General features: G+C 37.9%; 60 protein-coding genes and 1 pseudogene. 51 read left to right on the top strand and 10 right to left on the bottom strand.

Annotated elements, in window-relative coordinates; all coding sequences use genetic code 11:
* Positions 1-430: 430 nt before the first annotated feature.
* From galE to AC3WR0_RS13580, 12 genes are all read left to right on the top strand, one after another.
* Positions 431-1,543 (top strand): UDP-glucose 4-epimerase GalE, encoded by a 1,113-nt coding sequence (galE, locus tag AC3WR0_RS13635; protein WP_492552820.1) that lies wholly within the window; start codon positions 431-433, stop codon positions 1,541-1,543.
* A gap of 165 nt (positions 1,544-1,708) precedes the next feature.
* Positions 1,709-2,305 carry a sugar transferase gene (locus AC3WR0_RS13630; RefSeq protein ID WP_492552819.1) on the top strand — a complete coding sequence of 199 codons (597 nt, stop codon included), beginning with the start codon at positions 1,709-1,711 and terminating at the stop codon, positions 2,303-2,305.
* On the top strand, positions 2,302-2,958 hold the full coding sequence (locus AC3WR0_RS13625; protein ID WP_492552818.1) for an acetyltransferase: 657 nt from the start codon (positions 2,302-2,304) through the stop codon (positions 2,956-2,958). The genes AC3WR0_RS13630 and AC3WR0_RS13625 overlap by 4 nt, the downstream gene beginning before the upstream one ends.
* A 96-nt stretch (positions 2,959-3,054) precedes the next feature.
* Positions 3,055-4,230 (top strand): DegT/DnrJ/EryC1/StrS family aminotransferase, encoded by a 1,176-nt coding sequence (locus AC3WR0_RS13620; protein ID WP_492552817.1) that lies wholly within the window; start codon positions 3,055-3,057, stop codon positions 4,228-4,230.
* 215 nt (positions 4,231-4,445) lie between these two features.
* Entirely contained in the window at positions 4,446-5,117 is a 672-nt protein-coding gene (locus AC3WR0_RS13615) for a nucleotidyltransferase domain-containing protein (protein WP_492552816.1), read from the top strand.
* A gap of 470 nt (positions 5,118-5,587) precedes the next feature.
* A complete protein-coding gene (locus AC3WR0_RS13610; RefSeq protein WP_492552815.1) occupies positions 5,588-6,772 on the top strand; it encodes a nucleotidyltransferase domain-containing protein in 1,185 nt (394 codons plus the stop codon).
* A 295-nt stretch (positions 6,773-7,067) separates the two neighbouring features.
* A complete protein-coding gene (locus AC3WR0_RS13605) occupies positions 7,068-7,997 on the top strand; it encodes an aldolase (RefSeq protein WP_492552831.1) in 930 nt (309 codons plus the stop codon).
* Between the two features lie 37 nt (positions 7,998-8,034).
* Entirely contained in the window at positions 8,035-8,328 is a 294-nt protein-coding gene (locus AC3WR0_RS13600) for a lasso peptide biosynthesis PqqD family chaperone (protein ID WP_492552814.1), read from the top strand.
* Positions 8,329-8,405: 77 nt separating this feature from the next.
* Positions 8,406-10,334, top strand: coding sequence for an asparagine synthase-related protein (locus tag AC3WR0_RS13595; RefSeq protein ID WP_492552813.1), 1,929 nt, complete (start codon positions 8,406-8,408; stop codon positions 10,332-10,334).
* Positions 10,335-10,349: 15 nt separating this feature from the next.
* Positions 10,350-10,493, top strand: coding sequence for a paeninodin family lasso peptide (locus tag AC3WR0_RS13590; protein WP_492552812.1), 144 nt, complete (start codon positions 10,350-10,352; stop codon positions 10,491-10,493).
* A gap of 118 nt (positions 10,494-10,611) precedes the next feature.
* Positions 10,612-11,067 carry a lasso peptide biosynthesis B2 protein gene (locus AC3WR0_RS13585; RefSeq protein ID WP_492552811.1) on the top strand — a complete coding sequence of 152 codons (456 nt, stop codon included), beginning with the start codon at positions 10,612-10,614 and terminating at the stop codon, positions 11,065-11,067.
* A gap of 94 nt (positions 11,068-11,161) precedes the next feature.
* Positions 11,162-12,967 carry an ABC transporter ATP-binding protein gene (locus AC3WR0_RS13580; protein ID WP_492552810.1) on the top strand — a complete coding sequence of 602 codons (1,806 nt, stop codon included), beginning with the start codon at positions 11,162-11,164 and terminating at the stop codon, positions 12,965-12,967.
* 369 nt (positions 12,968-13,336) lie between these two features.
* Here AC3WR0_RS13580 and AC3WR0_RS13575 read toward each other — a convergent pair whose 3' ends face one another.
* Positions 13,337-13,525 (bottom strand): chitobiase/beta-hexosaminidase C-terminal domain-containing protein, encoded by a 189-nt coding sequence (locus tag AC3WR0_RS13575; protein ID WP_492552830.1) that lies wholly within the window; start codon positions 13,523-13,525, stop codon positions 13,337-13,339.
* Between the two features lie 797 nt (positions 13,526-14,322).
* Here AC3WR0_RS13575 and AC3WR0_RS13570 point away from each other — a divergent pair.
* Positions 14,323-15,494 (top strand): annotated as a pseudogene (locus tag AC3WR0_RS13570) (IS3 family transposase).
* On the opposite strand, the gene AC3WR0_RS13565 reads toward AC3WR0_RS13570, so the two are convergent.
* Positions 15,472-16,344 carry a metallophosphoesterase gene (locus AC3WR0_RS13565; RefSeq protein WP_492552809.1) on the bottom strand — a complete coding sequence of 291 codons (873 nt, stop codon included), beginning with the start codon at positions 16,342-16,344 and terminating at the stop codon, positions 15,472-15,474. The pseudogene AC3WR0_RS13570 and the gene AC3WR0_RS13565 sit on opposite strands and share 23 nt — an antisense overlap.
* A gap of 203 nt (positions 16,345-16,547) precedes the next feature.
* On the opposite strand from AC3WR0_RS13565, the gene AC3WR0_RS13560 reads away from it, so the two are divergent.
* From AC3WR0_RS13560 to AC3WR0_RS13515, 10 genes are all read left to right on the top strand, one after another.
* Positions 16,548-16,757 (top strand): hypothetical protein, encoded by a 210-nt coding sequence (locus AC3WR0_RS13560; protein WP_492552808.1) that lies wholly within the window; start codon positions 16,548-16,550, stop codon positions 16,755-16,757.
* Positions 16,758-16,841: 84 nt separating this feature from the next.
* Positions 16,842-17,054 carry a hypothetical protein gene (locus AC3WR0_RS13555; protein WP_492552807.1) on the top strand — a complete coding sequence of 71 codons (213 nt, stop codon included), beginning with the start codon at positions 16,842-16,844 and terminating at the stop codon, positions 17,052-17,054.
* A 91-nt stretch (positions 17,055-17,145) separates the two neighbouring features.
* On the top strand, positions 17,146-17,397 hold the full coding sequence (locus AC3WR0_RS13550) for a DUF2535 family protein (protein WP_027322044.1): 252 nt from the start codon (positions 17,146-17,148) through the stop codon (positions 17,395-17,397).
* Positions 17,398-17,534: 137 nt separating this feature from the next.
* Positions 17,535-18,377, top strand: a complete 843-nt coding sequence (locus AC3WR0_RS13545; RefSeq protein ID WP_027322045.1) for a DegV family protein — start codon at positions 17,535-17,537, stop codon at positions 18,375-18,377.
* Between the two features lie 166 nt (positions 18,378-18,543).
* Positions 18,544-20,061 (top strand): spore germination protein, encoded by a 1,518-nt coding sequence (locus AC3WR0_RS13540; protein WP_492552806.1) that lies wholly within the window; start codon positions 18,544-18,546, stop codon positions 20,059-20,061.
* Positions 20,062-20,069: 8 nt separating this feature from the next.
* A complete protein-coding gene (locus tag AC3WR0_RS13535; protein WP_492552805.1) occupies positions 20,070-21,191 on the top strand; it encodes a GerAB/ArcD/ProY family transporter in 1,122 nt (373 codons plus the stop codon).
* Complete coding sequence (locus AC3WR0_RS13530; RefSeq protein ID WP_492552804.1) at positions 21,175-22,332, top strand: Ger(x)C family spore germination protein; 1,158 nt, start codon at positions 21,175-21,177, stop codon at positions 22,330-22,332. The genes AC3WR0_RS13535 and AC3WR0_RS13530 overlap by 17 nt, the downstream gene beginning before the upstream one ends.
* 67 nt (positions 22,333-22,399) lie before the next feature.
* The gene (locus AC3WR0_RS13525) at positions 22,400-22,978 is read left to right on the top strand and encodes an SCO family protein (RefSeq protein ID WP_492552803.1); all 579 of its coding nucleotides are present in this window, start codon (positions 22,400-22,402) and stop codon (positions 22,976-22,978) included.
* A gap of 114 nt (positions 22,979-23,092) precedes the next feature.
* Positions 23,093-23,917 (top strand): SGNH/GDSL hydrolase family protein, encoded by an 825-nt coding sequence (locus AC3WR0_RS13520; RefSeq protein WP_492552802.1) that lies wholly within the window; start codon positions 23,093-23,095, stop codon positions 23,915-23,917.
* A 5-nt stretch (positions 23,918-23,922) separates the two neighbouring features.
* Complete coding sequence (locus AC3WR0_RS13515) at positions 23,923-24,501, top strand: YpmS family protein (protein WP_492552801.1); 579 nt, start codon at positions 23,923-23,925, stop codon at positions 24,499-24,501.
* Positions 24,502-24,530: 29 nt separating this feature from the next.
* On the opposite strand, the gene AC3WR0_RS13510 is transcribed toward AC3WR0_RS13515, so the two are convergent.
* Entirely contained in the window at positions 24,531-25,277 is a 747-nt protein-coding gene (locus tag AC3WR0_RS13510; protein ID WP_492552800.1) for a DUF4397 domain-containing protein, read from the bottom strand.
* A gap of 356 nt (positions 25,278-25,633) precedes the next feature.
* On the opposite strand from AC3WR0_RS13510, the gene rsgA reads away from it, so the two are divergent.
* The 4 genes from rsgA to AC3WR0_RS13490 all read left to right on the top strand — a co-directional run bounded on the left by rsgA (position 25,634) and on the right by AC3WR0_RS13490 (position 28,328).
* Positions 25,634-26,689, top strand: a complete 1,056-nt coding sequence (rsgA, locus tag AC3WR0_RS13505) for a ribosome small subunit-dependent GTPase A (protein WP_492552799.1) — start codon at positions 25,634-25,636, stop codon at positions 26,687-26,689.
* A gap of 166 nt (positions 26,690-26,855) precedes the next feature.
* Complete coding sequence (gene msrA, locus AC3WR0_RS13500; protein ID WP_492552798.1) at positions 26,856-27,398, top strand: peptide-methionine (S)-S-oxide reductase MsrA; 543 nt, start codon at positions 26,856-26,858, stop codon at positions 27,396-27,398.
* Positions 27,388-27,816 carry a peptide-methionine (R)-S-oxide reductase MsrB gene (gene msrB / locus AC3WR0_RS13495; RefSeq protein ID WP_492552797.1) on the top strand — a complete coding sequence of 143 codons (429 nt, stop codon included), beginning with the start codon at positions 27,388-27,390 and terminating at the stop codon, positions 27,814-27,816. The genes msrA and msrB overlap by 11 nt, the downstream gene beginning before the upstream one ends.
* Positions 27,817-27,830: 14 nt before the next feature.
* Positions 27,831-28,328, top strand: coding sequence for a PTS sugar transporter subunit IIA (locus AC3WR0_RS13490; RefSeq protein WP_492552796.1), 498 nt, complete (start codon positions 27,831-27,833; stop codon positions 28,326-28,328).
* Positions 28,329-28,373: 45 nt separating this feature from the next.
* On the opposite strand, the gene pssA is transcribed toward AC3WR0_RS13490, so the two are convergent.
* From pssA to AC3WR0_RS13475, 3 genes are all read right to left on the bottom strand, one after another.
* Positions 28,374-29,093 carry a CDP-diacylglycerol--serine O-phosphatidyltransferase gene (gene pssA / locus AC3WR0_RS13485; protein WP_492552795.1) on the bottom strand — a complete coding sequence of 240 codons (720 nt, stop codon included), beginning with the start codon at positions 29,091-29,093 and terminating at the stop codon, positions 28,374-28,376.
* Between the two features lie 139 nt (positions 29,094-29,232).
* A complete protein-coding gene (locus AC3WR0_RS13480) occupies positions 29,233-29,841 on the bottom strand; it encodes a DUF502 domain-containing protein (protein WP_492552794.1) in 609 nt (202 codons plus the stop codon).
* A gap of 11 nt (positions 29,842-29,852) precedes the next feature.
* Positions 29,853-30,956 (bottom strand): SGNH/GDSL hydrolase family protein, encoded by a 1,104-nt coding sequence (locus AC3WR0_RS13475; RefSeq protein ID WP_492552793.1) that lies wholly within the window; start codon positions 30,954-30,956, stop codon positions 29,853-29,855.
* Between the two features lie 569 nt (positions 30,957-31,525).
* Between AC3WR0_RS13475 and AC3WR0_RS13470 the strand changes: the two genes are divergently transcribed.
* From AC3WR0_RS13470 to yodN, 14 genes are all read left to right on the top strand, one after another.
* The gene (locus AC3WR0_RS13470) at positions 31,526-32,992 is read left to right on the top strand and encodes an NAD(P)/FAD-dependent oxidoreductase (protein WP_492552829.1); all 1,467 of its coding nucleotides are present in this window, start codon (positions 31,526-31,528) and stop codon (positions 32,990-32,992) included.
* 101 nt (positions 32,993-33,093) lie between these two features.
* Complete coding sequence (locus tag AC3WR0_RS13465; protein ID WP_492552792.1) at positions 33,094-34,071, top strand: S66 family peptidase; 978 nt, start codon at positions 33,094-33,096, stop codon at positions 34,069-34,071.
* Positions 34,072-34,296: 225 nt separating this feature from the next.
* Positions 34,297-35,652, top strand: coding sequence for an aspartate aminotransferase family protein (locus AC3WR0_RS13460; protein ID WP_492552791.1), 1,356 nt, complete (start codon positions 34,297-34,299; stop codon positions 35,650-35,652).
* A gap of 27 nt (positions 35,653-35,679) precedes the next feature.
* Positions 35,680-36,378 carry a CoA transferase subunit A gene (locus tag AC3WR0_RS13455; RefSeq protein WP_492552790.1) on the top strand — a complete coding sequence of 233 codons (699 nt, stop codon included), beginning with the start codon at positions 35,680-35,682 and terminating at the stop codon, positions 36,376-36,378.
* On the top strand, positions 36,357-37,022 hold the full coding sequence (locus tag AC3WR0_RS13450) for a 3-oxoacid CoA-transferase subunit B (protein WP_492552828.1): 666 nt from the start codon (positions 36,357-36,359) through the stop codon (positions 37,020-37,022). The genes AC3WR0_RS13455 and AC3WR0_RS13450 overlap by 22 nt, the downstream gene beginning before the upstream one ends.
* 42 nt (positions 37,023-37,064) lie before the next feature.
* On the top strand, positions 37,065-38,354 hold the full coding sequence (locus AC3WR0_RS13445; RefSeq protein WP_492552789.1) for a peptidase: 1,290 nt from the start codon (positions 37,065-37,067) through the stop codon (positions 38,352-38,354).
* Positions 38,351-39,688 carry a 4-aminobutyrate--2-oxoglutarate transaminase gene (gene gabT, locus AC3WR0_RS13440; protein WP_492552788.1) on the top strand — a complete coding sequence of 446 codons (1,338 nt, stop codon included), beginning with the start codon at positions 38,351-38,353 and terminating at the stop codon, positions 39,686-39,688. The genes AC3WR0_RS13445 and gabT overlap by 4 nt, the downstream gene beginning before the upstream one ends.
* Before the next feature lie 107 nt (positions 39,689-39,795).
* The gene (locus AC3WR0_RS13435) at positions 39,796-41,217 is read left to right on the top strand and encodes an aldehyde dehydrogenase family protein (RefSeq protein WP_492552787.1); all 1,422 of its coding nucleotides are present in this window, start codon (positions 39,796-39,798) and stop codon (positions 41,215-41,217) included.
* Positions 41,218-41,396: 179 nt separating this feature from the next.
* On the top strand, positions 41,397-42,248 hold the full coding sequence (gene ablB, locus AC3WR0_RS13430) for a putative beta-lysine N-acetyltransferase (RefSeq protein WP_492552786.1): 852 nt from the start codon (positions 41,397-41,399) through the stop codon (positions 42,246-42,248).
* Positions 42,249-42,317: 69 nt separating this feature from the next.
* Positions 42,318-43,724 (top strand): sigma-54 interaction domain-containing protein, encoded by a 1,407-nt coding sequence (locus AC3WR0_RS13425; RefSeq protein WP_492552785.1) that lies wholly within the window; start codon positions 42,318-42,320, stop codon positions 43,722-43,724.
* Between the two features lie 185 nt (positions 43,725-43,909).
* Positions 43,910-45,346, top strand: coding sequence for a lysine 2,3-aminomutase (kamA, locus tag AC3WR0_RS13420; RefSeq protein ID WP_492552784.1), 1,437 nt, complete (start codon positions 43,910-43,912; stop codon positions 45,344-45,346).
* Between the two features lie 14 nt (positions 45,347-45,360).
* Positions 45,361-45,651, top strand: coding sequence for a YokU family protein (locus AC3WR0_RS13415; RefSeq protein ID WP_492552783.1), 291 nt, complete (start codon positions 45,361-45,363; stop codon positions 45,649-45,651).
* A gap of 113 nt (positions 45,652-45,764) precedes the next feature.
* The gene (locus AC3WR0_RS13410; protein WP_492552782.1) at positions 45,765-45,986 is read left to right on the top strand and encodes a YozE family protein; all 222 of its coding nucleotides are present in this window, start codon (positions 45,765-45,767) and stop codon (positions 45,984-45,986) included.
* Positions 45,987-46,129: 143 nt separating this feature from the next.
* Positions 46,130-46,828 carry a germination protein YodN gene (yodN, locus tag AC3WR0_RS13405; protein WP_492552781.1) on the top strand — a complete coding sequence of 233 codons (699 nt, stop codon included), beginning with the start codon at positions 46,130-46,132 and terminating at the stop codon, positions 46,826-46,828.
* Here yodN and AC3WR0_RS13400 read toward each other — a convergent pair.
* On the bottom strand, positions 46,825-46,995 hold the full coding sequence (locus tag AC3WR0_RS13400) for a hypothetical protein (protein WP_492552780.1): 171 nt from the start codon (positions 46,993-46,995) through the stop codon (positions 46,825-46,827). The genes yodN and AC3WR0_RS13400 overlap by 4 nt on opposite strands.
* 171 nt (positions 46,996-47,166) lie before the next feature.
* Here AC3WR0_RS13400 and AC3WR0_RS13395 point away from each other — a divergent pair, with 171 nt between their 5' ends.
* The 3 genes from AC3WR0_RS13395 (at position 47,167) to AC3WR0_RS13385 (ending at position 48,738) form a co-directional block, all read left to right on the top strand.
* A complete protein-coding gene (locus AC3WR0_RS13395; RefSeq protein ID WP_492552779.1) occupies positions 47,167-47,343 on the top strand; it encodes a YozD family protein in 177 nt (58 codons plus the stop codon).
* A gap of 197 nt (positions 47,344-47,540) precedes the next feature.
* The gene (locus AC3WR0_RS13390) at positions 47,541-48,311 is read left to right on the top strand and encodes a sporulation protein (RefSeq protein WP_492552778.1); all 771 of its coding nucleotides are present in this window, start codon (positions 47,541-47,543) and stop codon (positions 48,309-48,311) included.
* 118 nt (positions 48,312-48,429) lie between these two features.
* Complete coding sequence (locus AC3WR0_RS13385) at positions 48,430-48,738, top strand: YodL domain-containing protein (RefSeq protein WP_492552777.1); 309 nt, start codon at positions 48,430-48,432, stop codon at positions 48,736-48,738.
* 65 nt (positions 48,739-48,803) lie between these two features.
* On the opposite strand, the gene AC3WR0_RS13380 is transcribed toward AC3WR0_RS13385, so the two are convergent.
* Positions 48,804-48,938 carry a hypothetical protein gene (locus AC3WR0_RS13380; protein WP_492552776.1) on the bottom strand — a complete coding sequence of 45 codons (135 nt, stop codon included), beginning with the start codon at positions 48,936-48,938 and terminating at the stop codon, positions 48,804-48,806.
* 227 nt (positions 48,939-49,165) lie between these two features.
* Here AC3WR0_RS13380 and deoD point away from each other — a divergent pair, with 227 nt between their 5' ends.
* The 3 genes from deoD to AC3WR0_RS13365 all read left to right on the top strand — a co-directional run bounded on the left by deoD (position 49,166) and on the right by AC3WR0_RS13365 (position 52,629).
* Entirely contained in the window at positions 49,166-49,870 is a 705-nt protein-coding gene (gene deoD / locus AC3WR0_RS13375; protein ID WP_492552775.1) for a purine-nucleoside phosphorylase, read from the top strand.
* Positions 49,871-50,194: 324 nt separating this feature from the next.
* Positions 50,195-51,010 (top strand): M15 family metallopeptidase, encoded by an 816-nt coding sequence (locus tag AC3WR0_RS13370; RefSeq protein ID WP_492552774.1) that lies wholly within the window; start codon positions 50,195-50,197, stop codon positions 51,008-51,010.
* 122 nt (positions 51,011-51,132) lie between these two features.
* Positions 51,133-52,629 carry a lmo1851 family serine protease gene (locus AC3WR0_RS13365; protein WP_492552773.1) on the top strand — a complete coding sequence of 499 codons (1,497 nt, stop codon included), beginning with the start codon at positions 51,133-51,135 and terminating at the stop codon, positions 52,627-52,629.
* A gap of 64 nt (positions 52,630-52,693) precedes the next feature.
* Here the strand turns inward: AC3WR0_RS13365 and AC3WR0_RS13360 are convergent, their stop codons facing one another.
* The gene (locus AC3WR0_RS13360) at positions 52,694-53,407 is read right to left on the bottom strand and encodes an AlbA family DNA-binding domain-containing protein (protein ID WP_492552772.1); all 714 of its coding nucleotides are present in this window, start codon (positions 53,405-53,407) and stop codon (positions 52,694-52,696) included.
* A 291-nt stretch (positions 53,408-53,698) separates the two neighbouring features.
* Here AC3WR0_RS13360 and AC3WR0_RS13355 point away from each other — a divergent pair, with 291 nt between their 5' ends.
* From AC3WR0_RS13355 to AC3WR0_RS13345, 3 genes are all read left to right on the top strand, one after another.
* Positions 53,699-54,088, top strand: a complete 390-nt coding sequence (locus AC3WR0_RS13355) for a hypothetical protein (protein ID WP_492552771.1) — start codon at positions 53,699-53,701, stop codon at positions 54,086-54,088.
* Between the two features lie 17 nt (positions 54,089-54,105).
* A complete protein-coding gene (locus tag AC3WR0_RS13350) occupies positions 54,106-55,035 on the top strand; it encodes a CobW family GTP-binding protein (protein WP_492552770.1) in 930 nt (309 codons plus the stop codon).
* Positions 55,036-55,152: 117 nt separating this feature from the next.
* Entirely contained in the window at positions 55,153-55,977 is an 825-nt protein-coding gene (locus tag AC3WR0_RS13345; RefSeq protein ID WP_492552769.1) for a hypothetical protein, read from the top strand.
* Positions 55,978-56,015: 38 nt separating this feature from the next.
* Here the strand turns inward: AC3WR0_RS13345 and AC3WR0_RS13340 are convergent, their stop codons facing one another.
* Positions 56,016-56,261, bottom strand: coding sequence for a DNA alkylation repair protein (locus tag AC3WR0_RS13340; RefSeq protein ID WP_492552768.1), 246 nt, complete (start codon positions 56,259-56,261; stop codon positions 56,016-56,018).
* Positions 56,262-56,368: 107 nt separating this feature from the next.
* Between AC3WR0_RS13340 and yoyC the strand changes: the two genes are divergently transcribed.
* On the top strand, positions 56,369-56,626 hold the full coding sequence (gene yoyC / locus AC3WR0_RS13335; protein ID WP_492552767.1) for a protein YoyC: 258 nt from the start codon (positions 56,369-56,371) through the stop codon (positions 56,624-56,626).
* Positions 56,627-57,127: the final 501 nt, after the last annotated feature.

Genomic DNA, 57,127 nt, shown 5'->3' with positions numbered 1-57,127 from the left:
AGTTAACACGTATACCAATGCTTTGTATTCAATGATGCTAATGAAAAAAAACAACTTAATTCTGTAATTGTAGTAACAAGTGAATATCATATGTTGCGAAGTAAATTCATCTTTCACAAGGTATATAAAGGTTCCGATATAAAATTATCTTACTCTTCATCAAAGTTCTTAGCCTTTAATCCGAAAAAATGGTGGGAAAATAAGGCGAGTAGAAATGTGCTTTTTACTGAATATCTTAAATTAGCTAGATATATAATTATTTATTAAAAGGTACAATTGTTGATTGTATAGATAATTAAAACTTATATTAAAAAGGGCATCTCAATAGTTAATTGAGATGTTTTTTTTAATAAAATGATTAATTCAGTTATGTCTAATAAAAATGTGAAAAAGCTTATAAAGAATAGTTGGGAACTAGGAGGGATAAATAATGAGAATTTTAATTACTGGTGGGGCTGGTTATATTGGCAGTCATACTTGTGTGGAATTATTGAATGAAGGTTATGAAATCATAGTGGTGGATAACTTCTCAAATAGTAAGCCAGAGGCCATAAACCGTATTCGTGAGATTTCAAAAAAGGATTTTAAGTTTTATCAAGCAGATTTACTTAATAAGAGTGCATTAGATGAGATATTTTCTGAAAATGAGATTGATGCCGTAATTCACTTTGCGGGCTTAAAGGCAGTTGGAGAGTCTGTGACTCTACCGCTTAGGTATTACCATAATAACATTACTGGTACTCTTCAATTGTGTGAAGTAATGAAAAGCTATGGAGTCAAAAAGTTAGTTTTTAGTTCTTCAGCTACTGTATATGGAATGTCGGAAAGTGTACCTCTATCTGAATACTCACAAATTTGGGCAACAAATCCGTATGGTCGTTCCAAACAGATGATTGAAGACATCTTACGAGATTTGTTTGTATCTGACCATGAATGGAGTGTTGCCCTTTTGCGTTATTTCAATCCTATTGGTGCACATAAAAGTGGTCGAATTGGTGAAGATCCAAATGGTATTCCAAACAATCTAGTTCCATACATTTCACAGGTCGCAGTTGGTAAGCTTAATGAACTTAAGGTTTTTGGTAATGATTACGCAACTGAGGATGGAACTGGTGTTAGAGATTATATCCATGTAGTTGATTTAGCAATTGGGCATTTACGAGCTCTCGAAAAGGTTTTGGCTTTGAAAGGTGTTGAGGCATACAACCTTGGCACTGGGAGAGGTTATAGTGTATTAGAAATGGTCGAGGCTTTCGAGAAAGTATCTGGAAGGAAAATCTCATATCGTATTGTCGATCGCCGTCCAGGTGACATAGGGTTATGTTATTCAAATCCATCAAAGGCAAAAAATGAATTAGGATGGACGGCAAATAAAGGTATTGAAGAGATGTGTGAAGATACATGGAGATGGCAAGTCAATAACCCTAATGGCTACGAATTAGATAGTGAGGTAAGTAGGGAAAATTATATAAATGGAAAACCCCGTGTACTTGTTAGAAGTACAGGGGGTTTTTATTGTAAAAAGCGGGGAATAGAAATATGAATTTTTCTAAAAAATTGACTGAAAAGCACTTACAAGAAATCCTTATGAATACTTATAAATTAGGTGAATAAACAGCTAACCTTCATGTAAGTGATTTAATAAAGGAAATAGAAAAACAAATTTTTGTTGCTTTAAATCAATAAATTAATAGGAGAATGGTTGCCAATGAAGCGGCTTTTTGATCTAATTGTTTCCGTTTTATTATTTTTATGTTTTATACCAATTATAATCATTATCGCCGTTATGGTTAGATTCAAGCTAGGATCACCAATCCTATTCAAACAAGAACGTCCCGGTTTACATGGTAAACCTTTTTATCTTTATAAAATTCGAACAATGACAAATCAAAGAGATAATAAAGGTAATTTACTTCCCGACCAATTAAGACTTACCCCTTTCGGGAAGTTCCTCAGAAAGTTTAGTTTGGATGAATTTCCGCAGCTAATCAATGTTATAAAAGGGGATTTAAGTTTAGTTGGACCAAGGCCGCTATTAATGGATTATCTACCTTTATATTCAGAAGAACAATCGAAAAGGCATTACGTAAGACCTGGTATTACTGGATGGGCACAGGTCAATGGAAGAAATAGCATTTCATGGGAAGATAAATTCATATTAGATGTCTGGTATGTTGAAAATCAAAGCTTTCTATTAGATATGAAAATATTATATTTAACATTATACAAAGTACTTAAATCAGAAGGGATACAAAACGGGAATCACGTTACAATGCCAGTTTTCAAGGGAGGCATCGAAAAGTGAACAGTATTGTAGTTTTTGGCTCTGGTGGCCATGCAAAAGTTGTTGTTGATATTGTCGAGAAGATGAATCAATACCAAATCATTGGTTTGATTGATAACTTTAAGCCAATAGGGACAGTTGTCTACGGTTATGAGGTTCTGGGTGACGAAACGTTTATTAAAAATAATAAAAATTCGATTAAGGGGGGGATTGTAGCGATTGGAGATAACTGGACAAGGTCGGAAGTAGTCAACCGAGTACTTGCATTGGACCCTGATTTTAAATTTATTTCAGCAGCCCATCCTACTTCTTCCATAGCAAAAGGCGTTCAGCTTGGCGAGGGTACAGTAATCATGGCTGGTGCTATTGTAAATAGTGACACAATTATCGGTAAACATTGCATTTTAAACTCCAAGTCTTCTATTGATCATGATAGCCGATTAGGTGATTTTGTGACCATTGCCCCTAATGCTACTACGGGAGGAAATATTTTAATCGGTGAATATTCAACTTTGTCACTTGGTGCAAATGTCATTCATTCAAAAAAAATTGGTGAACACACGGTTATTGGTGCAGGATCCACAGTTTTAACAGATATTGAATCTTATGTAGTGGCTTATGGAATACCTGCTAAGGTAATTAGAAGGAGAGAAAAAAAGGAAAGTTACCTATAGGTATTGTTTAGTTTGAATAAGAATAAGTTAAATTAACGAAAATTTTCTGAAGGAATGCAAATGCATTCTTTTTTTATTTTATAAGGCGGTGTTTATATGAAAATGGTTACGACGAATAAGAAAATCTATCTATCTCCTCCACATATGAGTGGTAATGAGCAAAAGTATATTAAAAATGCATTTGATTCTAATTGGATTGCCCCATTAGGTCCTAATGTAGATGCTTTTGAAAAGGAGATGGCCACTTATGTAGGAGTCAATGATGCTGTAGCCGTAAGCTCAGGTACAGCCGCTATACATTTGGCCCTCTGTTTGTTAAATGTTGGAGTAGGGGACAAAGTATTTTGTTCAAGCCTCACCTTTATCGCAAGTGCAAATCCGATTGTTTATCAAGGTGCTGAACCTATTTTTATTGATTCAGAACCAGAAACATGGAACATGTCACCTGTAGCATTAGAAAAAGCCTTAAGTGATGCAAAAAAGGAAGGACATTTGCCAAAAGCAGTTATTGTTGTAAATTTATACGGTCAAAGTGCCAAAATGGATGAAATTATCTCATTATGTAACCAGTATCACGTACCGGTTATAGAAGACGCTGCAGAGTCACTTGGTTCATCCTATAAAGGAAAAGCAAGTGGGACATTTGGTAAATATGGTGTTTATTCTTTTAATGGCAATAAGATCATTACTACATCAGGTGGAGGAATGCTTGTTTCTGATGATGTTGAAGGATTGCGTAAAGCCCGTTTCCTAGCCACACAAGCAAGGGATCAAGCCCCTCACTATCAACATAGTGAAATGGGATATAATTATCGATTGAGTAATCTATTGGCTGGGGTTGGAAGAGCTCAATTAGAAGTAATAGAAGATAGAGTAGATGCTCGAAGAGAAATTTTTAATCGTTATTCCCAGGAATTATCCGACTTACCTGGCATTAAGTTTATGCCTGAATTAAGAGAAACAAGGTCAAATAGATGGTTAACAACTCTAACAATAGAGGAAGCAGGGCCAAATGACATCTATTCTATGTTAGAATCCTTGGCTGAAAAAAATATTGAAGCACGACCAATATGGAAACCTCTTCATCTGCAACCTCTTTTTAACGGAGCAAAATATTATCCTCATAAAGAAAATGACAATGTTTCTGAACGTTTATTTGAAACAGGGTTCTGTCTTCCATCTGGATCCAATATGACTGAGGAGGACCAATTGAGGGTAATTAGTTGTATTAGAAATACAATAATTAATAAATATAGGCTTTTAAATGTTTAATGGTAAGATGCAACAAATTAATTCTCTCAATTTAAACTATAAAAACAGTATTGTTTTCTATATAGAATCATGATATGTTCTATTTATAGAACAAAAAGAGACAAAACAAAACGGGGGAGGGAGAAATTTGAGCCTATCGCTAGTTCAAGCATTATATGAACCACAGACTAAATTACCAATCGAATCAAGTTTTTATCAATCTGCTCAAGAAGATATTGAATTTTTTGGAATCTCCCCCCCAAGTTTATTATCTATTAAAACAACAAGGGAAACTTGAGCAAACACCACTGTTTTTTCAGGATCGTTTGAAACAAAATTATACGGCAGCATTGTTCCAGAACATCTTTATTAAAAATCAAACAGAACTAATTTTAAACATATTTGAAAAGAATGGGATTGATGTTATTCCGCTTAAAGGTATAGTTTTTGCCGAAAAATACTTTGGGCAAATAGGAGCTAGACCCACTTCTGATATTTATTTTCTAATAAAAAAAGATGACATTAAAAAGGCGGTTGAATGCATTAATTTAGTAGGATTGACAATAGAAGAAGATCCTATTCCCAATCATTTTCATTATAACTTTAGTAAAGAAATTCAGAATTCTCCTTTTCCTTTAACAGTTGAAATCCATTGGGACATATTGAATGAGGATACAGCTGAATTAAAAATTGAGGAGTTTTGGAGTCAAGCGCAATCAATAAAAACCTACAAACATGTCAAGGAATTTTCAGATTATCATACTTTTTATATGATTTGTCTTCATGGTTGGAGACATAATTTAATTTCACTTAAGTATTTTATTGATATTATTCAACTTATTTGTGAACTTAATGATAAATTGGATTATACCGTTTTGCTAAAGGATGCATCCAACCATAAGCGTTGAAAAGGATGATCAGGACATTATCAATTGTTTATCGGTATTTTCCATTTCTGGATAATATAAAGGAATTCGGTGAAAAGAGAAATATTCCTTTTTGGGATTATAATGCTTATAGAAATTTAAATAAAAAAATATTAAAATATATTTAGATTATATTAATTACCAATTTTTTGGATACGATTCCATGAAACATAGTTATGTAGAAATAAGGAACTGGCTCCTTCCCTCTAAGTTAGAAGTATCAAATGAATTAGGGGTTAAAGTGAAAAGGTTTCCATATTTAAAACTGTATAAAAAGAGATTAGGAAGTTTTTTAAAAGCTACTCTTTAAGATTACATGTTAATCTATTAACAAGTTGCTCTTTTTAAAGGACACGAAAAGTAATATCCGGATTCCTTTGCTATTTTTAAAGCCATTTTTGAAAAATCATTCAATTTTAAACAGGACTATAGGATGTCTAAGGGAGAAGAAAATGAGTAACTATTTCAGTCTGAATTTAGGAAACATACCAAAAGAATTAAAATTTTTACTTGAAATCATTACATTTGAAAATGACAAGAAGTTTAATTTTAATAGCATAGAATCAGATATCGACTGGAATCTTTTCCTAGAGCTTGCTAAACACCACCGTCTTTATCCAATATTATATTCTAAATTAAAAATGATAGATAAAAAATTGATTCCCCCACATATAGTTCAAATTCTGTATCATGAATATAAAAAAAATACATTTGAAATGCTGCATTTAAGTGCTGAAATGGAACAAATAAGCAATTTATTCTCAGAGAATAATATAAGGATTATTATTTTAAAAGGGCCAATTCTAGCTTTGGATTTCTATGGGGATATTTCTCTTCGTACAAGTGGTGATTTAGATGTCCTAATTCCAATTGTTGATCTTAATAAAGTGGATAAACTACTTCTTGAGAATGGTTTTGTTAAAGAAGACTCAATTGAGACCAAATTAAATGATTGGAGATGGAGGTATCATCATTTAACTTATATTCATCTTGGGAGAAGAGTGAAATTGGAAATTCATTGGAGATTAAATCCAGGACCTGGAAAGGAACCATCATTTAATGGATTATGGGAGAGAAAAAGAATCAGTACTCTTACAGCTAGCCCAATTAACCATTTAGGAGTAGAGGATTTATTTTTCTTCCTTGTTACACATGGCGCCCGACATGGATGGTTTAGACTTCGTTGGTTGGTTGATATTCATGAAATTGTACGAAAAAGAATTGACTGGACCACCATAATTAAGTTACTTAGGGAATATCAGTATCCCCTTCATATAGGAGGCCATGCACTGCTTCTATCTTCACAGTTATTAAAAACCCCATTAAATAAAGATATGAGACAATTGATGAAAGGAAAGAATACATATTTATTAGCTCAAAAAACAATTTTTTATTTGGAACAAATGGTAAATCTTCATTCAGACCCACTTCCAGAATATATTTCAAATTACTATAATCGTTATTTATTTTCAATGAAGTCTAATTATCAAAAAATTTTGTTAGTATTAAGTATCTTTTATCCTGCAATTACAGATTTAAAAACTATAAAATTACCGAAGTCTCTGTTCTTCTTATATTTTCCTTTAAGACCGTTTTTATGGATTATAAGGAAAACTAGGAAACATTTAATATCCTAGGATCACAACCAAATTTATGTGAAATTGTATTAGCTTGTGTTATTGCTGTATAGCAACTAGAAATTTTATTATGCAATAACAAAATAACTAAAAATAGTTTAGAATTATTTTGTTGACAAATTATTTTTTAAATGATAAATTAATTGTAGAAAGTTGTTCTTTATTAAGAACACAAAAGAAAAGGGTCATTGTTCAATATAAAAAGGTTGAAATAACTTTTTTACGAAAAAATATTTTGTCTGAGAGTTTTCTTTATATTACATAATCATAATACGGAGTGATCATTTTGCTAACTATGTTAAACAAGAAAATATATAAAGCTTTTGGTTTTAACATTTTAAGTGAAATCCCCTTTATGGAATTAGAAACAATTTCTTTAGATATAGAGGAAATAGAACCGGATATAACAATTGAGTTAACTGATATAGGTGGACATTGGAAAGAAAAATATAACTCTTCTAAAGAACTCTTAATAGTTAAGGACGATTGTGTGATGTTTAATCTTCCTGGTAAAGCCACTTTCCTAGTTGAAGGTGGTAATAAGATCAGTATTTCACCTCTAGAAGATTATGATGAAGATTTAATCAAACTCTATTTGCTTGGTACATGTATGGGAATTATACTCATGAAGAACAGAATATTCCCCTTACATGGAAGTGTTATAGAAATTAATGATAAAGGATACGCATTTATTGGAAACTCAGGCGTAGGGAAGTCTACTTTAGCATCAGCATTTTTAAACAGAGGCTACAAACTCTTAAGTGACGATGTAATCCCAATTAGGTTCTCTGAAGATAATAAGCCATTTATTACTCCTTCTTATCCTCAGCAAAAACTTTGGCAAGATTCTATGGAACTTTATGGTATGGACCCAGTAAACTATCGATCAATATTTGGAAGAGAGACAAAATTTTCTATTCCGGTAGTAACCTCTAACTTTAGCTCCAAGCCAGTGGAACTGGGGGGGATATTTGAATTAGTAAAATTTGCGGGGAAAGTTATATCCATTACACCTATTGAGAACCTTTACAGGTTAAAAACAATATTTGATCACACATTTCGGAACTTACTTATTTCAAGTTTAGGAATTATGGATTGGCATTTTGAAGTTTCTGCAAAAATTTTAAAACAAACGAGTTTGTATAGAATACAAAGACCTGATAATGGATTTAGTGCCAATTCAATAGTAACAGAAATTCTTAATACCATCGATGCTCATAAATGATTCATTATTTTAATTTTAAAATAACAGGAGAAGAAAAATGATTAAAAATCAATCTATTCAGTTAACGAGTAAGGTTTCTCAATGCGAAGGGAATTTAGTAAGTGATATGGACGGAGAAAAGGTTATGCTTAGTATCCAAAATGGTAAATATTATAATTTAGGTAGTATAGGTGGAGATGTTTGGGAATTAGTAAATTCACTTAAATCTGTGAATGAATTAGTTTCTGAACTAACGAAGCGGTACACTGTTGACCAGTATGAATGTGAAACTCACGTTCTTGAATTCTTAAATCAACTTCTTGAAGAAAAACTAATTAAAATTGAGGATTAGTAAATTTTTTTGTATAATCGTTCTTTAAAACGAATTAATTTTCGCTATAAAAAATGGTGGTTTTAATGGGGGAGAAAATGAGTGCTATCTTAGGGATCTATAATATCAACAAAGAGCCAGTTAATACCGAGCACAGTAAAGGGATGATGAAGGAGTTGCAAAAATATCCATATGATAGGATTGCACATTTATGCAATGAGGATATTTTTATGGGTTGTCTTATGCAATGGGTTACACCCGAAGCTTCTTACGAAGTTCTCCCATATTATGATACCAAAAGAGAGCTAGTTATAACGGCAGACGCTATTCTTGATAACCGAAATGAGTTATTTGAAAAGCTGCAAGTAAAAAGAGAGCATCAACAAAAAATATCGGATAGTGCGTTAATTTTACTTTCTTATGAAAAGTGGAAAGATGAATGTCCCAAGCATTTTATTGGAGATTTTTCATTTATGATTTGGGATAGGAAAAGACAAAGGTTATTTGGTGCAAGAGACTTTTCTGGAGCACGATCTATGTACTATACTTTCAATCATAATCGGTTTGTATTTTCAACTACTCTATCACCTATTCTTTCGTTACCGTTTGTAGATAAGACGCTAAATAGAGAGTGGGCTGCTGAATTCCTTGCGATTTTTCATCAGTTCGACTCAGTAGATACCTTTATAACACCATATAAGCATATTCAGCAATTACCTCCAGCGCACTCTATATCTGTGTGTAATGGTAACGTTAAACTATCAAGATACTACACTTTTTCTAGCGGAGATAAACTGAAGTTAAAAACAAGCGGAGAGTATGAAGAAGCATTTATTGATGTGCTAAGTACTGCAGTAAAGGCAAGGATACGTACGCCTTACCAAATAGGAGCACAACTAAGTGGTGGATTAGACTCAAGCACAATTGTTAGCTTAGCTGCTAGACAACTTTTTCAACAAGAAAAAAAACTATTAACTTTCAGTCATGTACCAGTAAAGGATTTTGTTGAAAAAGGTTCAAATAGATACATAAGTGATGAGACACCACTTATTAAATCAACTGTAAATTATGTTGGAAATATTAAAGATTTTTATTTGGATTTAGAAGGTAGAAATCCTTTCAACGAAATAGAACCTTGGCTTGATATTATCGAAATGCCATATAAGTTTATAGAGAATTCATTTTGGATTCGGGGTATATATGAGAAGGCAAGCCAAGAAGGTGTAAGAGTTTTGTTAAGTGGAGCAAGGGGCAATTTAACAATCTCTTGGGGAGACATTGACAATCATTATGTTGGTCTTTTAAGAAAAATGCGATTAAAGAAGCTCAATCATGAACTTAATATGCTTAGTATGCAACAAGATGTACCAAAATATAAAATTGCTAAGGTGTTGTTTAAGGAAGCGTTTTCCTTATTAGGTAACCGTAACCAGAGAGAAGGATCTAATGGGGATTTCCTTCCTACTTTAATAAATCCTGAATTTGCGAAGAAGACTAAAGTCTTTAAAAGGATCCAAGATCTAACGAATTCCTCTTCACAAAGTAAGTCTGAACGTAGAGAGAACGTATATAAGCAGCTCTATGGATGGAACGTTGTTGGAAATGTGTCAACCAGAATGTCTCTACAACATTCCGTAATGGAACGTGATCCTACAAATGATTTACGTGTTATAAAATTTTGTTTCTCTGTGCCGGAAGACCAATTTGTACGAAATGGTTTGGATAGGGCGCTTGTTCGCCATTCAATGAAGAGATTACTTCCAGAAGATGTAAGGTTAAATTTTAAAAGAGGAATACAAGCAGCTGACTGGATTCACCGTATGAGTTCTTCTTGGGATTACTATGTTGAAAGACTTGAAAAATTGTGTTCAGATCCTGATGTCGCAGAGTTTTTAAACCCAGAAGTCCTTAAGAATGCTCTAAATAAAGCAAGAAGAGGACCTTTAAGAGAATATGAGTCGGATCCAGATATTAGATTGTCAATGCGGGGGCTTGTATTTTCAAAATTCATCAGTAATTTATATTGAAAGGAGGTGATATCTATGAAGAAGCAATGGTCTCAGCCAAAACTGGAAATTCTTGATGTGGCTTTAACAGCGTTAGGATCTGGTGGTACTAAAAGAGATGGATATCTTTACGATGAAGAAAATGGTAAAATCGTTACAGAATTCTTTAAACCAAGTTGATCTAAATTTTTTCACAAGGCCCCTAATCCAATGGCTTAGGGGTTTTTAATATAATTTAATGATCATTAATACTTGTTTTATTTAGGTTGGTGAAATACTTTTTCCATGATGAGGAAGGTTGAACACCTTGAGAAAATTTATGCTATTTCTTTCGATGAGTTCTAGTGCAAAGTGGATATTTGTTGAAACATATTTTTATTTAGGGTTTGCTAAAATAATGAAAACTATGCCATTTTCTAAAATTGTTCCATATCTTGGTGTACCAATGTTAGAAACCTCATATAAACAAAGTCCTGATACCTTAAAAGTGATTCACACTGTATCACAGTCTATTAATATTATGAGTCGCTATACCTTTTGGGAAACTAAGTGTCTTGATAGAGCCATCGCTGCTATGAAAATGCTCGAAAGACGTAAAATCGATAGCACTTTATATTTAGGTACATCCCGAGATGAAAAAGGTAAAATGAATGCCCATGCATGGCTCCGTAGTGGGCCATATTATGTGACTGGAGCAGATGTTATGGAAAAGTTTACAGTAGTTGCTAAATTTTCAAAAAAGTTAAATATTTAAGTCCAAAAGGTACATTTAAATAGGTAATTTTAAACCGTTTAACTGGACCTGAAGAATAACGAGGAAACATGCGTTATCCTAGGAGGTAGATTTAATGAGAAATGTTTTATATTTTGCAAAGAGGATTCATTCTTTTGCAGGGAACATTCTATATTTAAACTTAATAGGTATGGTATTAATTAGTTTATTTGAAGGTATTGGAATTTTTTTGTTAGTGCCTTTAATCAATTTATCCGGAATTTTTAATTTTCAGTCGCAAACAGCTCTCCCTCTTCAATCAATCTCTAAAATTTTTGAAGGTATACCTGATAATTTTAGCTTACCACTTATTTTATTAATATATATATTACTTGTTTTTGGACAAGGTTTTTTCCAAAGGAATCAAATTATTTTAAGTGGGAAAATTCAACAAGGATTTATTCGGCATTTAAGAGATGAAACATATAAATCCATCATTGAAGCTAATTGGGGATTTTTCTTAAATCAAAGAAAATCTGATCTTATCAATTTAATGACAACAGAATTATCACGTGTTGCTGGAGGAACACAAATGTTTCTTCAGTTCTTGACTTCTCTTGTTTTTACTATTATACAGATTAGTATTGCACTTTTGTTATCAGCGAAGATGACATTAGCTATTTTATTATTTGGTTTTATACTTATTTTCCTTTCTAGAAAATTTATTCTTGGATCGAGTTCGTTAGGGCAAGAAACTGTTGAATTATCAAAGATGTATTTGGCAGGTATTACGGATCATTTTAATGGAATTAAAGAGATTAAAAGTAATTCCTTAGAAAAATCCCATTTGCATTGGGTTCGTTCTTTTAGTAGTAAATTAGAGAATAATATTAATAAATTGATAAAATTGAATACGGCATCTCAATTTAATTATAAAGTGGCTTCTGCTTTCTTAATTTCCGGTTTTATATTTTTTTCTGTTAAAATGTTTCAAGCACAATCAGCTCAATTGATGCTAATTGTAGTCGTTTTTTCTAGATTGTGGCCCAAGGTTAGTAACATTCAGTCAACACTAGAACAATTAGGTTCATTATCTCCTTCATTTAAAGCCCTCATTGATTTACAAAATGAATGCGTCAAAGCAAAGGAGTTAAGTGAAGAGAACTATTTGGAAGTACAACCCATTGAAATTGAAAATGGGTTAGAATGTAGGAATGTATATTTCCGTTATAACCAAAAAGAAAATATATACGCTCTTCAAAACATAAATGTTCAAATCCCTACAAATCATATGACCGCCATTGTTGGATCTTCAGGTGCCGGAAAAAGCACATTGATCGATTTATTAATGGGACTTAATCAACCAGAAAAGGGAGAAGTATTAGTAGACGGCGAGCCTCTTACATATGATAATTTACTATCATTAAGGCGAGCTATTAGCTATGTTCCTCAAGATCCATTTCTTTTTAACGCAAGCATTAGAGATAACTTATTATTAATAAACCCAAATGCAACTGAAGAACAGATTGGGGATGTGATAGAGTTCTCATCAGCAGCTGAATTTGTAAAGAAATTGCCTCAGGGTCTTGATACATTAATTGGTGATCGTGGAATACGACTTTCTGGCGGAGAACGGCAACGACTAGTTCTCGCACGTGCAATTTTACGAAAACCGTCTATTCTTGTTTTAGATGAAGCAACAAGTGCATTGGATACAGAAAATGAGACCAAAATCCAAGAGGCCATTGAACGTTTAAAAGGTACAATGACAATCATTGTGATTGCCCATAGGTTATCCACAATTCGAAATGCAGACCAAGTTATTGTTTTAGATGAAGGAAAGGTTGTTCAAATAGGTAAGTTTAATCAGTTAGCAAAAGAAAAGAGAAGTATGTTTGGTAAATTGTTAAGCAAGCAAGTGGAAGTTGGTACTTACAATTAGGTTTAAAAAATTGGAATAGAATTTCTTCCATTTATGTTGTGGTCCTTTTAATAGAAAAGAAATAAGATGTAACGACATATGTGGGTGGAATGAAAATGCATGTGCGTTTGAAGCAGTGGAAAAGAAGGGGAAAACATACCTATTGTACGAGATATGCTCTCTCGATCAGGAAATAAGGTAATCAATTTATCTAGCTCTCTTGGAAGACTAGCATACTTCCACTCTAAAGAACTTTTATGAAATCAAAAACATGAGTAAGAAAAAATCAAGGGAGTTCATATCGAACCCCCGATTTCTTCTTTTCTTGTATGACATTAACTTTTATTATATTACTTTCATAATCGTAGCAGAGCTTACAAAGTTACTGTTTCATGAAATGTCTATTGCAAAATACTTTATAGTAGTTGTATCGATTAACGTAATAGTTCCATTATAGACCCTACTTGATTTTGTTGCTGTCGTACCATCTAAAGTATAATGAATAGTTGCATGTTCATTAGGCCATAAATAAACTTTTGTTGATGCTTTTGAAAAGGTTGATCCATCAGCGGGGGGAATCGTATAACCAAAGGTTTTGTGTTAGGCTGGTTTTATTTATGAATAGCCTCCATTGGAATAAAAGATTCTCTTTGTATGCTATAATTTCACAGCTGCTTAAATCAACAAATGTTGTATTTCCAGATATTGTGTAAACTGGATTATCAGATTTAAAATTAATTGTACGCTTATAATCATCAACTATAATAATCCTTTGGTAACGACCACTGAATAAAGTATATATGATTGAAAGATAAAAGTAGCTGAATCGGTGCTTGGCTTATAAAAAAAGTCTTTCCACCAGTAAAAATAGGAGTATCATTTAACCCACATAAACGGAAATGTTGAAATTCCTCCCATATACTACTCCCCTGTTAACCTTAAAACATCATTTACAATTGGGGCGACCTTATCACTAAATAGATATCTTTATCTGCCATTACTGGTTCATAAATTTGAAAATTCCCTGATCCTGCAACCACAATGTTTGTACCGTTTCCTTAAAAGTACGGAGTTCCATAACTATATCTACCCCTAGTGAAGATTCCAATTCCACAAAATCTGGAAGGAATGCCCTTACATACCAACCTGTGCAAAAGTAATACCGAAAATTGCTACATTATGAAAAACTCCAAAATCCCAAATGTTATTAACATTTACTGGCTCGATATGGATGCCACCACCGTAAATAACTCCTTATTTTTCCCTGTGGGTTTTGGCCCATCCCTTTAAATTGCATGCATGGATAGGCTACAACTTAGTTGGATAGAAAAATTAAGGTCAAGTAGACTACTTATAACACTAAAGGAGAATCTACTATAACAAAAAAGGAACGACGAACTTTTACTACCGAATTTAAAAATCAGATGGTACAACTATACCTTAACGGAAAACCAAGAAAGGATAATATCCGTGAGTATGATCTAACCCCCTCATCATTGGATAGTGGGTGAGTCAAAGACAAAAATCCGGATCCTTCAAGGAAAAGATAATCTGTCACCCGAACAACAAGAACTAAACAAACTGAGAAAAGAAAACAAATGCTAAAAATGGAAAATGACATTTTAAAGCAGGCTGCGCTGATACTAGGACGAAAGTAAATGTGATTAAGAACAATGAACACAAATACTCGATATCAGCAATGTGCAAAGTTTTCAACTTCCCAGAAGCACCTACTATTATGAAGAAAAAGACAGAAAATCAGAGGATGACCTGACCACTACCATCATTGATATCTTCCAAAAAAGCCGCCAAAACTATGGGACGCGCAAGATAAAAGTAGAATTGAAAAAGCTTGGCCATCAAGTATCTAGACGACGGATTGGCCGGATACTGAATGAGCAGGGCTTGGTTTCAAACTATACAGTCGCCCAGTTTAAACCTCATCCAACCAAGTGCAATGAACCGAACAAAATAACGAATTAAATCGGGAATTTAATCAGGAAGATGAACTGACAGCTGTGGTAAGCGATTTAACATATGTAAGAGTCAAAAATGGCATTATATATGTGTATTTGTCGATCTCCTTAATCGAGAAATCATTGGTTTTAGCACTGGACCAAACAAAGATGCGGCTTTGGTTTATCGTGCCTTTGCATCTATTCAAAACGATTTATGAAAGATCGAATATTTCCACACTGATCGTGGAAGTGAGTTTAAGAATCAGCTGATTGATAAAGCACTGGGAGACATTTAATATCAAGCGATCGCTCAGCATGAAAGGCTGCCCTTATGATAATGCAGTAGCAGAGGTAACGTTCAAGATTATTAAAACAGAGTTTGTCAGAGGACAGCATTTTACTAGTTTAGAGGATTATCAAGAGAATTACAAGATTATTTACATTGGTTTAACCACATTCGAAATCACGTCACTTTAGGGTATCTAAGCCCGATAAGATACAAACTTGATCACCTAAAAAAACTGTCTAGTTTAGTGTTGACATATCTACTTAAACTTAATGATGAGTCTAAGTGCTTTTTATTATTATAACCGTTATCTCCGGCCTGCAGTTAAATCTAAATGGCAAATAGGTGGTTCCAATTCCTCTGTTAGTGTATAAAAGAAGGTTGGAGCCCGAAATTTGCTTTAATCCCTCAATATAGTTGACTGCACCGTCGGGAGTGAAAAGCGGACCATAAAAAGGAACTCTAATCTGCCCGCCATGGCTATGACCGGATAATTGAAAATCAACGGGGTACTTGGCAACTTCGTCAGCAAAATCTGGTTCATGAGCCAGCATCACAGTAAAAAGGTCTTCAGGAATTCCATCAATAGATTTTGGGATATTTGGAACACCAAACATCATATCATCGATGCCAGCAAAGTAAATCCTCTGTCCGTTCTTTTCAATAAAGGTATTTTCATTTACGAGAACCTTAAATCCACCTTGAGATAGAGCCTCTATCACCATATTGTGTTGTCCGCTTCTAAAATCATGGTTTCCTTCTATTGCAAATTTGCCAAGAGGGGCATGAAACTCTTGTAATAATGGAATGCAATCCTCTAGCATTTCAATTCCATCTTCTACTAAATCTCCTGTAAAACACAAAATATCCGGTTTTAACCGGTTTACTCTCTTCACTAAGTCACTTAAATTTTTCTTGCTGTAAAAATGCCCTAGATGAAGGTCACTAATTTGCACTATCTTAGTGCCGGAAAATGAATTAGGTAACCTATCGAAAGAAAGTTTAATGGTCTTTGTTTCAATCCAGAACCTCTCGATTAGAAAGGAATAGGACGAGCCGGAAACGGCAGCACCAAGAAATATAGATGAAAGTCCTTTTAAGAAGGATCTTCGGGATATTTTAGTTTTTTTATATTGTGCGAGTTGTCTTTTCATAAGCCAATCCTTTAATTAAATTGTTCGTTCTTTATCAAGAATAACATAAATCTATTTGATATAAAAATTAAATAATTGGTTGAAAAAGATGTCGACAAAAAGTTCTTTTAAAAGAACAAACCGTTATGTAAAATTAAATTGTTGAGTTCATTATAATGAACATTGTGTTATTATAAAAGAATTTTTTTTAAAAAGAGGTCAAAATGAAACTTAAACCTAACGAAAGCCTTCAAACTGGCATCACTCAAACCGGAAAACAGTGCTCCGATTTAATAGAAGAAATAAATAATTTAGAAACTCTTATGGACGATTTTAGAAAAAGATTAAACATGGCAGAGAAATCAGTATCCAAACATAAAACGGATATGGAGGACCTCCTTACCAAAGTCGAGCAATTTAAGAGGCAGTTATAAGTTTAAGTGCGCCATTAACTGGAAAAAGATTTACTAACTATCAATTACATACATAAATATACTTTTAAAAAAGGAGCGACCCTTATGTTCAAGAAAATATGTACAAATTGCCACCAGCCGTCCTTTAGCAGTTCGGAGAGAGGCCAGTGGATTTGCCCGGTATGCTCCCGTGATATAACGCATGTATTTCATCAGCCAGCCGAGGATCGAAATGAGCGGCAAAAGAAGTTAGAATTGTTGGCAAACAAGTTTACTCAGAATCAAAACAACAGCCAGGCAATCAATAAATATATTTGAAAATATTTATGAATATACGCATAAACAGACACATTTCGGGGTAAAGGTGATGTATAATATATTCAAACGGGTGAAAAAGAGGATTGATATTTTGTTATTGAAAAGCCTAGAGTTCAAAAATGAAGTTGGACAGAAGGTTAAAGTCATGGATATTCCTGTATTGGAGGAAGATAACGCTTATTATTTTATGATCCAAGTCCGTTTGCAAACTTTCATTGCCTCCATCTACGGAGCGAAAATGCCTCACAACTGCTATTCCTTTAGAGACCATTTAAAGAGAGCAATGAGATGGCCTGATTATGAACAGCTTTTTAAATCTGGCGAACTAAAAAATAACGCTTAATGACTTTTGAGTGTCGGGAAACCGGCACTCTTTTTATCTTTTAAAAGCACATTAATATTTTAAAAATTTCAATTAATTTCTCTCGCATCGCACAGCATGTATAATACAGGTGAATGCTTTTACAGGGACGTGATTTTATGAGCAAGATTAAAATTGTAACCGATTCAACTATGGACATGCCTGAAAAAATAGTAAAAGAACTGGGAATTGAGGTTGTTCCTCTTTCCATAACGATCGACGGAGAAACATATCTTGATGGGGTAGAGATTGGTCCAGTTGAGTTTATAAAAAAAATGAGGAAAACTAAGGAATTACCAAAGAGCTCGCAGCCATCAGCCGGTGCTTTCCTAGAGGTTTACGATAGGTTGGGTGCTGAGGGGTACGAGGTTATATCAATACATATGACGGGGAAAATGAGTGGTACTGTCCGGTCGGCAGAAAGCGCTGCCAGTATGACGAAGACAAAGGTAACTGTCATAGATTCACAATTTATTTCTAAAGCACTTTCTTTCCAGGTGAAGGAGGCGGCTATCATGGCGAATGAAGGCCAAAGCCTTGAGTATATATTAAACCGTCTTGAAACTATCCGCCTCAACACTCGCCTCTATATAATGGTAGATACTCTTGAAAATCTAGTGAAGGGCGGAAGGATTGGGAAGGGTAAGGCGTTTATCGGATCTCTCCTTAATATTAAGCCGATTGCTTCACTTGAAGGCGCTGAGTATTCACCTGTTGCCAAGGTTCGCAGTCATTCTCAGGTTGTTAAGTTTTTAGCAAAGCAATTTGCTGAGGATGTAAAGGGATGCACTATTAAAGGTGCTGGCATTGCCCATGCGGAAGCACTGGAATTGGCACTAAAAATAAAAGAAAGTGTTTTTGAGTTAACCGGTTATCAAATAGAAGATATTGATTATACCAATTCTACTGTTTCGACCCACACGGGCCCCGGTGCATTCGCGCTGATGTACTATTTTGAATAAACCCTTTTAACCCGGAGCCCTCCGGGTTTTTTACTTGCCTCAAATTTCCCTCTGCTCTAATATCAGACTTTCACTGTGGTTAAAATTTGAAGTTCTGGAAAACCTAAAAAAATCAAAAAAGCAGTTACCCTGAACTCCAAATAGACAGATTAAAAGGTGAACAACTATGTTCAAATGGCGGAATGGCAAAAAAGAGAATGAAACTCCTCGAGCACACAGCCTAAAAATAGAAGAATTAAAGCAGCAGTTAAAAGCTGAACTAATGGAAACCTCCGATTTGGAATTCCGGGAGATTTATAAAGATGGTGAGCATTTATTAATTTCCTTTTTAACCAGCATGACGGATATGAAGGTGCTTGAGGACATCATTATCAAACCTCTTCAAGCCAGGGTGCATTCACCATGGAATCTTGAAATGTTTCAAGCTTGTCTTCCTGCCGCACAAATTTCCTATGCTAATCAGCTTAAAGAAATCGCTCAGGCAATGATTGAGGGAAAAGGCTATCTGTATTCTGAAGGAGAACCATGTGGCATTCTCATCAACACTGGAAAGATTGCGGAGCGGTCGCTCGAAAGGGCAGAAACCGAATCACTTGTTTACGGTCCAAAGATTTCCTTTACTGAGTCCCTTGAAAGCAATATGAATATTATCAGGGCCAACATAAAGGACCCCATGCTTGTAATGGAGGATATTGAAGTTGGCGCACGGGGAAGGACAAAAGGAAAAATAGTTTATATCAAAGACATTGCAGATGAAAAAAATGTCAATACGTTCAAGCAAAGGATTAAAGACCTCAGTATTGACCATATTCCTGACAGCACTGTTCTTGCACAGCTTATTGAAGATAATAGCTGGACTGTTTTTCCGCAGCTTTTAACAACAGAATTGCCAGACCGGTTATCAATTGTTCTTTTAAAAGGAAGAGTTGGCGTCCTGATAGACAGAAGTCCTGCTGCAATCTACGGACCCAGTCCTTTTTTCAGCTTTTTTGAATCAACAGAGGATGTTTATATGCGCTGGAATATGGGTTTATTTCTGCGCATGCTTCGCTTCTTTTCATTTTTCTTTTCCATCCTGCTTACACCAGCCTATGTGGCGGTTTTGACTTATCATTACGAGGTGATTCCCTCACCTTTACTCGTTTCCTTAGGGGAGTCGAGGTCAAATGTTCCTTTTCCGCCTGTTTTTGAGGCGCTTCTGCTTGAATTTGTTATCGAGCTTTTAAGGGAAGCTGGGGCCCGGCTGCCGACCAAAGTGGGTCAGACAATGGGTATTGTTGGCGGTATTGTTATTGGGCAGGCAGCGGTAGATGCCGGTTTTACAAGCAATATCTTGATTATTATTATTGCGCTAAGTGCCCTTGGCTCTTTTACTACACCTAGTTATTTAATGGGTACAGCTGTTAGGATTATCCGCTTCCCTATTATACTTCTGGCTGGATTGTGGGGGGGCTTGGGAATTATGGTGGCTTTTTGTTTCTTGATCATTCATGTTCTAAAGCTCTCAACGCTGGGGACTCCCTATTTGGCTCCCCTGTATCCCTTAAGTATGAAGGATTTTGGCTATAGTCTTCTGCGTTTCCCATTTCAGTTTAATTATCTGAGACCATTATCAAATCAGCCTGGGGACTTAAAACGTTCCCCTCCGAAAAAAGCGAAGAAAAAGAAGGATGTAGATGAGTAGGTGTAAACATGAAGGTAAATATACAGCCAAAAGAGGGGCTGCTATTTAATGCATTTTTGGTTATGTTTGTAATCCATGTAACCCAGACAGGTGTTGGATTGGCAGGACTGCCAAGAATTGTTTATCTTGAAGCGGAACATGACGGCTGGATTTCTGTACTTTTGGCTGGTGTGCTTACTGGAATAATCCTTTGGGTTATGTTTCTGCTGCTTCGGGAGTACGAAAGCGCTGATTTATATGGAATACAGGTGGACTTGTTTGGCAAGCTTTTTGGCAGAATGCTTGGGGTAATGTATATGGTTTATCTAAGCAGTGTCTTTTTCGATATCTGCATGAATTATGTTGAGATTGTCCAGGCCTGGATTTTTTCCGATATGCCGACATGGGTTCTATCGGGGGTTATTATATCTCTCGCAGTTTATGCCTCCCTTTCAGGAATCAGGATGGTAGTAGGATTTTCATTTATTTCGTTTCTTATGACCTTTTGGCTTATTCTGGTTTTAATTTCGCCTTTGAAGTATTCCGATCCTACTCATTTGTTCCCAATCATGAATACTGGCATTAAAAATATTGCCAGTGGTATATATAAAACTTCTTTTTCAATAATGGGCTTTGAACTACTGCTTTTTGTTTATCCCTATGTTCAAGAAAAGAAAAAAGCTCTGTTATACGCTGAATTAGGGAACTTGTATACAACCATTCTTTTTACAGTAGTGACAGTTGTGTGCATCACCTTTTTCGCAGGGGAAAGCTTAAAAAGAACGATTTGGCCTGTACTTTCCTTGTTCAAAATCGTCCGGCTCCCGAATCTGGAGCGATTTGAGTTTATTGCTGTTTCCTTTTGGCTCCTTATTATCCTTCCAAATTTATGTTCATACCTTTGGGCTGCCTCAAAGGGATTTACAAGATTATTCAATATTAAGCAATCGAAAGGGATTTATATTATTGCCGGCCTTGCCTGGTTAGGAAACTTTTTTATTAAGGCCAGATACCAAATGAATCTCATAACGGATTACATTGGGGAAGCAGGCTTTTATTTGGCTATTTGTTATCCAGCTATTTTATATGCAGTTGTAGTTATAAAAAAGAAGCTAAAGAAAAGGAGGCAGCAAAATGAAAAAGCAGGCTAAGAAGATGGCGGTTGTGATAGTTGCAATGAATCTTATTTTTCTTAGCGGCTGCCTTCAGCAAAGGCCTCTTGAAAAATTGGGATTGATAACGGCTGCTGGATTTGACCTTTCGAAAAAAAATAATATCCTGGGAACAGTTGTTTACCAGCAGTTTGATCCTCTTGAAAAAAACGTTACAAAAAAGATAATAGAACAAGCAAAAACGAGTAAGGGGTTAAGGCAGGATGAAAACCTTCAGACAAGCCATAAATTAGTTTCGGGCCAGATGCGGATAGTCATATATAGTAAGGAACTGGCGAAAAGAGGAATAATTCAGCTGATTGATACACTTAACCGGGATCCGACAATTGGAAATATGCTTTATGTTACAATCTCCGACGGGAAAGCGGTTGATCTCTTAACTAAAAACAATATTGGAAAAGGCTCTAATCTTGGGACCTTTTTATATAATTTGATTAAGCAAAACGTTGAGGGAGAACAGGTAATTTCACCAACCCTCCACGAATTTAACCATGACTTTTATGATGTCGGGAAGGATCCAGTTCTGCCCGTCTTGAAACTCAATCGTGGAGATATTGTTATATCATCTATGGCATTGTTTAAGAACGACCGGATGGTTGGCGAATTGAAACCCAATAGTCTTTTCTTTTTGAAGGTTCTTGTAGACTCCTATAAAGCAGGATCACAAGAAGTTCCATTGAATGCAAAAGATTTTAAGCCTTTGCTTATTAAAACAGCAGGCCATCGAGAGCGGGAGTTTCATGACAAAATTTATATCACGATTGACAACATAAACAGCAGCCACAAAATAAAATTGCTGGATAAGGATAAGCTTCGCTTTAGTGTTAAAGTAAAGCTTAAATCAAGGATACTGGAAATGACCGAGCCGATGGAGGTTGGAGATCCCAAGGCAATTAAGTTTGTTGAAAAAAAGATAAATGAACATTTTCAAAAGGAAATAGGCTTTATGATTAAGAAGTTTCAAACACTGGGAGTCGACCCTGTCGGCTTTGGCAACGAATACAACACGCATTTGCGCGGAAAAAAGATGACCAAGACAGAGTGGAGAGAGAAGTTTAAGGAAGCGAGCTTTGATATAGTTATTGATAATCAAATTGTCCGCACGGGTGTAATTGATTAATCTTTCTTCTTTTGTCCGAGTTTGTTAAAATAATCACGGACAGTAAATGAAGATTGCAGGTGATTAGATGAAAGTGCGGGCTTTTGGACTTATTTTTATTATTGGAGTTCTTCTATTGGCAGGCTGTGGAAAAAAAGAGATTGAAGGTGCTCAGAATTGGCCAGTGAAGGATTTCTCTTATACCAACCAGGATGGAAAATCATTTGGCAGTAAGAACTTAAAAGGAAAGGTTTGGGTAGCTGACTTTGTATTTACTAGTTGTGTCGATGTCTGCCCTCCAATGACCTCCAATATGGCATCCCTCCAGAAAAAGGTTAAAGAAGCTGGAATCAAAAATGTGGAGTACGTTTCATTCAGTGTAGACCCTACAGTTGATAAACCTGAGACTTTAAAAAACTATGGCGGTCGGTTTGGTGTCGATTTTAAGAATTGGAACTTTCTGACCGGTTATTCCCAGGAAGAAATCGAGACTAAGGCTATGAAGGAATTTAAAATGATCGTGAAAAAGCCACAGGAAGGCGATCAAGTGATCCATGGGACTGATTTTTTCTTAGTCAACCAGGAAGGTAAAATACAAAAGTATTATACTGGTTTGCAAGAAATACCGTATGACAAGATAATAGATGAAATAAAGACCTTGCAATAAGCCCTTTTAAAGGGCCTTTTTTTATTTTAATCTGCAAAATTTGCCCAATTCCTTTTATGTAATGTAATTTTTCTCCCGTGTTATAATAACTATAAGTTAAGGGAGGCGGATTATATGTTAAAAAGAATAACCTGCCTGTTCCTTTCCGTATTCCTTTTAAGTTCGTGCAGCCAGCCGGAGACTTGGAAACGCCAGCCGGATAAAAAAATAAATCTTCATGAATATCAAGGCATTCCCGCTGATTTTATTCCTAAACCACTGACAGTAGTATCCGCAGGTGACTCTCTTACTGAGGGTATTGGTGACAGCAGCAATAAGGGGGGATATCTTCCTTATTTAAAAAAGCGGCTTGAGAATGAAAAAGGAATCAAAGGGGTTCATTTTTATAACTACGGGGTAAAAGGCAACAGGACGACTCAGCTATTAAAGAGACTGAAGACTGATGAAATTAGGGGGAATATCAAAAAAGCCGACATGGTTATTCTAACGATTGGCGGCAATGATATCATGAAGGTTGTTTATGATAATCTTTCTAATCTTCAGCTATCAGCATTTGAAAAAGCGAAAGAAAAATATATTACTCATTTAACCCAGATTGTTTCATTTATTACACAGGAAAATCCCCATGCGTCGATTGTTCTTATTGGTTTGTATAATCCATTTGAAAGATGGTTTGCAAATAATAAAGAACTGGAAAAGGTGGTAACGGAGTGGAATGGTGCTGGACAAATGGTTGTATCCAGCTTCTCGAATACTTCGTTTGTTCAAATAGAAGATCTTTTTACTAATACAAAAGAAAATCTTCTTTTCACCGACCACTTTCATCCGAATGATAGGGGATACCAGCTAATTGCAGAGAGAACATTTAATCAGCTGGAGGTAAAGGCCTTGCCTGCCATATCCAAAAGGTATTTAGCAGCAAGGAAAGAGGAGAATTAAAGAAAATGAAAAACAAGTGGAAAACTGGATTTTTGGTTTTACTGGCTATCAATTTCATTATTGTGGCAGTCATTCTGATTACGGTACTGACGCCTCCAAAGGATACAAAGATACAAAAGCTTTCTTCTAACAAAAAGGACTATGTTTCTTTTTATATTAAATCAAATAAAGAGGATCTTAACCAGCTGATTCAGTACTATTTAAAAAAGGAAGCTCCCAAAAGCCCTATCGATTACCATATTGTATTGGCTGATGAAGTGGAATTGTACGGAAGCATTCCTTTCTTTAGTGATGAATTAAAGATGAGACTAACCTTTGAGCCGCAGGCTAAAAAGAATGGAGATTTGGTGCTAAAACAAAAATCCATTTCAGTTGGCCGGCTTCATCTCCCTGTTCCTTATGTAATGAAAATGATCAGTGATAATTACAAATTACCTAGAGGGGTTCAAATTCTGCCGGATGACAGAATGGTGTATATCAGAATGCAGGATTTGAAACTGAAAAGTGACGCAAAAGTGAAGGTTAATAAATTTAATCTGAAAAAAGACGATATTTCTTTTGACCTGCTAGTGCCGGTAAAATAAAAAGGTGTTCCGCTGCGGAACACCTTTTATTAGTCTGGAACAGTTATTACTTCTAATGCGGGTTCCCCTTGTACATACCCCACAGCAAAAAGAGTATAGGACCGGTTTGGTTCAAATCTCATTTTTGGCAGCGAAAGTGCCACATCTTTAGTGCCAGCAACTCTCGCTTCTAAATCTACTGTCATTGGAGTCAGGCCCAGGTAACTGGAAGTCTTTCGGTAGGAGATATGAGGAAATACGACATCACCATTTTTAACAGCAATATCCACTGCAGGTGCATCAGGTGAAAGGTGAACAAAGCGTATTTTTGACTCATTTGCCGGAACATTAGAATCAGTTGGGATAGCAAGCAGCCTGAGGAATTTTTCACTGTGTATGGCAGCGAGTGTATAAGACCTCCCGGATTCAACGCTTATTTTTTTACTAATGACCGATTCTGTCATGTTCCCAGTTGGGTATACGTCTATTTGGTATTTTCCGGGAGCAAGAGACAGATAATCACTCACGTGTTTGAAAGGGAAATCGGTCAGTATTTTTTGCCCGTTTACATAAATATCAACATTTGGAGCACCTGGTGCAGCGTGGATAACCCTTACTCTTGCCTCTCTGGCAGGGCGGTTCATCTGATTCATAAATTGAACCCCTTTATTTAATGATTTTAGATGCTTTTGATAATAATAAACATGCATGGCTGGATTGGTGTATTTATAATAGCATGCTAATAAATCATAAATAGCTGCTTTTTGAAAATAATCCATCCGTCTTTTTTCGTCCATTGCGTACACTCCCAGTTAATTATCTACTGCGATAATGTATGCATATGTCTTTGGGTCGGTGCCTATCACACAGTTTGTTCATTATTTTTTCCAAATTGTTTACTTTTTTCCTTTTATTGCATATGATAAAAATCAGAATATATGAAAGCGGGTGAAGTGTAATGAGTAAAGAGTTATTAATTGCAGTGAGCAGTCTCTATATCGTTTGCACAGCCCGTACGGGAAAATTATTGTAGGGAAAGTTTGTCTTCATTTTCCGCCACGATAATAAAACCATGGGCTGTCATGCCTATGGTTTTTTTGATGGAAAAAATCCGGATTTCCGGATATCTATTTAAATTGTGGAGGAATATAAATTGACATTTTTATTAACTGGTATAAATGAAAAAGTAAAACAGGAATTCTCGTCTTATGAAGATACAGAAATGTTGCTTGGCAGAGTGGCGCTCGAACACAAAAGAATGTACAGGGTGTGGACGGATGCCGGGGAACTGCTTTGTGAGGTTTCTGGGAAATTTGCTTTTGAAGCTGTCAGGCGTGAGGATTACCCTGCAGTTGGAGACTGGGTGGCTATAAAACAAAGAGAACTAGGAAAAGGCACGGTTCATGCTTTATTGCCCAGAATGAGCAAATTCTCTCGTAAAACGGCAGGTAAAACCACAGAGGAACAAATAATTGCTGCCAATGTCGATACCGTTCTGATTGTTAATTCCCTGAATGAGGATTTAAATCTTAGAAGAATTGAAAGATATCTTCTCCTTACATGGGAAAGCGGGGCTAATCCGGTAATAGTATTGAGTAAGTCGGATTTATGTGATGACATTGAGGCAAAAACGGCAAGTGTGGAAGAAATTGCGTTAGGTGTTCCTGTTATTGCTGTAAGTGCGGAAAACGAAAGTGGTATAGATGGATTAAAAGATTTCCTCCAGCCAGGGAAAACAGTTGCTTTACTTGGTTCTTCAGGTGTAGGGAAGTCGACATTAACGAATAGGCTGGTTGGGGAGGAAAAACAAAAGATACAAGAAATCCGCGAATCCGATGACAAAGGAAGACATACAACCACCCACCGCGAACTTATTTTAATGGATAACGGCTGTATTTTAATTGATACTCCTGGAATGAGGGAGCTGCAGCTTTGGGAAAGCGGAGATGCCCTTGAGGAGACCTTTACTGATATTGACATACTCGGTCAGGAGTGCAGATTTAGGGACTGCAGGCATGAGGATGAACCGGGATGTGCAGTAAGAAGGGCAATTGAAAATAACATTCTTACAGAAGACCGTTATATAAGCTATAAAAAACTGCAGAGGGAGCTTGCCTTCTTAGAACGTAAAGTCGATAAAAGGGCGCAAGCAGAAGAGAAAAAACGCTGGAAAAATGTCAGTAAGAATATAAAAAATAAGAGTAAATAGTAATGGAGCTGGCACTTGCCGGCTCTTTTATGTTGGGTTTAGATTCTTCTAAGGTGTATTATTTTAAAACCACTCTTTTATCTTGTATACTCGAAATCAAAGCTTAATTTTTTAGCAATAGGGAAAAGGTAAAAGAAAGACTTTTAATGGAGAAAGGGTGAAGGATATGGATACTTTGTATGAAAAAGCAACTTTTGCTGGGGGCTGTTTCTGGTGTATGGTTAAGCCCTTTGACGAGCAGCCCGGCATTATGAAGGTTGTTTCCGGTTATACCGGTGGCCATGTTGAAAATCCAACCTATGAGCAGGTATGTTCTGGTGTGACGGGCCACATTGAAGCTGTACAGATTACATACGACCCTAGGGTGTTTACTTACAATAAACTTCTTGAACTATTTTGGCAGCAGATTGACCCAACAGATCCCGGAGGCCAATTTTATGACAGGGGCCGTTCCTATTACACGGCGATTTTCTATCATGATGAAGAACAAAGAGAAGCTGCGGAGAAATCAAAACTGGAGCTTCAGGAAAGCGGGAGATTCTCTAAGCCAATCGTTACTCCGATTTTGCCTGCCGAAGACTTCTATGAAGCAGAAGAGTATCATCAGCATTATTATAAAAAGAATCCCGCACACTATCAGTCCTACCAGGTAGGCTCTGGCAGGGCAGGGTTCATTCAAAGCCACTGGGGGAACAAAAATGAAAAATAAAGAAGAACTAAAAAATAAATTATCACCTATGCAGTTTGATGTAACACAGAATAATGGAACGGAACCCCCTTTTCGAAATGAGTACTGGAACGAAAACCGGGATGGAATTTATGTTGACATTGTTTCCGGTAAGCCTCTATTCAGCTCTCTTGATAAGTATGATGCCGGCTGTGGTTGGCCGAGTTTTACAAAGCCAATCGAAGATAAGGAAATTATCGAAAAGAAGGATCTCAGTCACTTTATGATCCGGACAGAGGTCAGGAGCAAGGATGCAGATTCGCATCTGGGCCATGTTTTTAATGACGGACCTGGACCAGATGGACTTCGGTACTGCATTAATTCAGCGGCTATGAGGTTTATTCCTAAAGAAGACCTGGAACATGAGGGATACGGAGAATTCAAATCCCTTTTTGAATAGAGAGGATGAAAGTTATGTTTAAAAAATTATTTGGCAAAAAAGAAACTTTAAAAACCGTTCAGCTGGTTGCCCCGATTACGGGAAATGCAGTGGATTTAGAGCAGGTTCCAGACCCTGTATTCTCACAGAGAATGATGGGAGACGGACTTGCCATTGAACCGAAGGAAGGCGTAGTCGCTGCTCCAGTTGCAGGGGAAATTATTCAGGTTTTCCCTACCAAGCATGCTATTGGTATACGCGCGGAAAATGGGGCAGAAATCCTTATTCATATTGGCCTTGAGACTGTTTCCTTAAAAGGGGAAGGCTTTACTGCGCACGTACAGGCTGGAGATAAAGTACAGGCCGGTGACAAGCTGGTAACGTTTGATATGGATACAGTCGGCGCTAAGGCGAAAAGTCTTGTAACCCCCATTATCATAACTAATGGGGACAGTGCTTCTGCTTTTGAAAAGCTTACATTGGGAAATGTGGAGCGGGGCAAGTCGCCAATCATGGAAATTACCTTTGAGTAAAAACGTGTATTAGAAAACCAGCAGCCCTTTAGAGCTGCTGGTTTTTTAGTCATGTTTATTATTTAACTCCGTTTCATGAAGTGCGGCTTTTTTTTGGCTTCTTCTTTTTAGCTGGTAGCCGATAAATACGATATATAGCGGTACAGCAATGTAGATAAAGTAAGGCATTTGTGCCCGTTCATTTTTAAAGATAATAAATATCAGATAGCCAAGCAGTGCAGTAATAATTGTCCCGTACTTAGGCAGCGGAACGCTTTTTAAACTAGGAATTTTATATTTACTGACCATTAAAAAGCAGAGCGCCATAAATGAAATGTTGATGATAATATCCGGTATCCATTTAGTAAGCATAACAATTAAGGTCAAAATCCCGCCTGCTGCCGTAATCGGTACACCGGTAAAATATTTAATCGAGCTCTTTGTGTTCACATTAAACCTTGCCAGACGGAAGGCCCCGAATAAAGGGAATAGACCTGCCACAATAAGGCCAATCAGCCCGTATTTTGAAAAAGAAACATAATAGGCAAGGATAGCTGGAGCCACACCGAAGGTCACAACATCTGCAAGAGAGTCCAGTTCTTTGCCAATTTCGGAATGGGCATTTAACATCCGTGCTAATCTGCCGTCCATACTGTCGAGCATCATCCCAATCAAAACGAGTAGGGCAGCATTACGAAAGTCTCCATTGGCTGAAAATACAACCGATAAAAAACCGCAGAATAAATTGCTTAGCGTAAATAAGTTAGGAATTCCTCTTCTAATCATTTTAAAACCTCAAATCATGAATAATAATTGCATTCTTAAAATTGGGTTTATTAGCTTACTTTGCCATTATACCCGATCCTATTCATGATAACACATTTCCTTATGGCAATTAATAACTCTAATGGAAAAACAGAAAATTCTACGAGAGTGTTTCCCTTTTTTCTGCTTCCTCCACTTTCTTGGATGCAAGTCCTCCCGATAGGATAAATTTCATGGCCTCTTCAGGTTTGACATCGATTACTTCCACATCATCCTTTGGAAAAAGAAACGTAAACCCAGCCATCTGAAAGGTTTGCGGAACATATACTGCCACATGATCTGCAAGAGGCTGATAAAAAGCTTCAAGCTGTTCAGAGGTTATAAATCCAATACTTTTCATTGATGTACCTGGGATAGTGACGAGTACGACCTTAGAAAACGACTTTTTGTCTCCCAAAAAGGATTGGACAGTATCCTTTATAATACTGTAAATGGTTTTAACAAAAGGAATCTTTTCTAGCAGAGTATCAATTAACTCTATAATTTTTCCGGTAAGAAACCTTGTTGAAAGCCAGCCCAGTACAGTAATTAAAGCGAGTGTAACCAAAAGACCGATACCAGGTACATAGCCGTGCTTCATATGCTCCCTTAAGACGTTGCCAAGCAAGCTATCCAAGAACACAAAAATTTTATAAATAACATAAAAAACTAATAGTATTGGAACAAAGGTTAAGATTCCATTGATAAAATTTCTTAAAATAAACTTCATGTATGTTTCTCCTAATGTTTGATTCTGGAAGGTACAATAATGGAAGAAATGCGAACGGTTGGCTTTGAGCCGGCGGCCAAATGCGTTCCTGCCCCTGTATTGATAAATTCAATTCGGTGTTTACTGCTGCCAAGATTGCTCGCAATAAATAAATGCCTTTCTCTTCCAAAAGGCCACCATGTAGAAATGCTGGCAGAATATTTACCGTCTATATAGACATTCATTCTGCCTCCTTTTATATGGCGAAATACGTTTACTCCAACTGAATTTCCGTAAAAGTCATACTCCAGGCTGGCGTCCTTCTTGCTGCTTATATAATAGGCTCCTCGGCGGTAAAAATCCTTGCTTGCAACTGGCTTATTAACATTGTTATACGATATGTCAGTACCAGAATTCATAGGAGCTGCCAAGCTTTTAGGTATGATTTTCTGACTGGCGGCTTTGCTGGTAAATACCTTGAACAGCTCATTTGCATATAAACGATAGCCGTCTGGATTTGGATGAACCATGTCTCTGGTTAGATTCTTTACTGGAATCCCAGACATTCGAAAGGGCTCCCTCATATCCACATTTGTTGACTGATAATGCTCGGAAAGCATTTTAATCGTATCGGCAAATTTGGGGTGTTGGAGACAGCTCTCAGTTATAGTTACAATTTCAGCCTTTGGGTAAGTCGTTTTAATATCTCGGATAAGCTTTTCGTAATAAAAAGAAAATTGTTGTGCAGTCATATACTTTCTGTCATTCTCACCAAATACGATAAAAGCAAGGTCGATATCTTTATTTAATTTCTCTTTCTGGAATTTTACAATCCCCTCGAAGGCAGTCGCCCCGCTTTGAACAATTTGATAATGAACAGCTGAAGCATGGTAATGATTATATATCTGCTTTTCCCATTGAGCAAACCAGGTTTGTGACGGTACTCTTGCACCGGAACCCCTGCCAATACTGTCACCGACAATTATGTATTGAAATTTTTGTCCTGACTGGATCTTTTGATAGATGTTTTTCCCCTTTAATTCGTCTCCTTTTGCTTTCGTAATCCCATTAATATAAAAAATGATCCCTGAGACCATAAAAAAAACAAGTATAACGGATAAATATTTTCGACTCAATGAAACTTCCTCCTGAGATGACTGAATATATGAATCATGACAATTTTACCGGAAATAAATTACCATTTAAAGCAGGCAAAAGGCCTATTTATTAGCAGCTATTCAATTATCCGGTTGTTTAAAACATTCTATTTAGTAAATACCCTTTCAATAATTGAACCGAAAAACTTTCAATTTTATGAAGGGGACTGGAATGCTTTGCAGTTTAAGTTTGTTTTAACATATTTTATTGCTTAAAGGCGAATATCACAAGGTGAAAAAATTTTTAGGCAAAGCATTCAAAGAATCCTCGACACTCCTGCTGAAAAACTGGCTGACAAGACCCAGCAGCAAGGGGCCTGGCAGTTAGTCCGCGGAAAGGGAGTAGATTCTATTGTGCAGAATTAAATTATTTAAAGCACCTAATGATCGAGTTTTTTTATTAGTATGTCTGAATTATTTTAAAAAGAGCAAAACACGAACGATAGTATATATAAATTAAAGTTAATTCGGATTTTTATTGACTTTTCGCTTGTTAACTTGATATATTTACCTATGGAAATGCAATTTATGCTAGGGGGAAATGGATGATGGAAACAAATTATGATGTGATTGTGGTTGGTGCAGGCCCGGCAGGGATTTTCACTTGTTATGAATTAACTCTGAAAAAACCGCAGGCTAGGGTATTGCTGATTGATAAAGGCCATGACATCTATAGAAGAAATTGTCCGATTTTACAAAAGAAAATTGAAAAATGTCCCCCTGCTGTGGGAAGAAAAGAGTTTGCCGGATGTCTGCCTGCCTGTTCCATTACAAATGGTTTCGGTGGAGCCGGTGCATATTCTGATGGCAAATTTAACATAACAAGTGAGTTCGGGGGCTGGATGACCGATTATCTTTCGAATTCCCAAGTAATTGATCTGATTAAATATGTCGATGAAATTAATTTGAGTCACGGTGCTACTCAAAGCATTACAGATCCGCTCACTGATAAGGTAAAAGAAATAGAGCACAGGGGATATGCTGCCGGGCTCAAGCTTCTGCGTGCACAGGTCCGCCACCTTGGAACTGAACAAAACCTTGAAATTTTGAAAAGCATATATGAGTATTTAAAAACTAAAATAGACATGGTTTTTGGAACAGAGGTCGATGACTTAATGACTGAAAGATCCTCTTCCGGCCATAAAGCAACAGGCATTAAATTAAAGGATGGACGTATTATCTCAGCTGAAAAGGTCGTAATATCTCCAGGGCGGGATGGATCAGCATGGCTTTCCAAAATCTTAAAATCCAGACGCTTTCGTATGATGAATAACCAGGTAGATATTGGCGTAAGGGTTGAGACATCAAATATTGTCATGCAGGAAATTAACGAACATTTATATGAAGGGAAGTTTGTCTTTAATACATCTGTAGGGACAAGAGTAAGGACCTTCTGCAGTAATCCTTCCGGACACGTCGTGGTAGAAAACCATTCGGGTATTATGCTTGCCAATGGCCATGCTTATAAAGATCCAAAGCTGGGCAGCCCAAATACTAATTTTGCTCTGCTTGTTTCACATACGTTCTCCGAGCCTTTTGACAAGCCGAATGAATTTGCCCATGAAATTTCGCGCCTTGCCAACAGCCTTTCCAATGGAGGCTTGATTGTTCAAAGATACGGTGACCTTCTAAAAGGTAGAAGATCAACAGAAAAACGAATTAAAGAGGGATTCTTGGAGCCGACTATGAAGGAGGCTGTACCCGGTGACTTGGGACTTGTCCTTCCATATAACACGCTGAAAAGCTTAATTGAGATGACAGAGGCCCTAAATGAGGTAACTCCTGGACTTGCTTCCGAACATACTCTTTTTTATGGAGTTGAAGCGAAGTTTTACTCTGCAAGGCCAAAAGTTAATGACAGGTTTGAAACAGAAATCGGCGGCCTTTATGTTGGCGGCGATGGTGCAGGTGTCACACGTGGTCTGGCTCAAGCCAGTGCCTGCGGTGTTTGGATTGCCAGGGATATTATTGAAAAAACAGCGAACCAGCCGGCAAAGGAAACGGTTCTCGTATAGTTAGAGAATAGGAATAAGGTCCGCTGGGTGCGGACCTTATTCCTATTCTGCCTGTAAATCTGTTAGGATAAGGATAGTTTCTTATTATAGGGGGATATCTTATGCTGCCAAGAAGACTGGCTCCAGGGGATGAAATTAGGGTGATTGCACCATCCACTAGCATGGCTGTTGTAAAAGGAAAACAGGTTGATATGGCCGTTGAACGTTTAAATAATCTTGGATTTACCGTTACTTTCGGAAAAAACGTTTATGAGCATGATGAATTTTTTAGTACTTCCATACAAGATCGAATAGAAAACCTGCACGAAGCCTTCCGGGACACAAATGTGAAAGGAATATTAACAGCTCTTGGCGGATATAATGCCAATCAGCTATTGAAATACATAGATTATGATTTAATAAAAGACAATCCAAAGGTCTTTATCGGCTTTAGTGATATAACAGCATTGAATCTTGCTTTCTATCAAAAGGCGAACTTGATCTCCTATTCAGGCCCCTTATTTTCAACCTTCGGGATGAAGATAGGGTTTGATTATACCTTACAGTCCTTCTTAGAGGCTGTAACCAATGATGCACCGTATGAGATAGCACCTTCTGAAACCTGGAGTGATGACCTTTGGTACCAGGACCAGGAGTCTCGCGAGTTTATTAAGCAAGATGGATATCTTGTCCTTCAGAAAGGAAAGGCGGAAGGTAAGCTGATTGGAGGGAACCTGGGTACCATGAGCTTGCTGCAAGGGACAGAATATATGCCATCTCTTGAGAACTCCATTCTTTTTATCGAAGATGATGATGAATCACATCCCCAGCTATTTGATCGTCAGCTTCAATCTCTGCTGCACCTCCCTCATGCAAAGGGGATAAAAGGAGTTCTTATTGGCAGGTTCCAAAAGGGCTCGAATATGACTGAAGCCGCCCTTAGAAAACTTATTACAGCCAAAAAGGAGCTTTCTGGTATTCCGATAATCGCAAACGTTAATTTCGGACATACCCAGCCTCTTGCCACAATACCGGTCGGAGCAAAAGCAGCCATAACAGCTGATCAAGAAGACATAAGTATTTTGATAGAACAAATATAAATTAAGCAGGCACCCAGCGCGGGTGCCTGTCTTTTTTTACGAAAAAACGAAAGATTGAAGTTTTCCTTTCATACACTTTACTAAATTGTCCTGAACAAAAGCTGAGAAAATGCTATCTAAAAAAGTAAATAAAAAAGCCTGGCCGATGCCCGGTTTTCTTTTACCTGATTTTCAGATTATGCAGGTTTATTTCTTTGGTTTTCTTTAAAGGAAGGAAGGGTTTTTGTGGAGCAGTCATATTTAATAAAGCCGGACCTGGATGAAAATTATCCGATAATTGATTATGGAGCAGGTGTCTTTTTATTTGATAAGCAAGGAAAAAAATACTTGGATGCGTCTTCCGGAGCGGTTACTGCCAATATTGGACATGGAGTCCAGGAGATCATTGAGGCTATGCATGAACAGGCCCAAAAGGTTTCATTTGTATACCGTTCCCAGTTTACTAGCGAACCAGCTGAAAAGCTTGCCGGAAAAATCGCCAAAATGACACCAGGTGACTTGAATTGGTGCTTTTTTGTCAACAGCGGTTCAGAGGCAACAGAAACAGCGATGAAAATGGCCATTCAGCATTGGCAGGAAAAGGGAATCCACACCAAAATGAAGGTACTCTCAAGATGGGTCAGCTATCACGGCATTACGCTTGGAGCTCTGTCGATGTCAGGACACCCTCCGAGAAGAGCACGATTTGTGCCGCTGCTGGATGATTTTCCTGTTATACATCCTCCTTATTGCTACCGCTGCCCGTATGGCCAAAAAGCACCTGAATGTAATTATTTATGTGCACGGGAGCTTGATGGCGCTATTGCAAGAATCGGTGCTGACAAAATCGCCGCCTTTATAGTGGAGCCTGTTATAGGGGCGGCAGGCGGGGCGATTGCTCCTCCTAAAGGTTATTTAAAAACCATTAAGGAAATCTGCGACAAAAATGACATTTTACTTATTGCAGACGAGGTTATGACCGGATGCGGCCGAACAGGTACAATGCTGGCCTCGGAGCAATGGGAGGTTATCCCTGATATTGTTACGTTCGGAAAAGGATTAGGTGCAGGATATGCCCCTATTGCAGCTGCAGTTGCAAGTGAAAAAGTAATAGAACCGATCCTCAAAGGAACAAAATCCGTAATGAGCGGTCACACCTTAAGTGCAAACCCCCAGGCCTGTGCCACTTCTCTCGCTGTACTTAACTATCTTGAAAAAAACAAAATTTTTGAAAATGTTGAGTGCAAAGGTATTTACCTCAAAAACTTGCTTAACAAGTTAAAAAACCAGTTTCAGTGTATTGGTGATGTCAGAGGTAAAGGCCTTCTGCTTGGATTGGAATTTGTTAAGGACAAAAAAACAAAAGAACCATTTCCTCGTACTCTTCAAGCCACAAATAGAATAGTTAAACTAGCACGTGATAAAGGATTGCTCATTTATCCCGCAGGAGCTGGCATTGATGGGATAAACGGGGATGCCATCATTATTGCCCCACCTTTAAATATTACTAAAAGAGAAATGGAACAGCTGGGAGCTTTATTAAAGCAGACTTTGGAAGCCTTTGAAAAAATCGCGGCAGCTCATGAACCCGCCGGTCAATAAAATTGGCCAGCCTTTGGAGGTAAGAGAATGGAAAACCTTTTTGGGAAAATAGCCGAAGTCGATCAGGTTATGAATTTTTTTCATGATAACATGGTGCTTATGTTTGGAGGCTTTGGGGGAGTAGGTTCACCTCCGCTTTTAATTAGTGAGATCTTAGAAAAGGGCGTAAAGGATCTAATCCTTATAGGAAATGATACTGGTTTTCCGCATATCGGAATTGGAAGGATCGTCAGCCAGGGGAGAGCAAAGAAGGTAATCGCTTCCCATATTGGCTCAAATCCTATAGCAGGTAAGCTAATGACAGAAGGAAAAATGGAAGTGGAGTTTTCTCCGCAGGGAATTTTAGCGGAAAGAATTCGGGCAGGCGGAACAGGGCTGCCAGCAATTTTAACCGACATAGGGCTTGATAATGAAATGGTTTCAAATGGAAAACCGCAGTTTGAACTGAATGGCAAAAAGTATTTAGTAGAAACGGCGCTAAAAGCTGATGTTTCTATTGTTTATGCCAAAAAAGCCGATAGTTATGGCAACCTGGTTTATGACAAAAGTGCACGTAATACAAACCCTCTTGTGGCGATGGCAGGGGCAATTACGATTGCAGAGGTGGAGGAGATCGTTCCAGTTGGCTATCTTGATCCGGAGGAAATCGTCACCCCAGGAGTGTTCGTGGACTATGTCATACAGTCGGGAGGGGTGAATTGGAAATGGGCATGGGAATCGAATTGAGGAACCGGATAGCCAGAAGAGCCTCCGAAGAAATTCGTAATGGAATGGTAGTAAATCTGGGTATTGGTATCCCGTCCCTGGTACCAGATTTTCTTCCGTCTGATATGAGAGTGATGTTTCATGCCGAAAACGGCATTCTTGGCATGGGTCCCAGCCCGGCAGTCGGGGAAGAAGATGAGAATTTATGTAACGCTGGCGGCTTCCCGGTTACTCTTATACCGGGAGGAGCTTATTTCGACAGCTCCCTTGCCTTTGGTATGATTCGGTCCGGAAAAGTAGATCTTACCATTCTTGGATCCCTCCAGGTCAGTGAAAAAGGAGACCTTGCCAATTGGATTGTACCAGGTAAAAAGGTCCCGGGGATGGGCGGCGCCATGGAGCTTGCCCAAAAAGCAAAAAAGGTCATCGTTGTCATGAATCATTGTGATAAAGCAGGAAATCCCAAAATGGTTTCTTCCTGTACATTACCCCTTACCTCAGCTGAATGTGTGGATTTGATTATTACCGAACTGGCTGTTTTTGAAATCAAGAACAGTAAGCTCTGGCTAAAAGAGCTTTTTGCCCCCTATGATATCCAGACTGTTATTGAAAAGACCGGCTGTGGAATTAACCTTCCTGAAAAAATCCGAAAAATTGCTTACTAGACTTCATTGAAAAAGTACTTATTCGCGGGGAGTGAAGAAAGAATGGAAAAGATTCAGGAAAGAATTTTTGCATGGCTAAAAGATAACCGTCCAAGAACAGCGAGATTCCTGCAGAAGCTCGTGCAGGAAAACAGCACCCGTGGAAACGAAAGCAGCGCACAAGCGATCATTATAGAAAAATGCCGGCAAATTGGCCTGGAGCTTGATATCTGGGAAATTGGCGATGAAAAGCTTTACCAGCATGAGGCCTATTGTTCAGACAGGGGTCAATATGAAGGGAACCCCAATGTTGTTGCAGTCTTGAAAGGAACCGGCGGTGGTAAATCGATTATTCTTAACGGACATATTGATGTTGTTCCTGTAGGAGATTTAAATAACTGGGTTCATGATCCTTTCAGCGGCCATATTGAAAAGGGCAGGCTTTATGGCAGAGGTTCAACTGATATGAAGGGAGGAACGGCGGCCATGTTGATGGCAGTCGGGGCCCTAGCCGCTGTGGGTGTGAAGCTTAAAGGTGATGTGATTTTCCAGAGCGTTATAGAAGAAGAAAGCGGAGGAGCCGGCACTCTTGCGGCCGTATTAAGAGGGTACAGGGCGGATGGTGCTATTATTCCTGAGCCTACAAATCTAAAAATATTTCCAAAACAGCAGGGCTCCATGTGGTATCGGATCACTGTAAAGGGAAGGGCTGCACATGGCGGCACACGGTATGAAGGAGTAAGTGCAATCGAAAAAACTTCCCTCGTCATCCAGGCTCTTCAGGAGCTTGAGCGGGAAAGAAATACTAGAATTACAGATCCTCTCTATCACAGTATTCCAATCCCGATCCCTATTAATATCGGAAAAATTCAGAGTGGGGAATGGCCTTCCTCTGTTCCCGATACAGCTATTCTCGAAGGAAGAATGGGTGTTGCACCGGATGAAGAGATGCTTTCGGCACAGGATGAGCTGGAATCCAAGCTTAATAAAGTACAGGAAAACGATCCGTGGCTGAAGGAAAACCCTTTGAAGGTGGAGTGGTTTGGCGGCCGCTGGCAGCCTGGAAGTCTTGAGGAGAATCATCCTTTATTAGGTGCCGTAAGCGAAAGCTACAAAGAAATTTTCAAAGAAGAACCAGTAATCGAGGCTTCACCATGGGGAACAGATGGAGGAATTTTATCCCGTTATGGAGGAACCCCAGTAGTTGTGTTTGGTCCGGGTATAACTGAAACGGCTCATGATGCCAATGAACATATTATTCTTGAAGATTTGTATAAATCGGCTGAAATTATCGCTCTCACTTTATTAAAGTGGTGTGGGGTGGATTCACAAGGAGAGGGGGAGAAGGAATGAAATCAATTAATATAAAGACCTGTCTTCCGGGGCCTAAGGCAGCAGAGCTTTTGGACAGAAAAAATAAAAATGTTCCGAAAGGTCCTTTTAATACGATTCAGACGTTTGCCAGTAAAGCAGAAGGAGCGCTAATAACAGACGTCGATGGGAATACATTTATTGATTTTGCAGGTGCCATTGGAACGCTCAATGCCGGCCATTGTCCACCAAGGGTGGTAGAAGCGCTACACCGCCAGATAAATTCATATCTTCACCCTTGCTTCCATGTCATGATGTATGAGCCATATATAGAACTTGCGGAAACATTGAACAGTATTACGCCTGGGAATCATGCTAAAAAAACATTCTTTTTAAGCAGCGGGGCAGAGGCCGTTGAAAATGCCGTTAAAATAGCTCGGAAATATACTGGCAGGAAAGCCATTATTTCATTTGAACGCGGCTTCCATGGAAGAACCTATATGGCTATGTCGCTAACTAGTAAGGTAAAGCCCTATAAATACGAATTTGGTCCATTTGTTCCTGATACCTATAAGTGGGCTTATCCCTACTATTACCGCTCTGAATTTTCAACCGCTGAACAGCTGGATGAAGCACTGCTAAACCGCTTTGAGACGTTTTTTCAAAGCGAAGTTCCTCCGGAAGATGTCGCTGCCGTTATCATGGAACCCGTCCAGGGTGAGGGTGGATTTGTTATCCCTTCCAGGAAATTTGTTCAGGAAGTTAAGGCATTATGTGAAAAATATGGAATTCTTTTTATAGCAGACGAGGTACAGACGGGTTTTGGAAGAACGGGAAAAATGTTTGCCATTGAGCACTTTGATGTTATTCCTGATCTGATAACCATGTCTAAGTCCATTGCAGCAGGACTGCCAATCAGTGCTGTTACAGGCAGAGCTGAAATAATGGATGCGCCCAATGTAGGCGAAATCGGTGGAACGTATGGCGGAAGCCCGCTTGGCTGTGTTGCCGCCCTTGAAGTAATTAAAACAATACAGGAAGATGATTTGCTGGAAAGAGCAAATTTAATTGGGAAGGTTTTTAAAGAAAGATTTGAAAGACTGCAGGTGGAGCAAATCGGAGAAGTACGGCAATTAGGGGCGATGTGTGCGATTGAATTTGTAAAGGATAGGGCAGGCAGAGAACCCAATAAAGAACTTGTTCAAAGGGTTGTCCAGAACTGTCATCAGAATGGCCTAGTAGTTATGACAGCAGGCTTATACGGAAATATTATTCGTCTGCTGGTTCCTCTGGTGGTGACCGACAGCCAGCTTAATGAAGGGATAGCAGTACTTGAAAAAGCAATCAAAACCTGTACTCAGACCCAAAAAGCATAGCCTTGCAGGAATTTACTTCAATTTTTGAAAGCATATTCCTCGATTTATCATATGAATCATAAGAAAATAGAAATAGATTAGATAAATCCTGCGGGGAGGTTTTTGTTTTGAAGCAGCTATTATGGATTAATGGTCAATACGCAGAAACTGAAAAGTACAACGAATTAAAGGGACCGTTTGGTCACGAAAAAATCGCAGATGTTGCTATGGCTTCGGAAACTGATGTACTGAATGCTATTTCAGCTGCAGAAGAAGCTTCTCTGAAAATGGCTGAGCTTACCGCTCATCAAAGAGCAGAAATACTCGAGAAAGTTGCTGAGCTGTTAAAAGAAAACAGAGAAGAATGTGCCCGTATCATAGCAAAGGAAGCAGCAAAACCGATAAAAGCTGCGCGGGCAGAAGTGGACCGGACCATCATGACTTATAAATTTGCGTCCCATGAAGCAAGAAGAATTCATGGTGAAACGGTACCTATGGATGCAGCCCCGGGAGGCGAAGGAAGGCTTGCGTTTACAGTAAGAGAGCCGCTGGGTGTTATTGGAGCCATTACTCCATTTAATTTTCCTATGAATCTTGTTGCCCATAAAGTGGGCCCTGCTGTTGCCGCAGGTAATACAGTTGTTCTTAAGCCTGCCAGCCAAACTCCGCTTTCTGCTTATAAAATTGCTGAATATTTTCATGAAGCAGGACTTCCATCAGGAGCATTAAACGTTGTTTCCGGCAGCGGAAGTAAGGTGGGCGACGTTCTAATGAACGATGATCGGATCAAAATGATAACCTTTACCGGTAGCCCGGAGGTAGGGAAATATATCAGAGAAAACTCCGGCCTTAAAAGGGTAACACTTGAACTAGGTTCCAATTCAGGAGTCATTGTCGATGAAGGAGTTAATCTGGAAAAGGCAGTACCTCGGATCGTTACAGGAGCATTTGCTTACCAGGGCCAGGTCTGCATCTCTGTACAGCGCATATATGTGCATGAAAGTATTTTCGATTCTTTTGTGGAGCTTTTCCTTCAGGAAACTCGTAAATTGAAATTGGGTGACCCCCTTCACGAAGATACTGATATTTCTGCCCTGATTTCAAAAAATGATTTTGAGCGAACAAAAGACTGGGTTAATGAGGCAGTAGAAAATGGCGCTGTTTTGGCTAGTGGAGGAGAATCCAGAGAAGGTGTGTTTACTCCAACCGTTCTTCTAAATGCTTCTCCAAAAGACAAGGTTTCCTGTGAAGAAGCCTTTGCCCCTATTGTCCATATTAATAAATTCAAAACAGTCGATGAAGCAATCGGCATGGTAAATGAATCAAAATATGGCCTTCAGGCAGGTATTTTCACCAATGATATCAACAAAGCATTGAAAGCTGCGAAAAAGCTGGAAGTGGGAGGGGTTATGATTAATGAAATCCCAACCTTCCGCGTGGATCAAATGCCATATGGCGGAGTTAAATTAAGTGGAATGGGCCGAGAGGGCATTAAATATGCAGTAGAAGAAATGACTGAATTAAAGCTTATCAGCATTAAGACGGAATAATATGGTTGTGAAAAAATGCCTGGCCTTTTTTAAGGCCAGGCATTTTAAAATATAAGGGTACTTTAAAAGACCTTTTATCATGTGGCTGTCTTAAAGCAGATTCCGTTGAAATCATCAAACAAGTTTTACAGATTCTATAATGTAAGAGCCAAATATAAAGAAAAGAAAGGAGAAAATCCATGCATCAGCCATCTTCCACCGTTTATTTAAATAAAGAGAACTATTATATGGAAGTTTTTTTGGACCCTTTTAATAAAAGGGTACGGATTGATGATTACCGGGGCAACTTATCGGTACTATTAAATAAATCTGAGGATTTAGCACAGGAGAATCAGGCCGAAAAACTGATTGTTAAAGGGAGACCGGAGCACATCGGCCATTTCATTGAAGCTGGATATGGGCTTGAAGCGAAGATTAGTGGATATTTTCGCGGAACAGATGCCTACTTTTTCACGAAATATTATAGTTCAGAAAGAAAAAAGAATGATCATTGGATAACAGAAGACGGAATGGTTAAAAGTATTATTCACTTAAATAAGCCAAAGGACCTATCTCATCCTCCTGCAAAATTTACTCTTATAAAGGCTGAAGAACGTCATGCTGAAAAACTCGCCACTTTATACGGGAAGGTGTTCAAAATATATCCCACACCGCTTCAGCAGCCCGAATATATTAAGAAAACAATGAGTGAAGGAACCGTTTATTTTATTTATATGGATGACAATGAAATCATTAGTGCCGCATCTGCTGAAATAAATGATTTTTATAAAAATGCAGAATTGACCGATTGTGCAACCCTTCCGGAGTATCGACAGCACGGATTAATGAAGTTTTTATTGAAGCGGCTGGAGCGAGAGCTGCTTGAGAGAGGAATTTATTGCTCCTATTCCATCGCAAGGGCACTATCCTTCGGTATGAACGCGGTCCTGCATCAGCTTGGTTACCGATATCAGGGAAGACTCATGAATAACTGCTATATATATGACAAGCTTGAAAATATGAACGTCTGGGTTCGAAATCTAGCAGAGTGACAGAAAACGGGCAAACGGTGACAATTTTTCGGCATCTCCTTCATATAGTTTGTAAGGAGGTGCTAGAGAATGGTTCAAATAGCAGACATGACAAATGAAGTCTTATCAGCCATATTAAAAAGCATTGATGAGGGCATTCATGCCGTTAATACGGAGGGTAAAACGATTTTTTATAACAAAGTGGCTGCAAAGCATGATGGACTCACAATTGATGAAGTCCTTGGCAGACCCCTGCTTGAGGCTTTTCCTTCCCTGACTGAAAATTCCAGTACCCTGCTGCGAGTCATTAGAACACAAAAGCCTATTTATAACCAGACACAGGTTTATGTTAATAAGCATGGAAACCGAATTGAAACCATGAATACAACCCTTCCCATTTTTGTGCGAAATAAAGTTATTGGTGCAGTCGAGATTGCGAAGGATTATTCCAGGATGAAGCTTTTAGCAGAGAGACTGCTGGAGCTGCAAAAAGGTTTTTCTAACCTGGAAAAAAGCGGCCGGCCGGGTAAAAATGTTAAATATACGTTTAGTGACTTAATGACAGTGAACCCTGAGTTTATTCGAATCAAAGCAGAAGCAATGAAGCTTGCCAAGGCCAATTCGCCCATTTTGGTATATGGTGAAAGCGGAACAGGAAAGGAACTGTTTGTTCAGGGAATACATGAAGCATCACGCAGATCAAATGGTCCTTTTATCGCCCAAAACTGTGCTGCTATACCGGAAACTCTTTTGGAGAGTATCCTGTTCGGTACTGCAAAGGGCAGCTATACCGGTGCAGTTGAAAGAAAAGGGTTATTTGAGCTTGCTGATGGCGGTACACTTTTTCTTGATGAACTTCATACCATGCCGATAGAGCTGCAGGCCAAGCTTTTAAGAGTACTTGAAGAGGGTACTGTCAGGAGAGTAGGCAGTTCACAAAATATATCCATAAATGTTCGTGTAGCTGCGGCAATGAATGAACATCCGAGCCAGGCCCTTCAGGAAAAAAAACTGCGTTCAGATCTATATTACAGATTAAATGTATTCACATTTTCCCTCTTGCCGCTAAGGGAGAGAAAGGATGATATCCTATTCCTAACAGACTATTTCATAAAAATGTATAATGCCGATTTAAATAAGGCTGTTAGCGGAATTGAGAGGGAAGTGGAGATTTTGTTTCTTCAATACCAATGGCCGGGAAATGTCAGGGAGTTGAAGCATTCACTCGAATATATGATGAATGTATGCGAAGAGGAAAAGCTGTCATTTAGTGATTTGCCCATTATGTTAAAGCATCAATCTCTGCCTTCTGAAGAACTCCAAATCAGTGCAGAATCTCTTTCTTTAAGGAAAAATATTAGGAACTTGGAAGAAAAGCTGATTGAAAGTGCATTGGAAAAGACAGGAAGGAATATCAATCAAGCAGCAAAATTGCTTGAAATTCCCCGGCAAACACTTCAATACAAAATACAAAAGTACTCAGGAACTGTCGAGTAAAAAATTGAAGACGAAAATTAGTTAACTTAGCCACTTAGTAATCCTCCTAGCCCAGACTGCCGGAAATCCGGCAGTTTTTTTACTTTAAAAATCTTAAACAGCTTAATAATCAATAAAATGCCCTATATAAAAGTTGGCACGAAAATTGCAAAGAGTTATGCAAAGGGTATTAGGAGGAATTTATCATGAAACATGATTTATATAAGCCTAAAAGGCATTGGAAGGATATAGAGTTGTGGAAGGGTGTTACAGAGGAACAGTGGAATGATTGGCTCTGGCAGCTTACAAATACAGTAAGAAATTTAGATGATTTAAAAAAGGTTATAAACCTGACTCCAGAAGAGGAAGAGGGAGTAAGGATTTCGACAAAGACGATCCCACTTAATATAACGCCCTACTATGCCTCACTTATGAATCCAGATGATCCGCGATGCCCAATCCGCATGCAGTCCGTTCCAATTTCAAAAGAGATTTTTAAAACAAAGTATGACCTGGAGGATCCTCTCCATGAAGATGAGGATTCGCCTGTTCCTGGGCTTACACACCGCTATCCTGATCGTGTTTTGTTCCTGGTAACGAACCAATGTTCAATGTATTGCCGTTATTGCACCAGAAGGCGCTTTTCAGGCCAAATTGGCATGGGAGTGCCAAAAAAACAGCTGGATGCCGCTATTTCATATATTGCCAATACACCGCAAGTACGAGATGTTTTAATTTCCGGCGGTGACGGTTTGCTCATTAATGACAACATCCTGGAATATATATTAAAAAACCTGCGAGAAATCGATCACGTGGAAATAATTAGAATAGGTACGAGAGCCCCTGTGGTTTTTCCTCAGAGAATTACCGAAAATTTGTGTAATATCCTGAAAAAATATCATCCGGTCTGGCTGAATACACATTTTAACACTTCAATTGAAATTACCGAAGATTCCAAGCGGGCATGTGAAATGCTCGCAAATTCTGGGGTCCCAGTTGGAAATCAATCAGTAATCCTTGCAGGAATCAATGACAGTGTCCCTATTATGAAAAAGTTAATGCATGACCTTGTAAAGATTCGAGTCCGTCCATACTATATTTATCAATGTGATTTATCTGAAGGAATTGGACATTTTAGGGCACCCGTTTCAAAAGGCCTTGAAATAATTGAAGGATTGCGGGGACACACATCGGGATATGCTGTACCAACCTTTGTTGTGGATGCTCCGGGCGGGGGCGGCAAAATTTCACTTCAGCCAAATTACCTCATTTCACAAAGTGCCAGCAAGGTTGTTCTTCGTAATTTTGAGGGAGTGATAACTTCTTATCCTGAGCCAGAAAATTATACGCCAGGAAAAGCAGAAGATTATTTTCAGCAGGTTTACCCGAACATGGAGGAGAAAAGATCAAATGTTGGTATTTCCTCGATAATGAATGACAGCCAATTTAATCTTGTACCAGAGGGGCTGGCAAGATTAAACCGCAGGGAGCAATATGCCCATGATCCAGGTCACATGTCTTTAAAAGATAAGCGAGAAAAAAGGGATGAGCTGAAAGAAAAGAAGTTTAAGGTGCAAAGTGAAAAAACAACCCAGCAGCCCAACTTGCCAAAATCGGAGGGAGAAACTGCAGCAAAAGAGTAAGGGGGGATAATAAAATGGCCAGTGTATGTGAATGGTGCGGCAGTCCTAGCTTTAAAATAGAAACAAAAAAGGTATACTGGGAACTTCCCGATGGAACTGGTGCGATTGAAATCACAGACACTCCAACTGTTTGTTGCGGAGATTGTGGAATGACCTATCAAACCACTGACACTGTTAAGGAAATTGAGGACCAATTGTTCCTGATTAATACCAAACAACTCTCCAATAGTGTAAGTTATGGTGAATTAATGGAAAAAACACGTTTGTTAAAAAGAAACTATTTTGATTTCAGCGGCGAGGAATAGAATTACGGAGGCAGAGGATTAAGTTTTAAAAGATGGACGGGGGAGAAAAATCCGTTATAATATATAAACTAGAGAGTCCGGGTTTGTCCGGGCAAAAAAGAAAGGCGTTTAATATGAGTAAATCATTTTATCATTTCTTAATGAAATACCGTCATCCGAAACCTCCGGATAATATCAGCCGCTTTGCAAATGATGCCTATCTAGACCATAGCTTTCCAAAGAATTCTTTTAATTACGAAGAAATAACTTCTTACTTGGAATTAAACGGACAGTATTTAGAGAGTATGGCTATTTTCGATGATGCCTGGGATTTGTATCTCTTAATTGAAGGCTAAAAACATAAAAATATAAGTAAATTGATGATCGCCTCTTTTTATAAGAAGGCGATTTTTTCTTTTCTTAAACGTCGCCTCCTCCATCCCTATGCATATAATATTGTAATCAATTTTCACGGCTCATCATTGAGAGGATGGAGGATATGGATAAAAGAAAAAAACCGAAATATAAGATCGGTGATACAGTCGTGATAACCATGTATGGGACAGTCGGGAAAATTACCGACGTAAAATGGCTGGAAGATAAGTATGTTTATGAAGTCAATAACAGTGAAGGTCTTTACCTTGAATCTGGCCTTCAATTGCTATCAGAGTATGAGGGCAGTGTGGTTGAACAGGAACATATAGATATAGAATATAAATTTTTCTTTGGGGATTTAGTTCAGGTAACGGGATATAGCTCGGATCTTTTTAAAGTTGTAGGTTTCCGTACGGAAATTTGGCGTTACAAAGAAGACGCATGGGAAGATGTGATCTATGAACTATCACGGGTTAGCGATGGGGAATGGCTTGAAGCTAACGAAGAGGAGTTAACCCTTGTTGCTGATTCCGAAAGTGCCGATACGTTTATTCAGAAACTTGGCCTTTTGCATCCGATCAATAAACAGCAGAATAAGAAAGTCAACTTAGAAAAGCCTGCACAGGGCTACAGGAAGGCTGAAAGGGAAGAGATGGACCGAAAAAAAGACCGGCAGCAATTAATCGACCATCTTTTGGATATTTATAATGATTACCGTATATTATACGAAATGTTCCATGACCAGGAATATTACCATGTAATGAGGGTGGTTGTGAGAAAATTGCAAAGCCTAATGAATAATGATGGGAAAAGTCACGTTTAGTTCATTTGGAAAAATGATAATAGAACATATAAAAAGAAAGGGATACAACCCCATTTAATCATCATAAAAAGAAGGTCTGTAAAGTTTCCAAAAAGGGGAATCAATAAGCCTTCATCGTTGTTTACATCCTGAATTAAATTCTCGACTATTACCTTAAACCCTTTCATAACATCCACTCCAATTCAATCATTTGTGTTTCAATATATGCTTGTCCTAAAATGAATAGAATAAGATATTAAAAATTCAAGAATGGGAGCATTGAATGTATACGCTTTTTCTATTTAAATAGCATGAAAAAGCTTGGACCTTCATACATTCAGTAAAAAGGGGGAGATGCTATGAGAGAAATTGAAGTATTTATTGATACGGAAGAAATTGCGGAATTTTTCTTTCATCAGCTTACGAAAAGAGGTTATGTTCCCTCCGAAGAGGAGCTTGAAGAACTTGCAGACATCACCTTCGAATACTTAATTGAGAAAAGTATTATTGATGAAGAAGTTGAAGGAGAAGATTAATCTGCAAGGGAATAGATAATCTCCCATTGTTATAAATTCTAAAAATATGCAACTATCAGTGATAAGCAAAAAAAAGACGGAGCAGCAGGCTTCGTCTTTTTTACATGCAGCTTTCCTTTTTTGAAACCTTTCAGGCTGCACATCGTATGTATCAATAAGTAAACACAGAAAGTATTTTAGTAAGGGGGAGAAAGCTTATGTCATTTTTCAATAAAGTTTTTGCCAGTGTGGGAATAGGGGCGGCATCTGTTGACACCAAATTGGAAAAAGAAACCTACATGCCGGGAGAAACCATGAAGGGCTCTATTTTTGTAAAAGGAGGAAGCGTGGATCAGGAAATTGATGAGATTATTCTGTCAGTCCACACAACTTATGTGAAAGAATCGAATGATAGAAAATATAATGTTTCAGCCTGCATTGAAAGGATGGCTGCTGCCGCTCCGTTTATTATAAGGGCTGGAGATGAGAGAGCTTTTCCTTTTTCCTTTAAGCTGCCTGAGGACACGCCTATTACAATAGGAAGAACAAAAATCTGGCTTTCAACTGGGCTTGATATCAAGAATGCCATGGATCCCAGCGACCAGGACTATATAAAAGTAATCCCAACAAATTTAATGGCTGCTGTACTCCATTCCGTTCAGGACCTCGGTTTCCGTTTAAGGGAAGCGGATTGCCAGGAGGCTCCAAGGCGATTGAGAGGGCGAACGCCGTTTATTCAGGAATTCGAGTATGTTCCTGCTTCGGGAAGGTTCCGTGGCCTTTTGGATGAATTGGAAGTTGCCTTCTTCCCTGCTGGCAATGGAAATATCAATGTACTTTTACAAGTTGACCGAAGAGCAAGGGGGCTTGCAGGCCTATTGTCAGAAGCCCTGGAAATGGATGAGACACATGTAAGTCTTACTCTATCTCCTTCTGATATTTCAGTAGTACCTGACAGACTGGAAAGAACAATTGAAAAATTCGCCTGATTTAACTGCTGATCTTTGTTTGTATTCGACAAAAATAGTGAAATTTTGATGAAGGAAACGAATGGGCAACTGTTTAACTTTATACAAAAGAGTTAACAGAATATTTGGAGGGGTTAACGTGATTAAATTTCTCGCCAAAAAAGCAGCTGTCCATTACGATGTAACCATTTTCCAGACTCCAAGCTTCCGACAAAACAAAGGATACCGTGAAGTATATCGAACCTTAGTCTTTGGCCAGGGTCATAATGATTGCCTTGAAAAGGTATTTAAAAAGTTTAATGTATCTGACTCAATGCCGGGAGATTATATTGGGAGGTTCTTATCCACTGGGGATATTATTATGATTGATCAGGGGAAATTCGGCCAATATTATTATCAATTACAGCCGGATGGATGGAAAACGATCAACCGAATTCATATTAGATGAATAAGTATCCGCTTGCAGGAAGAAGGTATTCACAAAAGGAATACCTTCTTTTTTGATTTTTATCTTTAAACTTTATTTTTTCTGCCGCCAGCAGCAGTCCATTCTTTTGCATGAGCGTTATGTTCCGCCTCGATGGCTTCCGGCGGAATATGATTATTTTTCTTTTTTCCATTTATGCGATTTCGGTGTTTTTTGCCCATTGTTAACCTCCCGCTCAATATGGAATTCAAATGAAATACTTACTCCCTCTTATAAAGGAAGCATGAATACGGCTTTTGCAGTAAAGCCTATATATAGCTTTTCCTTAAAACAAAAAAACATGAACCGGCAGGAAAGGTTTTTCAACCAAAATGTCTTTGTGGTATAGTTGGATTGTTCATTGGTCAAGTTAACCAATTTATTAAATGACTGGAGGATATTCTATTTTATGAGTATACATATTGGAGCAAAAGAAAATGAAATTGCTGAAACAGTACTATTGCCTGGAGACCCTCTGAGAGCAAAATATATTGCTGAAACATTTTTAGAAAATGCTGTTTGTTATAATGAAGTACGAAATATGTTCGGCTTCACTGGAACCTACAAAGGAAAAAGAATTTCTGTTCAGGGTACAGGAATGGGTATTCCCTCTATCTCGATTTATGTAAATGAATTAATGCAAAGCTATAATGTACAAAACCTTATCCGTGTTGGAACTTGCGGAGCGATTCAAAGAGATGTAAAGGTACGTGATGTGATTCTTGCCATGGCAGCTTCTACAGATTCCCAAATGAATCGGTTGACTTTTGAGGGAATTGATTATGCCCCTACAGCGAATTTTGACCTGTTAAAAAAGGCATACGATGCAGGTATAGAAAAGGGTCTTAATCTGAAGGCCGGGAATGTATTTACAGCTGATCAGTTCTATAATGATAATGCCGATCATGAAAAATGGGCTAAATATCAGATTTTGGCCATTGAAATGGAAACGACGGCTCTTTATACACTTGCTGCTAAATTTGGACGTAAAGCTCTTTCAATATTAACAGTTAGTGACCATATTTTAACCGGTGAAGAAACTACTGCAGAAGAACGCCAGCTAACATTCAATGATATGATTGAAGTAGCACTTGAGGCTGCTATTAAGGAATAAATTTTGAACTCCTCCTATTTTGGGAGGAGTTTTTTCATTTAAAGGATAATTTTACAGCTCAAGATGTCCTTTGAGAAATTATCTAGGGGGACATTTGGAGGTGATGAGAAAGAGATTGTACTACATAGGTTTTTTAGTAAGCTAGAATTAGCCGTGTCTATACGTAACAAGAGAAAAGAACTTTATTTTGTGGTCCAACACGTTATGGTTTTTCCATTTTTTTCTCCTTTTATTGGTAAGTCCAAAGTCCTCTGGATTCCATGTTAATCTATGCTAGAATAGATTTATTGTCAAAAAATCTATTTGAACCAGGTGAAATTTATAATGAGAAAGTTTTTATTTATTATCGGATGCAGCATTCTTCTATCGGGCTGCGGAAAGCTTGAGCCGCTCATAAAAAAGCTGCCTTTTACTAATGAACACGAAAGCGTTCAGCACAAAAACAACACTGAAAATAAAAGTAATCACGAAAATAAAAAGGCAACTGTTGGAGGTCCGGTACTACAAGCTGCTTATTTTAATAAAATTAAAGTGGCTGATGGTAAAAAAGTTATTCAGAATCCAGATAATCTATTAGCACTGGTAAATAAAGACTTTGCGCTGCCGGAGAGCTATACGCCTGCCGATCTGGTCCGTCCTAATGTTCCATTTCCGTTTGGAACACAAAAAATCGAAAAAAGTTATATACGCCAGGAAGCCGCAACAGCACTTGAGCGGATGTTTGCTGATGCCAAAAAAGCAGGTGTAGAACTATATGCTGTATCTGGTTATCGGTCATATGCCCGCCAAAAATCTCTGTTTGATGCAGAAGTCAATCATGTAGGAGTAGAAAAGGCCGAACAGGCTGTTGCTGTGCCAGGAAACAGTGAACATCAGACAGGCCTCGCAATGGATATTTCTTCTCCATCACAGCATCTTGATTTAAGCGAAGCTTTCGCTAAGACGAAGGAAGGAAAATGGCTCGCTCAAAATGCACATAAATTTGGTTTTATCCTCCGCTACCCTAAAGGGAAAGAAAGTGTTACGGTTTATGAATTTGAACCATGGCATTTCCGTTATGTGGGTATAAAGGCTGCAACAGAGATATATAAAAGGAACTGGACCCTTGAGGAATATTTTAAAGAGGTAAGAAAAATTTAAAAAGGTGTACTCCGGTATTCCTTTTTTTTCATTATTTTTTAATGAATTGTTCATGAACTTTTCTTTGCTAATATTCTAATAAGAATGTTATTCTAATCAATAAGGATTTTATTACATATGACATGACGGTTACGAAAGTGGTGAATGATTTGGAAGAACAAAAGGTTGATCAGGGACAGGAGAAACCTGAAAAAAAGCCGGGATTTATTCGGCTGAAGAAATGGCAATTATCCTTGATTTTGCTGCTAACAGTCTTACTCACTGCTGGCATAACAGCATTCTCACTTGGAGCAGGCAAAGAGAAAACAGTTGCAATTAATACAAATAGGCCAGAGTTCAATAAACTTTATACTGCCTTTGACACACTTCAAAATGGCTATTATCAAAAATTAGATGAAAAGAAGCTTGTGAATGGTGCTATTAATGGAATGGTTGAATCGCTTGATGATCCATACTCGGATTTTATGAACAATGAGGAATCAAAAGGTTTTCATCAAGTTATTTCCTCTTCCTTTGAAGGAATTGGTGCCGAAATCCAGGAAAAGGATGGGCACATCATCATTGTCTCACCAATTAAAGGTTCTCCGGCTGAAAAAGCAGGGTTAAAACCAAAAGACATCGTTTTATCTGTGGATGGCAAAAGTCTGCAGGGAATGAGCTCTTCCCAAGCAGTAACGCTTATTAGAGGAAAAAAAGGGACAAAGGTAGAGCTTACAATTCAGCGTCCGGGAGCAGAGGGTAATACAAAGGTAAAAATTATCCGCGATGATATCCCGATTGAAACAGTATATGGTGAAATGGTTGGAGATGGAGTGGCGAAGGTCCAATTGACCAACTTCTCAACTAATTCTTCAAAAGAGCTTGTAGAAAAGTTAAATGAACTCCAGAAAAAGGGAATGAAAGGCCTTGTTTTAGATTTACGCCAGAACCCAGGCGGTCTGCTGGACCAGGCTGTAAATATTTCCAGCTTATTTGTTCCAAAAGGAAAAATTTTATTTAAAGTGGAAGACCGAAATGGAAAAATAAAAGAATATACCTCCCAAAACGATGGTAACCCTTCATTGCCTCTTGTCGTTTTAATTGATAAAGGAAGTGCCAGCGCATCCGAAATTCTCGCTTCGGCTGTTAAAGAGTCAGCAGGAATTCCGCTCATTGGTGAAAAATCTTTCGGAAAAGGTACTGTCCAAACTGCTCAGGACTTTCCGGATGGATCCAATCTTAAATTTACAATGGCCAAGTGGCTGACACCAAATGGAAATTGGATTCATAAAAAAGGTATAAAACCGGATTACGATGTTCCACTGCCAGATTATGCGAATCTGCAGGTCATCAATCCGGAAACTGCCATGAAGCTATCCGATTCATCGACTGATGTGAAAAATGCACAAAAAATGCTGAAAGCAATCGGATATGATCCAGGACGGGAAGATGGTTTCTTTGACGAAAAAACCCAGGCTGCGGTTATTAAATTCCAAAAAGATAACAAGCTTGAGACAAACGGAGTATTAAACGGAAAGTCATCTCTAAAGCTTATGGATTTACTTAGAGAGAAAATCGTTAAAAATGATACTCAATTAAATAAGGCAATTGAAGTCTTAAAAGAAAGAATGAAAAAGTAAAGATTTTAAACCCGGAGGCAAGAGCTCCGGGTTTTTGTTTTTTCTTATTGTAATAGCCATGTTTTTAACCTGTTGAAATTATATCCAAATATTGCAGTATTCGAATTTTCTTCTGATCAATAAGCTCTTTTAAAAAAAGAATATATTCTTCGTCTGCTTGCTTGGCAAGCTCCTCGTAAAGCTCTCTTAATTGTTCCAAATGATCCTTTAAAGTAAAATCATTTACACCTGATCCCCCAGACTGTACTTTCCTTAAGACTATTTCTATTAGTTTTTCATTTGTTGCCTCAACGGTTTTGGTTCCCTGGCGAACATAAATAGCACCATATCTTAGCTCGTTTTTACTAAGTACTGATGTATAGGGAACATATTTAGGGTCATATTCAATAAGGAGGGACTGAAACCTTTTATTTTTCAGTAAAGGGGGACCGTTATGGATGAAGTGATAATCTTCAGTCCTAAATTTCAAATTCTTGGGCAGAAGACGTTCAAGTTTATTATCGACGTCTGCTTTGTCCATATACTCTTCTTCACTTAAACCATTCAGCAGGATAGAGCCGTCATCTGTCTGGCTCACACCAAAAATAATACAGCCACCACCGGAATTAGCAATAGCAAGCATGTGTTTTGCAAGTTTGGTAAATTCTATCCACTTCATCTTAAAGTCGAGAAAATCAGATTCGCCCGTATTGTTAAAGAGGAGTTCGGCAAATGAATCATGTGTTGGATTTGAAACAAACCGAGGCAGTGAAGGAGGATTTACATTTTCATATAGCATGATGAAAACCCTTTCTGAAAGAGCTTTAGTATATTATAAGAAAATATACGCCGGGCTGTTAATCCAAAAGAAAAAAATGCTTATAATTTTGCATTAGAAATTTTATTTAGTATAGTATCTTTTACCCGTTTTTAATGTGAAATCTGTATCAGCTAATCATCAGTTCTCAATTGTTTGTAAGGACCTAAAAAATGAATTAAAATTATCTCTTAGGATGATAAAAAAGGAAATGAGCTAAAAAAGGATGATTTAAAATTAAATTAACAAAATAAACCGGGTGGGGTGACAAAGATGAAGCAAATTGTTGATTTTGACAGCCAGCTTAAAGATAAAATCCTTCTCCTGGAAAATGAATGCCAAACAATATGTGAAAAATATAAAGCTATCTATTTTGAAAGGTTTCAGCCAGGTAAAAGTCTTTTGGTTGATGTAATAAGAATACGCAAAGGGAAATCTGCTGATCAAGACGACCTTTTTGAGGAGGATTATGAATCCTTTATTGAAATAGGACTTGAACATGAGGGGGAGTATTACCCCGATGGACATATTCCGCTGTGGAAATGTAAAAGTGAATGGCTTCAAATGACTGGATACCTGACAAACAGGAGTCTTTCACAGATAGAAGCCACTGTCTCAGCGATTCTAACAGAAATGCTGGAAGATAGCAGGCAGGAAGAATAGGGAAGGAATTAATCGAAATGAAAACAGAAGTATACATTTTGTCTGGTTTTCTTGGAAGCGGGAAAACTACCTTATTAAAACGGCTGCTCAAAAATGAACATAAATTAGGCCGCAAAGTAGCTGTAATGATGAATGAGCTGGGAACAGTATCAATCGATTCTGAAGCAGTAGATGAAGATGTTGCATTAAAAGAATTACTTGGAGGATGTATTTGCTGTACAATCCAAGATAAATTAGAGGGACAGATGCAGGGGCTTCTAATGGAAGAAAAACCAGAAGTTATTTATATTGAAACAACCGGGGCTGCTCATCCTATTGAGGTTCTTGATTCTGTGCTGTCTCCTTTGTTTGCTGAGAAGCTAAACGTAAAAGGGATCATTACTACTGTAGACGGTTCAAGATGGCTTGAGCGCAAATCAATGAGTCCACAGCTTCAGCAGCTTTTGCTGGAGCAGGTAAGGCACTCGGATTTTATCATTATAAATAAAATGGATGAATTAACTGATTCCCAGCAGGCCTCCATTACCTATGAAATCCAAAGTATTAACTCGGCATCACAATGCCTGCTTACAACCCATTCCAAGGTTCCTGTTGAGCTATTAAAGAAGCTGCAGCTTTCTGCAAGAAGGTCGGATATTATTCCCGTAACTCAGCAGGATTTAAAATTATCAACTTTTGTTTATCAATTCAAATCTGCTATAAACCAGGAAGAATTCGAACAATTTTTACGAGGTTTACCAGATTCGATTTACCGTATCAAGGGTTACATTAAATTTCCCTATTCCGATAAACCGTATCTTTTTCAGTTTTCTTATGGAATGCCACTTTATATGAAGGAATATATTAATATCCCATTAAACCTGGTTTTTATTGGCGAAGGAATAGACTGGGAGAAAATAGAGGATCAATTGGCACAACTTGAGAGTATTCCTCCAAAAAATAAGTGATGAAAAGAACTCCGCATTGACGGGGTTTTTCTTTTTAACCATTTTAGAATGCATGTCTGAGTTTACCTTAGGTAAAACTTTTATAGATACATTAAAAAGCGAATGAAGGTGAAGGAAATGAAAAGGATTTATATCCCGATAATCTTATCTGTTTTTATCTTTTTCACCTTTCCTGGAATAGGTGATGCAGGGGAAAAGAAACAAGAAAAAGGGATATTGATGAGATGGGAAGAAGCAAATCAGACATTGCCCAGGTATTCTAAATTTACTGTTATAGATGTTAATACAGGAAAGAAGTTTCGAGTTCAGAGGCGGGCAGGAAGCCGTCATGCAGATGTTCAGCCGTTGTCTGCAAAGGACACAAAAATTATGAAAAGTATTTATGACGGTAAGTGGAGCTGGAAGAGAAGGGCCATTTTTATACCTTACAAAGGTAAACGAATTGCAGCATCTATGCACGGAATGCCTCATGGTGCAGGAGCTCTCCAGAATAATTTTCCCGGCCATTTTTGCATCCATTTTTATGGCAGTACAACACATCGATCTAATTTTATGGATTTATCACATCAATTAATGACTCTAAAGGCAGCTGGAAAGTTAAAGAGCCATATAGCGAAACAGGGGCCCTATGATGTAATATCAGCCTATATTGCAGGAATAAAGCAGCATGATAGTGACATTGTTTCGTTAACATCTTTGCAGGATTTGAAATGGAATAGTGTTTTTGAAGAGATTGAAAATATCAGGTTATCAGGAATGCCAATTCTTCCGGAGGAGGATATCAGAGAGCAGATCATCCTTACAGTTCCCATTACCCTGGATATCCAGCTTAAGGGCAAGGGGGCAGAAAGATTTCAGGGGGAAATGAATGTTGTACGATTAGTCCCCTATGATTCCTGGAAAGTTGATTCTACCTTTTTAAATGATGAAATATTAAAATAAACACCTCCCAGGGAATATCCGGGAGGTGTCTTAGCTTCTTACATTTGCTGCTCGCCAAATTTAATAAACGTTCGTTCATCTTCAACTAACCCACAGACCCCACATTGGACTTTTAATTCAGGCCCTTTATAGGGAATATGAAAAGGATCTAATTCACTTTGGGAATATTCCTGAACAATTTCTCCCGAATTTGGGTCCATCTTTACTGGATGGGGAAGCTGCTGGATCAAATTAAATCTGCTCCGATTCGTTTTACAATTGGGACAGCGGTATGGTGTAGGCATATAAATCTCCTTCCAAATAAAAGATTAGTATGTATTTTTTGCAATTCTGCAGTTAAATATGTAAAAATGCTAGGAGGAAAAGCAGTGAGAAACAGAGGTGAACATTGGTGGATTTTGATAAACTATTGACGCGGTACCGCTCGATATGGAATAACAGGCTTCTTGAGGGAATGGAGGGCAGTGAAGCTATTTTGAAGGAAGCTATTAAAAGGGAGCTCCTCGATGAAAACTCTCATCCACGAGTACGAAAGGGCAAGTATGAGAAATATTACTTAGCTTCAAAAAGGATACTTAATTCCTCTATAGGAGTTGAAGAAAAGGTTGCCCTTATCAGGATGCATTATGAAATAATGGAAGAACTCTAAATGTGAAAAGCTTTTTATAAGCTAATATCCCCATTTAAGGTCGTTTTGTAAAACGAGCCTTATAATAAAATGGCTCTGTTAAAGCTCATTGTTGTTTTTTCTTAAGCAAAAGGCCTGAGGCTCCTCGGAAATCCCCGATTATGCTTTGGAGTTTCGTGCGATGGTAAATTCCAGGGCGAATTCCTTGTGGTATCTCATTTCCTTCGTGCAGGGGCTTTCAAGGCTGTTATTAAATGACCTGCGGAAAAGCGGTCCATGGGAAACCTCGCAGGTGCAAAGAGCAGTAAAAAAAGTTACAGAAATGAAAAATTAGTTATAAACCTAGTTATAATAAAACCCTGTCAACCCTCTATTCATGATAATTTATGGTAAAGGTGAAAGTAACTTCCTTTAAAGTTTGGAAATGAACCAATTATTTAAGAGCATTTAAACATAGGAATTTACTAGATAAATTGAGTGAATACCTCTAGAAAGATCCTTTTAAATAGATCTTAAGAAATT

Source organism: Neobacillus sp. FW104-15D2 (genome assembly GCF_058790155.1).
This window is presented reverse-complemented; position numbering and strand designations above follow the sequence as displayed.

Excerpts from the sequence above, each read along its gene's own strand:
- AC3WR0_RS13560 (WP_492552808.1), top strand. The coding sequence starts at position 16,548 with ATGAAACTTAAACCTAACGAAAGCCTTCAAACTGGCATCACTCAAACC.
- AC3WR0_RS13620 (WP_492552817.1), top strand. The coding sequence starts at position 3,055 with ATGAAAATGGTTACGACGAATAAGAAAATCTATCTATCTCCTCCACAT.
- AC3WR0_RS13380 (WP_492552776.1), bottom strand. The coding sequence starts at position 48,938 with ATGGGCAAAAAACACCGAAATCGCATAAATGGAAAAAAGAAAAATAAT.
- AC3WR0_RS13610 (WP_492552815.1), top strand. The coding sequence starts at position 5,588 with ATGAGTAACTATTTCAGTCTGAATTTAGGAAACATACCAAAAGAATTA.
- AC3WR0_RS13415 (WP_492552783.1), top strand. The coding sequence starts at position 45,361 with ATGGCCAGTGTATGTGAATGGTGCGGCAGTCCTAGCTTTAAAATAGAA.
- msrB (WP_492552797.1), top strand. The coding sequence starts at position 27,388 with ATGAAAAATAAAGAAGAACTAAAAAATAAATTATCACCTATGCAGTTT.
- AC3WR0_RS13350 (WP_492552770.1), top strand. The coding sequence starts at position 54,106 with ATGAAAACAGAAGTATACATTTTGTCTGGTTTTCTTGGAAGCGGGAAA.
- AC3WR0_RS13340 (WP_492552768.1), bottom strand. The coding sequence starts at position 56,261 with ATGCCTACACCATACCGCTGTCCCAATTGTAAAACGAATCGGAGCAGA.
- AC3WR0_RS13355 (WP_492552771.1), top strand. The coding sequence starts at position 53,699 with ATGAAGCAAATTGTTGATTTTGACAGCCAGCTTAAAGATAAAATCCTT.
- AC3WR0_RS13515 (WP_492552801.1), top strand. The coding sequence starts at position 23,923 with ATGAAAAACAAGTGGAAAACTGGATTTTTGGTTTTACTGGCTATCAAT.
- deoD (WP_492552775.1), top strand. The coding sequence starts at position 49,166 with ATGAGTATACATATTGGAGCAAAAGAAAATGAAATTGCTGAAACAGTA.
- AC3WR0_RS13605 (WP_492552831.1), top strand. The coding sequence starts at position 7,068 with ATGTTAAACAAGAAAATATATAAAGCTTTTGGTTTTAACATTTTAAGT.
- AC3WR0_RS13545 (WP_027322045.1), top strand. The coding sequence starts at position 17,535 with ATGAGCAAGATTAAAATTGTAACCGATTCAACTATGGACATGCCTGAA.
- AC3WR0_RS13400 (WP_492552780.1), bottom strand. The coding sequence starts at position 46,995 with ATGAAAGGGTTTAAGGTAATAGTCGAGAATTTAATTCAGGATGTAAAC.
- AC3WR0_RS13540 (WP_492552806.1), top strand. The coding sequence starts at position 18,544 with ATGTTCAAATGGCGGAATGGCAAAAAAGAGAATGAAACTCCTCGAGCA.
- AC3WR0_RS13465 (WP_492552792.1), top strand. The coding sequence starts at position 33,094 with ATGCTGCCAAGAAGACTGGCTCCAGGGGATGAAATTAGGGTGATTGCA.
- pssA (WP_492552795.1), bottom strand. The coding sequence starts at position 29,093 with ATGATTAGAAGAGGAATTCCTAACTTATTTACGCTAAGCAATTTATTC.
- AC3WR0_RS13390 (WP_492552778.1), top strand. The coding sequence starts at position 47,541 with ATGTCATTTTTCAATAAAGTTTTTGCCAGTGTGGGAATAGGGGCGGCA.
- AC3WR0_RS13490 (WP_492552796.1), top strand. The coding sequence starts at position 27,831 with ATGTTTAAAAAATTATTTGGCAAAAAAGAAACTTTAAAAACCGTTCAG.
- AC3WR0_RS13365 (WP_492552773.1), top strand. The coding sequence starts at position 51,133 with ATGACGGTTACGAAAGTGGTGAATGATTTGGAAGAACAAAAGGTTGAT.
- AC3WR0_RS13535 (WP_492552805.1), top strand. The coding sequence starts at position 20,070 with ATGAAGGTAAATATACAGCCAAAAGAGGGGCTGCTATTTAATGCATTT.
- AC3WR0_RS13455 (WP_492552790.1), top strand. The coding sequence starts at position 35,680 with ATGGAAAACCTTTTTGGGAAAATAGCCGAAGTCGATCAGGTTATGAAT.
- AC3WR0_RS13450 (WP_492552828.1), top strand. The coding sequence starts at position 36,357 with ATGGGCATGGGAATCGAATTGAGGAACCGGATAGCCAGAAGAGCCTCC.
- AC3WR0_RS13590 (WP_492552812.1), top strand. The coding sequence starts at position 10,350 with ATGAAGAAGCAATGGTCTCAGCCAAAACTGGAAATTCTTGATGTGGCT.
- AC3WR0_RS13470 (WP_492552829.1), top strand. The coding sequence starts at position 31,526 with ATGGAAACAAATTATGATGTGATTGTGGTTGGTGCAGGCCCGGCAGGG.
- AC3WR0_RS13630 (WP_492552819.1), top strand. The coding sequence starts at position 1,709 with ATGAAGCGGCTTTTTGATCTAATTGTTTCCGTTTTATTATTTTTATGT.
- AC3WR0_RS13480 (WP_492552794.1), bottom strand. The coding sequence starts at position 29,841 with ATGAAGTTTATTTTAAGAAATTTTATCAATGGAATCTTAACCTTTGTT.
- msrA (WP_492552798.1), top strand. The coding sequence starts at position 26,856 with ATGGATACTTTGTATGAAAAAGCAACTTTTGCTGGGGGCTGTTTCTGG.
- AC3WR0_RS13395 (WP_492552779.1), top strand. The coding sequence starts at position 47,167 with ATGAGAGAAATTGAAGTATTTATTGATACGGAAGAAATTGCGGAATTT.
- kamA (WP_492552784.1), top strand. The coding sequence starts at position 43,910 with ATGAAACATGATTTATATAAGCCTAAAAGGCATTGGAAGGATATAGAG.
- AC3WR0_RS13530 (WP_492552804.1), top strand. The coding sequence starts at position 21,175 with ATGAAAAAGCAGGCTAAGAAGATGGCGGTTGTGATAGTTGCAATGAAT.
- AC3WR0_RS13520 (WP_492552802.1), top strand. The coding sequence starts at position 23,093 with ATGTTAAAAAGAATAACCTGCCTGTTCCTTTCCGTATTCCTTTTAAGT.
- AC3WR0_RS13360 (WP_492552772.1), bottom strand. The coding sequence starts at position 53,407 with ATGCTATATGAAAATGTAAATCCTCCTTCACTGCCTCGGTTTGTTTCA.
- AC3WR0_RS13410 (WP_492552782.1), top strand. The coding sequence starts at position 45,765 with ATGAGTAAATCATTTTATCATTTCTTAATGAAATACCGTCATCCGAAA.
- AC3WR0_RS13425 (WP_492552785.1), top strand. The coding sequence starts at position 42,318 with ATGGTTCAAATAGCAGACATGACAAATGAAGTCTTATCAGCCATATTA.
- AC3WR0_RS13445 (WP_492552789.1), top strand. The coding sequence starts at position 37,065 with ATGGAAAAGATTCAGGAAAGAATTTTTGCATGGCTAAAAGATAACCGT.
- AC3WR0_RS13510 (WP_492552800.1), bottom strand. The coding sequence starts at position 25,277 with ATGGACGAAAAAAGACGGATGGATTATTTTCAAAAAGCAGCTATTTAT.
- yodN (WP_492552781.1), top strand. The coding sequence starts at position 46,130 with ATGGATAAAAGAAAAAAACCGAAATATAAGATCGGTGATACAGTCGTG.
- galE (WP_492552820.1), top strand. The coding sequence starts at position 431 with ATGAGAATTTTAATTACTGGTGGGGCTGGTTATATTGGCAGTCATACT.
- AC3WR0_RS13600 (WP_492552814.1), top strand. The coding sequence starts at position 8,035 with ATGATTAAAAATCAATCTATTCAGTTAACGAGTAAGGTTTCTCAATGC.
- gabT (WP_492552788.1), top strand. The coding sequence starts at position 38,351 with ATGAAATCAATTAATATAAAGACCTGTCTTCCGGGGCCTAAGGCAGCA.
- AC3WR0_RS13525 (WP_492552803.1), top strand. The coding sequence starts at position 22,400 with ATGAAAGTGCGGGCTTTTGGACTTATTTTTATTATTGGAGTTCTTCTA.
- AC3WR0_RS13580 (WP_492552810.1), top strand. The coding sequence starts at position 11,162 with ATGAGAAATGTTTTATATTTTGCAAAGAGGATTCATTCTTTTGCAGGG.
- AC3WR0_RS13565 (WP_492552809.1), bottom strand. The coding sequence starts at position 16,344 with ATGAAAAGACAACTCGCACAATATAAAAAAACTAAAATATCCCGAAGA.
- AC3WR0_RS13555 (WP_492552807.1), top strand. The coding sequence starts at position 16,842 with ATGTTCAAGAAAATATGTACAAATTGCCACCAGCCGTCCTTTAGCAGT.
- AC3WR0_RS13595 (WP_492552813.1), top strand. The coding sequence starts at position 8,406 with ATGAGTGCTATCTTAGGGATCTATAATATCAACAAAGAGCCAGTTAAT.
- ablB (WP_492552786.1), top strand. The coding sequence starts at position 41,397 with ATGCATCAGCCATCTTCCACCGTTTATTTAAATAAAGAGAACTATTAT.
- AC3WR0_RS13345 (WP_492552769.1), top strand. The coding sequence starts at position 55,153 with ATGAAAAGGATTTATATCCCGATAATCTTATCTGTTTTTATCTTTTTC.
- AC3WR0_RS13370 (WP_492552774.1), top strand. The coding sequence starts at position 50,195 with ATGAGAAAGTTTTTATTTATTATCGGATGCAGCATTCTTCTATCGGGC.